Genomic DNA, 57671 nt, shown 5'->3' with positions numbered 1-57671 from the left:
TGATGTTTTTCTGGTTGGTGCGGCGCTTAGTGATTCGAGAGTTGGTGAGTGAAACTAACAAAAGATTAGATAAATTGGATGGTTTAGAATCACAACTAAAAAAATCTCATTATCAGTCTAAAAAATTGGTTAAAGATTTAGAAATGCAGTTGAAAGTAGCACAAAAGTCTATTCATTTTTTAAGGAAAGAGGTTGAGGCTTCCCAGGTATCGATTCAAGAACTAGAAAATCTGAAGTTACAGTATCTTAGACAGGTACAACAGATGATGGTGGAGCTGCAAAATTATAAAAATCAGGCGATGGAACAGGTTAATACGCCAGCCTTACCAGTTTCTGCGCCACCTATCTCTAAGCCGATATCAAAATCTCCATCTAATCATGATAATCATGAATTACGATTACCTCCTAAGCATCCGCATACTTCTCAGCCTTTAATTGCGGATGATTTCCTGAAAAAGGGGGAAGCTCTAATTAATGAACGTCAATATAAACAAGCGATCGCTTCTTGCGATCGGGCTTTGGAAATTAACCCTGATTTAGATGAGGCTTGGTATCAAAAGGGTAATGCTTTGGTGCAGCTAAAACAATATTCTGAGGCTTTGGAGTGTTATGATCGCACGTTAAAGATTCAGCCTAAGCGGTCAGATGCTTGGTATAATCGGGGTAATGTTTTGGTGCGTTTAAAACGTTATTCCCAGGCTCTTTCAGCCTATAATCAGGCGTTAAAGATTCAGCCTAATGATTATGCGGCTTGGCACAATCGGGGGGCTTTACTGCGTAAATTTCAGAAGTATGAGCAGGCTTTAGAGTCTTATGATCGGGCGATTAAGCTGGAAGCGAATCATTATGAAACTTGGCATAATCGAGGTAATGTTTTAAGTCAATTAAAACGCTATCAGGAAGCTATATCATCTTATGATCGGGCGATTCAAATTAATCCAGGTCAGTTTGATATTTGGGCAAATCGAGGGATGGCTTTATGTCATATTAATCAATATTCGGAGGCTCTATCTTGCTATGAACAGGCGATATCTCTGAATTCTAAGGAGCCAGAACTTTGGATTTCTCAGGGGGGAGTTTTAGTAAAATTAGCACGTCATGAAGAGGCTGTGATTTGTTATGATCGGGCGATTAGCCTGAAATCGGATAGCTATGAGGCTTGGATGGGGCGAGGTGAGATTTTAACGGCTTTAAAACAGTATGAACAGGCGCTGGCTAATTGGGATCGGGTGATTGCTTTACAGCCAGATGCTTATCAGGCTTGGTGTCAACGGGGAATCTGTTTAGAGAAGTTGGAACGACATGATGATGCGATCGCTTGTTTTGATACGGCGATTGCTTTGAAGCCAGATCATGCGGAAAGTTGGCGACACAGGGGCGCTTTATTATCCCGACTGAAAAAATATCAGGAGGCGATCGCTTCTTTAGGAAAAGCTATTTCGATTCAAAAAGAGTTACGCAATGGCAAAAAAGCGGCTAATAGTTCTCAATCGATAGGTGATAATAATGGTTTCTCACCTGTTCCGGCTTAATAGATGGAAAGCTGTTAATAAGTTGAGATGTTGATGAAGGCGATCGCTCGGTTAAGGTGGCGATCGTCTTAAAATTTGTAATTGTCCAGTATTGGGCAAAAAAATCCCCCAGCCGAAGCCGGGGGAAAACCATCAGGGTGCATCTACTTTTTCCTATTCCTGTCGGAGATGAAGCACTCCGGGAAATTTGAGAAAAAATTGTGAATATAACAAAGTCCCTACAATCCGACGACCGTAGGGACCAGACTATGACGTACCAAAAGGTTCTAGGCGATGATGGTGTCCCAATTAACATCAAACACAGCCACCGTTGTATTCTTAACCGATATTTTAATTTGATGAGCCAGTCGCATCAGAACAACAGGTTCCTGAATTAGCGATGGGGAGGATTTTACAGCGTCTGCGATGTCCTGGTTCATGCACTGAATATGCAAAACACCCCACCGCCTATAGACTTTACACTGTCCCAAGGGTCTAAGCTGTTGCAATTCGGCTTCGTTTTCTCGATAGAAATCCCAAATCAGCCGTGTTAACTGTGAAGGTTGTTTCATATCACGCTATGCCATTGACATCACATTAGGTTGGTTATAGTTCTAATTGAAACTCAAATTTCCCGTCACAGCAGGACCCTGACACAAGACTTAATAACAAATCCCGGCCAAAATTTGAGCCTAAAAAACCCCAAGTCAGTGTTGACAAGACTTTTAGGCGATCGCCCAGTTGAGATTTTGTAACAATATTGGCAACGATATTTAAAAGATATTTACAAAACTCGGTCGAAGCTATCATGTGCCCGATTTGAGTAGCAATTACCGAAAATCGTGACCAGGATCATATATGCCACTAGGTCTCTACCCATGATATGATTTAAGTTTTGCAAGTACCCCTTAACACACAACTTGAATAGGAAGGAGAACCCGGATTATGGCCCGTATGTACTACGATGCCGATGCCAACCTAGATCTATTGGCAGGTAAAACCATTGCAATTGTCGGCTATGGCTCCCAAGGCCATGCCCATGCCCTGAACCTTAAAGATAGTGGCATGAACGTCATCGTCGGGCTATATCCAGGGAGTAAGTCAGCCACTAAAGCCAAAGATGCCGGCTTAACAGTTTATCCGGTAGATGAAGCGGCTAAAATTGCCGATCTAATTATGATCCTCCTACCGGATGAAGTGCAGAAAACCGTCTACAAAAACGAAATCGAACCCAATCTCAGCGAAGGCAAAACCCTAGCATTTGCCCACGGGTTTAATATCCATTTTGGTCAAGTTGTCCCCCCAGAGAATGTAGACGTGATCATGGTAGCGCCCAAAGGTCCTGGACACCTGGTGCGCCGTACATATCAAGAAGGACAGGGGGTTCCTTGTCTGTTTGCGGTTTATCAGGATGCGTCAGGACAAGCACGCGATCGCGCTATGGCCTATGCTAAAGGTATTGGTGGCACTCGTGGTGGCATCTTGGAAACCACATTCCGGGAAGAGACAGAAACCGACCTATTTGGCGAGCAGGCGGTTCTCTGTGGTGGTTTAAGTGCCCTTATTAAAGCTGGATTTGAGACCCTTGTAGAGGCCGGATATCAGCCGGAATTAGCCTATTTTGAATGCCTCCACGAAGTCAAACTGATTGTAGATTTAGTGGTTGAGGGTGGTTTGGCTCAAATGCGCGATAGTATCTCCAATACGGCCGAATATGGAGATTATACTCGCGGCCCCCGTGTAATTACAGATGCTACCCGCGCAGAAATGCGTAAGATCCTCAAAGAGATCCAAACAGGTCAGTTTGCGCGGGAGTTTGTGTTAGAAAATCAATCTGGTAAAGCCGGGTTTACCGCCATGCGCCGCCAGGAAGCCGAACATCCTATCGAGGAAGTTGGTCATGACCTGCGGGCGATGTTTAGCTGGCTGAAAAAGAAAGCCTAAGATAGCCACGGGGAGAGAGTAGCCCGGTAAACTTATAGGCTGACTTTTTGCCTTAATTACCGCTATTTTCTGGCGTTGTATTCTGTAACTGTTCGACATCCCTTTCCCGTTCTTCGTTGAAATTATGGGGGGTTAGCCAGTCGGGAACCAGCCCAATTAAAAATTCGCGGCTGGTTTTACTAGCGCCCCGCACTGGGTCGGGTAGGAAGGTAAAACCATCAGCAGAGGTAATAAAGGTAACAATTAGGGCGAATACTATCAGCCCTAGAATTTTTTTAGGAGTCATATCAACTGATTGGGGTTAAGATTTACTGGGGTTACTGATATTGATAGATTATAGATATAGCAATTTACTATATCTGACGGTAGATGCCAGGAATGCCTGTTCCCTGTTTTTGGTTCCCTGATGATAGTTCTATCTTAACCTGTGTAACTACCTCCTAGCTTACTTCGCCTACCAGCCCCAGTCCTAGGAGGAGCAAGGCTTCGATTATCTGATGAGCTTATCGTAAATTACTATGGCTGATGTTTTAGAAACTCCCGAACAACAAATTGCTGTGATTGAAGCCAATGCCGAGAAAATATCGGAAATGAGCGATCGCGGCTACAAAAACAGTGGAGAAAAAGGAACAGTGGTGCTGTTGCGCCAGTTGGAGAATAACTCGACGGAGTTGGAAGAATGGCAATTCCAATACCGTCCTATGAGTAGTCTTGATTCTATGCTGTCGGATTGGAAACAGATGAAATTGCAAGAGATGCTCATTGCTTATAACCCTGATGTATCTGTGGTTTGCACTTTTCTTTATCCTAATGGAACTCATACTAGCTACCATTTTGGCAAAGTTTAGGGTAACTGGTCTTTGAGAAATGAATCAACGAGGATCTGCATAGGTTCGGGAATTTCGGTGAGTAGCCGCACTGGAAAGGCATCGGTAGAAATAAACTCAAAGTATTCTGGGGTGAGAAAAATTTGATATTTTTCGGCTTCTGGTGTTAACTGTGCGGCCATGGCTAGGGTAAAGGCTTTGACATAGTTTTGGATATCGGCGGCGGCTAGACCTGCTACTTCATCACCAGATAGGGGTGTACTGGGAACGCGGGATTGATCTAAAACAAAATCGGGGTCTTTGGCGCTGAGGTGGGTTCCCCCCAAAACTCCAACTAACCATTTAGGTGCGGGAATTTGGGGAAATATGGCGATTTGGTCGGATAAGGCGGGGGTGAGTTTATCGGCGGAGGTGGAAAAAATGAGGGTGGGAACTCGGATTTGAGTTAGTCCGGTTTCACCAAAGATTAAGGATGCGGTAGGATTAAGGGCGATCGCTGCTTTGATGCGAGGATCATATAGCCTATAGCGATCGCCTGGTAGTTCAGTGGCGATACATTGGGTAATTTGTCCGGAACTTAAAGTAATTGCGTCCTGCTGACAGCGCTGGCGTAGGGAGTCGAGTTGAAACTCTCCCCCAGCTATAGTTAAAGCTGTACCACCACCGAGGGAATAACCAATCACTAAAACCCGGTTAGGATTAAGGCTACGTTCTATAACTCCACCGGTTTGGGTGAGTTGAGTTAACTGATCGAGAACAAAACTAATATCCTGGGGACGTTCTAACAACTCCTGTGGTTGCATTGCCAGATTTTGGCTAATATAGGTCTGGTTACTGCCGGGATGTTCTAAGGTGACGAAAGCATAGCCGTGGGATGCTAGGTGGCGGGCTACATATTGTAATTCGTTGCGAACGGAACCGCGACCGTGGGTAAACAGTACCACAGGGCGATCGCTGGTGACGGCTTCTGACCAATAAATATCTACATCAATGGTGCGGTTTCTGGCTGTATCCTCAAAGGTATGGGTAGTGGTGATCACTTGGTGAGGACCTGGTTGGGTGGGGTCTAGGGGGAGGGTTAAATTAGCATCTGTGGGTCCTAATTGTTGGACTATTTCCACCATAAACTGCTGAGTCCGCCAAAAGGAACGGTTGAGGCGACTAAACACATCAAAGGCGACATCGATATCAATTCTCAATTCTGGGTTAGGGTAGCTTTGTAAAAACCCTAGTATTGATAACCCAGACTCGCTTTCGGCGGCTTCTAATAGGGCGGTTTTAATGTCTGCGCCTCGGGTTTGGGGGTCCTGAGTGCGGGTAATGGTGGCAATTTCGTCAAGGATGTTTTCGCCAATTTGGGTTGTCAGTAAATTGCGGACGGCGGTGGGTGGGATGCCTATTTGGGAATTGAAAGCGGCCAGGACTTGTTGTTTTTGTTGAGCAGACAAAAACAGTTCATAACCTCGGAGTCCGGGGGGAGCTTTTCCGGTGTTGGCTAATATTTCTAAATCTTCGATCGCCAAGGACAGGGACATAATCCCTTGGCGAACTATAATTGTTTCTGCTGCCTTCACTGGGGTAGCGATCGCAATATGAGTCCCCAATGCGATCGCCGAAAGTACAGCTAACTTTAACCTAGACCATTGAAAGTTCAGCCCCATGACACCTCAGATTACTTGTTGAAAAAAAAGTGAACCTAATCTTTTTGTAACACCTCAGAGAAGGCAAAATCAGGAGCAGCTAACACAAAAATTGTAGCGGGTAATCCTGTAGCCATTTTCTGGAGGCGCTCGTAATATTCACTGTACTCTAAATCCTCTTTGGGGGTAGCCATACCCAAAAATACCAAATCGGCATCCTGAGAGGAAGACCGTAGAATTTCCGGGAAAGGTTGTCCTTGAGACACAATCACCTGGGGTTTAGCCCCAATGCGTAACTGTGTAACAACTTTAGCCAAATTAGTCTGGGCTGCTACGGCTGCTGTTTGGTCGGGTACAACTAAGTTTAAATTAATTTCGGCTCCGCGCCACTCCAGACTGGTCCGCAACAAATAAGCCAGAATTAGCATCAAGCCTCCATTAGTATTAAGACCCCCCCACCAGATATCAATCTTCTGTCGATCGCTAAATCCCTGATCTGATTCATCCCTTAATATGAGTACACTACGAGCGGTTTTGTGAAAATGTACTAGGGTTTCACAATATGATTTTCGACGTTCAGGGGATTGGGAATCTCCTAATAAAATTGTATTGGGTACTAAGGGACCAATTCCGTAGGATTCTACGAGTTGACGGGAGCCAGTGAAGGGATCATCAGCCATAATTACCCTGACTAAGCCTGCTATGGCTCGTTTTTCTAAATAATCGCGCAAAATCGCTTCTATTTCATTTCTTTGGGTCGGACTACGGGAGCCTGTGGGTAAGATGGTGCAAACAGTAAACAGGCTGACGTTATGACTAAAATTAGCTGCTAATTCCACTAAAGACCAACGTTTATTGGGCGCACCGGAAAAGGTGAGGATATGGGGTCGCCAGTTTTTGGTGTCTGGGGTGTAACTCAGTTGAAATAAACCTCGACGCACTAGGGCCATCCAAACTCCCTGACGGATATCTCCCCAGGCGCTTTCTAGTTCTCGTCGCTCTAACCAAATATAGATACTAAAGACAATGATGGCGGCGATAATGGTGGCGATCGCATCAATGAGGAACATTACCCCTAAACAGCCGACGACTCCTAACAGAGATAATAGCCAGTGAACTTTGAAGGTGGGACGAAAGGAGGGACTTTCTAAAAAGGTCTCGATACCTGCTGCTAGGTTGAGTACCAAATAGGTGGTCAGAAAGAACATACTCAGCACTGGGGCGATCAGGTTGAGGTCGCCGACAGCAACGGCGATTAATACAAATCCTAGGGTAACAACTGTGGCGATACGGGGTTCATTATCGGGTCCCGATCCGGTTCCTAGGAATTTTAACCAGTTGGGTAAAATGCCATCTTTGGCTAAGGCTTGCAGGACTCTTGGCGCTCCTAATATACTACCTAGGGCGCTCGATAGGGTGGCTCCCCACACTCCCAGCAGGATAGCGGGTCCCCAGAAAGCTATCCGTTTCATGATTAGCGCATCGACTAGGAGGCTGTCTGTATCCCCTTGCATCCACAATAGGACGGGTAGCAACATATATATTACATAACCTGTGCCGACGGCGGCGAGGGTTCCTGTAGGGATAGATTTGGTGGGGTTTTGCAGATCTCCTGACATATTGACCCCTGCCATAATTCCAGTAACGGCGGGGAAAAAGACGGCGAACACTTGCCAAAATCCTACTTTGGGGAGGTTGGTGGCAATTGCTATGTCTTGTGTGCTGGCTTCGACTGGACTACCGAATAACAGGGAGATTAGGGATAGGGCGATCGCTGCCATGATGAAGTATTGGGCTTTAATCGCTAATTTGGCGGACTTAATGGCAATTATCGCCACCATGATGGTGGTGATGATGGCTACAACTTTAATATTGAGTTGGGGAAAGGTGATGACTAGACTTTCGGCAAAACCAATGGTATACAGAGCAACGGAGATGGCTTGGGCAAAATATAAGGGTATCCCAATGGCTCCGCCGGATTCAATACCGAGGGAGCGACTAATCATATAATAGGCTCCGCCGGCTCTGACTACTTGATCAGTGGCGATCGCACAAATGGAAAGGGAGGTCAGAAAGGTGATAGATGTTGATAGGGTGACAATAGCTAAGGTTCCCCACAGTCCCACCTGACCGACTACCCATCCAAATCGCAGATACATAATCACCCCCAGGATGGTTAAAATTGAGGGAGTGAAGACACCACCAAAAGTCCCTAAACCTGCTCCGGTTTGGGAAGTTGGCGGGGGTTCTGATGATGGTGGAGATGGCAAAAAGGGTAGTTTCATGATCACACTATGTTTCAACCCAAGTCAATTAGACTTACCGGACTCGAGAAGATACTCTAAGAAGGTCTGGGCGACAACTGATAATTGTTTCCCGTTGAGGTAGGCTGCATACCAACAGCGTTGGATGGGAAATCCTACCACATCTAAAGTGGTTAGCTCTCCTCGATCGCCATACGAGTTTAATGTATGTTTGGATAAAACGGAAATCCCCAGACCTCCGGCGATCGCTTGTTTGATCGCTTCGTTGCTACCTAACTCTAGGCGTACCCGCACTGATACCTTACTCTTGTCAAATAATTTCTGCACTGCCCTACGGGTACCTGACCCAGATTCTCGCATGATAAATGGTTCATGGTTCAGCGCTTCAATGGGAATTTGGGTTTTACCGACGAGGGGATGGTTACAGGGGGCTACCACCACTAGGGGATTATCTAAAAAGGGTTTTGTACAAAGGTCTATATCTTCGGGCGGTAGACTTAGTATATATAGATCATCTTTATTTTCCAGCATCCGTTGGGTAATCTGTTGGTGATTGATCACCTGTAGGGCAATATCAATGGCTGGGTAGTTTTGACAAAAAGACCCTAACAGTCTGGGAATAACGTATTTAGCTGTGGTGACTACTGATAAACTTAATCGTCCCTGTTTAGCGCCTTTCAGGTCAGCAATGGTCATATCGAAATGTTCCAGGCGCTGGAAAATATCGTGACAGGTCGCTTGTAACTCCTGACCCGCATCAGTAAGATAAAGTTGTTTGCCAATTTGCTCAAATAGTGGTAGTCCCACCGCTTGCGATAGATGTTTGACTTGACTTGAGACAGTGGGTTGGGTGATCAATAACTCTTCTGCTGCGCGAGTGAAGCTACCGTGACGCGCTACGGCTTCAAAAACCTTTAACTGATGCAGTGTGGCCTGAATCACCAGCTTTGTCCTCCAAGTAATGGGCGATGATTGTACTATTGATTTAAGTCTATCAAAATATAGATAATATACAATAGATTGACACTGATATAATTACCTATATCGGTTATAGCAGTTCCTGGATCATAAGGGGGCAGAAAGCCTTTTTTCGGCTGGGACTAATTCCTGAGCCTGTATAACTCATGGGTATGGAGGGGCGATCGAGATTTTTGATCGCGATCGCTCAGATCCCAACCCTAAAACTTTCATATAGATTATATTTACAATACTTAATATTTTTTTTAGCCATTTAGTGATATAGATATTTTTTCCCAGATACCCGATATGTGGTTTTGCAAAGAAATATAAACAAATGTAATGGAAATATTAACAATATTAAAGGTTGACTGAAGCCATTTATTGATAGTATTTTAATCAATCGGCAAATAGCCGGAAATTTAAAGAGCGATTCCTCAGAAGGGAGATATAAAGGAGTTATGTCTTACTCTCAAACTCAAACCAAATCGAAAGCCGGATATCAGGCTGGTGTAAAAGACTATAAGCTGACGTATTACACGCCGGATTATACGCCCAAAGATACAGACATTCTGGCCGCGTTCCGTGTTTCTCCTCAACCGGGAGTTCCCCCGGAAGAAGCGGGAGCAGCAGTAGCAGCAGAATCTTCGACCGGAACTTGGACAACTGTATGGACTGACCTGTTAACAGACCTCGATCGCTACAAAGGTCGTTGCTACCACATCGAACCAGTACCCGGCGAAGACAATCAATATTTCTGCTTTGTTGCCTATCCGCTGGATCTGTTTGAAGAAGGTTCCGTTACCAATATGTTAACCTCCATCGTGGGTAACGTATTTGGATTTAAGGCTCTGCGGGGCTTGCGGTTGGAAGATATGCGGATTCCAATTGCTTACCTGAAAACCTTCCAAGGCCCTCCCCACGGTATCACCGTTGAGCGGGACAAATTGAATAAATACGGTCGTCCTCTGTTGGGTTGCACCATCAAACCTAAACTGGGTCTGTCGGCTAAAAACTACGGTCGTGCGGTTTATGAGTGTCTGCGTGGCGGTCTGGACTTCACCAAAGACGACGAAAACATCAACTCTCAGCCGTTCATGCGCTGGCGCGATCGCTTCCTATTTGTACAAGAGGCGATCGAAAAATCCCAAGCTGAAACCAACGAAATTAAGGGTCACTACCTAAACGTAACAGCCCCCACCTGCGAAGAAATGATGAAACGGGCGGAATTTGCCAAAGAAATCGGCACCCCCATCATCATGCACGACTTCTTCACCGCTGGCTTTACCGCCAACACCACCCTAGCTCGTTGGTGCCGTGATAATGGTCTGTTGCTGCACATTCACCGCGCTATGCACGCTGTGGTTGACCGTCAACGTAACCACGGTATCCACTTCCGGGTTCTCGCCAAGTGTCTGCGGATGTCCGGTGGTGACCACCTGCACTCCGGTACAGTTGTAGGTAAACTCGAAGGTGAAAAAGGTATCACCATGGGTTTTGTAGACCTGATGCGGGAAGACCACATCGAAGAAGATCGTTCTCGTGGTATCTTCTTTACTCAAGATTGGGCTTCTATGCCTGGTGTAATGCCCGTTGCTTCCGGTGGTATTCACGTTTGGCATATGCCAGCTCTGGTGGAAATCTTCGGTGATGATTCCTGCTTGCAGTTCGGTGGTGGTACTTTGGGACACCCCTGGGGTAATGCTCCTGGTGCAACTGCTAACCGTGTGGCTCTCGAAGCCTGTATCCAAGCTCGTAACGAAGGCCGCAACCTGTTCCGTGAAGGCGGCGACGTGATTCGTGAGGCTTGCAAGTGGAGTCCTGAACTGGCTGTGGCTTGCGAACTTTGGAAAGAAATCAAGTTCGAGTTCGAGGCCATGGACACCCTGTAGGTTTCCTCAGATTTTGAGAAGTCAGCACCCCCGGCTGAAGCACGGGGGCTTCGTGCCCCCCTTTCAGGTAGCTGACCAGCCTAAGCCTTAACTGGCTCCGTTCAGAGCAAGAGTTAAAGTTCCTACCCTGGAATGCGTGCTAGTTCCAGGCTCTAGAACCGAATCGTTAAACATCTCTAAGGGGTTAAGGACGTGCGATTTGGATAGTACCGACTCTGAACATTGGCGAAGCAAACATTACCCCGCAAGGGAGTCGGAGCCAACCATAGCTCCATGGAGGGGCAACCATACCCCTCCACCCCGCAAGGGGGTGCTGGCGGCTAAAGCCGCTTGAGTCGGTTTTCCTCTCTGTGATAAATCACGGAGCTTCCAACCCTCCCAGGAGTTTTACGTGATTTTGGATTGGGCAACTCCTCTAACTTGACAATTTTGGAGAGCTACGGATACAACTCAATCCAATATCTCAAACTTGAAGTCTTAACAGAGGGTTGGTGTCGGAACATGGATATCAAAAAAGTTGCTAAGGACACGACCAAGGTACTGACAAGTTACCTAACCTACCAAGCTGTAATCATCATCACCAACCAATTGACAGAGACTAACCCTGGTTTAGCTATCTGGCTAAGTGATTTTTCCTCTCAGGGGAAAATCCAGGATGGTGAGGCTTATCTTGAGGAACTGTTACAGGAAAATCAAGAACTGGCTTTCCGAGTGATGACCGTCCGAGATCATCTCGCTGAAGAGGTGGCGGGTTATCTACCGGAGATGGTTCGGCAGGGGATTCAGCAGGGAAATATGGCACATCGCCGCCAGTACCTGGAACGAATGACGCAACTCACTACTTCAGAGACTAACCCTCCCGACTAAGGTTGGAGCCTAAATAATTAATTTCAACAACTACCCTGGAAAATCACAATGCAAACACTACCAAAAGAGCGCCGTTACGAAACTCTGTCCTATTTACCCCCTCTGACTGATGCTCAGACCCAGAAACAGCTTCAGTACATTCTTGAGCAAGGCTTTATTGCTGGGGTAGAATTCAGCGAATCCTCTGCGCCTGAACAGCACTACTGGACTCTGTGGAAGTTGCCTCTGTTTAATGCAACTACCGTTCGCGAAGTTATGGCGGAAATCGACGAATGCCGTCGCGAATATCCTAAGTGCTTTATCCGGGTTATGGGTTTTGATAACGTGAAGCAGTGCCAAGTTCTCAGCTTTATCGTTCACCGTCCCACTGGCTCACTGTACTAAATCACCCGCTAAAATTTAATCTAGGATTAGGCTAACCGCCAATTTCCAAAATTTTGAGGCAGGGGTGACTCCCTGCCTTTATGATCTGGGTGAAATCGATAAAAAACCTTAACCACAGGAATGCTCTACCAACCAAAGGTGTTTACAGGTGGTTCACCCCGTCGCCTGGTTATTCTGTTAATGATTGTGATTGTCCTGGGGGTGTTGTTCCGTTTTGCGAGTCTCGATCGCAAATTATATTCCCATGATGAAGTTTTTACCAACTTGCGATCGGCTGGTTTTACGCGCGAACAGGTAGATCAGCAATTGTTCAGCGATCGCATTTTTACCCCTTCAGAACTCCTAGAATATCAACGCCTCAAACCCGATAGCACCGCCGCCGATACTCTCGCCTCTCTGCATAGAAACCCCCATCATCCCCCCCTATATTATCTCATAGCTAGGGGTTGGATGCGAGGCTTTGGCAGTTCGATTTTAGCTTCCCGTCTTTTACCCGCCGTCATTAGTTTAATATCCTTACCGCTTATTTATGCCTTAGCTTGGGAATTATTTCAATCTCCGCTAATTTCCCTTATGTCTACGGCTTTATTGGCTGTTTCTCCGGTGGATATATTATTAGCGCAAACTGCTCGTCAATACAGCTTAATGACGGCTTTAATTATCGCATCTAGTCTGATGTTACTCAAAGGGAGTCGCACCAACAATTGGCTGTGGTGGTTGGGTTATGTAATTACCTGCACTTTAGGATTATATACCCATTTATTTTTTGGATTAGTTATAGCCAGTCATATCGGTTGGGGAATCTTGATTTTTGGGTCGGAACCGAGACGGAATTATAAACCACGTCCGTCTTTGTTTTTCATTCAGTTGGCAATATCTATATGTTTAATTGTGGTTCTTTATCTACCCTGGATAACTGTGATTATCCATAATTGGGAACAGGCTCAAGACTTGACCAGTTGGACTCATCAATCCATGAGTTTACTGGATTTATCTAAGTTTTGGATGCTAAGTTTTACCTCGGTTTTAGTTGATATTGACTTTGGCTTTAACAGCTTCTGGACGTATTTATTTAGGCTGCCGTTTTTACTGCTAATTATTTATGCTCTGTATTATGTAAGTGAAACCAATGATAGTCAAACCGGATTATTTATTTTAACTGCGATTTTGATACCGTTTATCCTGTTGGTTTTACCAGATTTCTTATGGGGGGGACAGCGTTCCTCTGTCACTCGGTATCTGATCGCTTGTTTTCCAGCTATTCAAATGGCGATCGCCTTTTTATTAGGAACCCACCTTAATACTGGTCGTCAATCATTATTGGATGGTGAAAAGTTGTGGCTGTGGGTATTAGCCATATTACTAAGTTCTAGTATTATCTCCTTGGGTTTAAGTACAGTTTCATCAACTTGGTGGGATAAAGGTTTAAGCTATTTTAATCATCAAGTGGCTACAGAAATTAATCAAGCCAACTCGTCTGTGGTAATTTCTGATGCGGGAAATGGTACTAATACAGGAGATTTAATCTCCCTTAGTTATCTATTAGATAATAATGAGGTTAAACTTATTCTGATGAGTAATCAACCATCATTACAATTAATTCCTGAAAATTCCACCATTTTTGTATTTAGACCTTCTCAGGAATTACAAGAGTTGCTACAGCAAAATTATGGCGACCTTGAGCAAGTTCTGGATATCCCAGACCTGTGGAAAGTTCAATAATTGCAGAGGAGTTGTAGTCCTATGAACTATATATATTCATGGTTTATTGGTAAGCGCAATTAGTTAAATATGGACTCCAAACATAACCTTCTATGGGTCCGATAATGCGAGTCCAGTTGGGTCCTTCTCTACCGTCTGTTATTCCTAAAATTACCCGAGTTCCATTGGGTAAACTACCAACAATTTTACCAGCAGGAGTAGCTCGTACATTTAAGGGGGTTCCGGTAGGGTCATCGACAGTACAAGCGCCTACGGGAGTTTGAGCAAGTTGTAATTCCTGAGACGGTTTAACAGAGTCAAAATCAGTAAATGCGATCGCTGCTGTTACCCAACCCGTAGCGGAGGCGATCGTCATCGGAATCAAAACATAATGCCAAGGTTTCATCTGCATCATTGCCCGATATGTGACTATCTTAAATTATATCATACTGGACTGGGGTTGACGGCTGTTTCTTTACAAAAACTTAATCTTTGCCATAATCTCAAGACCAAAAGGAACAGTTATAATCACAATTAATTAAATATTCACCCCAAACATAACCTTCTTAGGTAAGTTAAAACCGGGGTAGAAATTAACATCAACTCCACCCCGAAAATCAGCCTAACTTTCCATAGCTGACACCGACTTAGGAACCCCAGCCGTCAGAACCTCATAACCATCTGTTGTCACCAAAACATCATCCTCAATTCTCACCCCTATTCCCAGCCATCGCTCATCGACCTCTGGTTGTCCTTCCACGGGTTTAATATCCCGTTTAATATAAATCCCCGGTTCCACAGTTAACACTTGTCCTGGCTGCAATAATTGCGGTTCTTCACCCCACTGATAAACGCCGACATCATGAACATCTAAGCCCAACCAATGTCCGGTTCTGTGCATATAAAAAGGCTTATATTTGCCCTCTTTAATAATCTCATCAATATCGCCTTTGAGCAATCCCAAATCTAGCAAACCTTCTACCAAAACCCGCACCGCCGTATCATGTAACTGGTTATAAGGATTTCCGGGTTTAACTTGTTCAATGGCGGCGATTTGTGCGCGCAAAACCAACTCATAAATAATTTTTTGCTCTGGTGTAAACTTACCATTAACGGGAAAAGTGCGGGTAATATCGGCATTATAATATTGATAAGCACAACCGGCATCAATCAACAATAAATCCTGGTCTTGCATTTGGCGATTATTCTCAATGTAATGCAAAATACAAGCATTTTCACCAGAGGCGACAATGGAAGGATAGGCGGGAGTAGCACCATGTTGATTAAAGAAATATTCAATTTCAGCTTGTACCTGATATTCATACTTTCCGGGTTGAGCAAATTCTCGCGCTCTCTGGTGAGCGGCTACGGAAATTTCGGCGGCTTTTCGCATCAATTCCAATTCTTTGGGGCTTTTAATTAGCCTTTGAGGATGGAGAATTGTACCAGCATCTTGAATAGCAATAGGACCTGTGCCATGTTTAGGATAAACCCGGATTAAATTTTGCCAATGATTGAGAATTATCTGGTTAAATTGTTGATCGCGTCCTAGTCGGTAATAAATGCGATCGGCTTTTTGTAGGTATTGGGGTAATTTTTCGTCTAATTCATGAATTGGATAAGCCTGGTCTGCACCATAAATAGTTTTAGCATTATCAATCCCAACTCGATATCCGGTCCAGGTTTCTTTGTCGGGGTCTTTGGGTTGTACAAATAGAATAAATTGATGTTCTTGGTGGTGGGGTGCGAACACGGCGACGGCGTTAGGTTCATTAAAGCCAGTGAGATAGAAAAAGTCGCTATCTTGGCGGTAAGAATATTCAACGTCGTTGTGCATGACTGCTGTGGGCGCACTGCTAAAAATGGCAGTACCGCCACCAATTTTAGCCATTAACTGTTCCCGACGCTGTTGATATTCTACTGGTGTGGTCATTGGTTAAGTTGTCCTGATTAAGATGGTCATTTTTGATCATATAACTTAGTCTTAGCATTTAGTTAGTGTGCCCATGATAATTTAATTGGATCTCATCTTTAGAACAATTAGTGCCACCCCTGGGTCAGTAATTGGTAACTTGAGTATAAAGAGGTCAACAGGATGATTAGATTAAGATTAGATTAAAAAACCCAGTCTCTTGAATAAGAAACTGGGCGGAAATTTAAGAGCAATTTCTCAGTTAGAGAGATTATAATACTGGAGCAAACCGTTCTTTTTCGGGAACTTCAGTATATTCAGCTACAATTTGCCGAAATTCGTCTCCATCAATGGTTTCTTTTTCGATGAGTAAATCAACTAGGCGATCAATAACTTCCCGGTTATCGCGAATGATTTGACAAGCATCCTGATAACAATGTTCGGCGATCGCCTTAATTTGAGAATCAATGCGGTCCGCAATTTGATTAGAATACTCAGTGCGGGTAGCAAAATCGCGACCTAGGAAGACCTCACCCTGGGAAGATTCCAGAGAAAGGGGTCCCAAGTCAGACATACCATAACGAGTCACCATTTGACGAGCCATTCCCGCCACCTGTTGCAGGTCTCCACCAGCGCCGGTGGTAACTTCGGCATCACCAAAGATGATATCTTCGGCGGCGCGACCGCCCAAAGCGCCGGTAATACGGGCGAGAATTTGAGACCGGGAAATCAAACCCTGATCCTCATCAGGCATAAACCAGGTCAAACCGCGAGCCTGTCCACGGGGAACTAGGGTAACTTTTTGAACGGGATCATGATCTTTAATCAGAGTACCAACGATCGCGTGTCCGACCTCATGATAGGCAATCAGGCGCTTAGTTTTACCATCAAGGAGGGGGGTTCCTTCCATACCAGCGACAACCCGATCAACGGCATCGTCAATTTCGGCCATAGTAATGGCATCCTTGCGGCGGCGGGCGGTGAGGATAGCGGCTTCATTAAGTAGGTTGGCGAGGTCAGCCCCAGTAAATCCGGGAGTCCGACGAGCGATCGCCTCGAGAGACACCTTATCGGCAAGTTTTTTATTGCGGGCGTGAACTTCCAAAACCGACAGACGGCCCTTAATATCAGGAGCATCGACTATGATTTGGCGATCGAACCTTCCGGGGCGCAGCAAAGCCGAATCGAGAACGTCTGGGCGGTTAGTAGCAGCAATAATAATAATGCCCGTGTTACCCTCAAAACCATCCATTTCAGTTAATAACTGGTTAAGGGTCTGTTCTCGTTCATCATTACCGCCGCCAATACCAGCACCACGCTGGCGACCGACCGCATCAATTTCATCAATAAAGACGATACAGGGGGCAGTTTCCTTAGCCTTCTTAAACAAATCGCGGACCCTGGAAGCGCCAACCCCAACAAACATCTCCACAAATTCCGAACCAGAGATGCTAAAGAAGGGAACCCCAGCCTCACCGGCGATCGCCTTAGCCAGGAGAGTTTTACCAGTTCCCGGAGGGCCAACCAACAAAACACCTTTAGGAATTCTCGCCCCAACAGCGGTAAAGCGTTCCGGCTTTTTCAGGAAGGTAACCACCTCTTGGAGTTCTTCTTTAGCTTCCTCAACGCCAGCGACATCATCAAACAAAACCCCGGTTTTGGCTTCCATAGAGAAACGAGCCTTAGACTTACCGAAGTTCATCGCTTGACCAGGGCCACCCGGCACATTATTAGAACGGCGGAACAGGAAAAATAGGCCCACAATCAACAAAATCGGGAAAACCAAATTTCCTAAAAGTCCCCAAATCGCCCCATCATTACGGGGAGGGTGAGAATCAAAGCTAATATTAGCAGCACGCAGGCGAGAAATTAGTTCCGGGGCATTATTAGGCAAATCCACCCGTAGGCGCTGCACTCCATTATCCAATTGAGGATCGATCGCCTCAACGATCGCCGTCCGTCCCCCTTCATATAGATCCACACTGGTAACCCGCCCGGCATCGAGGTAATCTAAGAATCGGCCATAAGTCATGCGAGTGCTGGCTGTATTATTTTGAGCTATATCCGTCGGGGAAGCCGCAAAAGCACCCTGCCACAGGAAGAACCCGATCACCAGGGCCGGGATCGTCCATAGCAGAATGGTTCTCCAAGATGTTTTCATAAATTCCGTTGCCTCTATGTGCTAATACATCAGAAATTTCTTAAAACTCAGCCCAGTCAATGGCTAAGATTAAAGATATTCATAATCTTAACTAAATGTAACGTAACAGTCTGTGATCAGGCAACCAGGCCGGGGAGTTTAATGGCCGGCTACAGTTGATGAGGGGGAAAAGTCCTGATACGGAAAAACATCAGTGGAATATAATCTGGCAATGGGGGACAGTAGGCTATAATCCTAGGAATTGTAGTTAGACATGATTATTTCGCGATCGAAGTAGGGTAAAGTTACCGTTGTTGGATTGCCTACATCTAAATCTCAGGAAAGTTATAACTATGGGAGAATTGTCAGAAGGTTGCTAGACACTCAAACTCATATTTCTGAATTCAAGTTGTGAGAATGGGGCGGCAACGTGGCAATTAACATCGAAAGCATGAGATTTAAGTACCCTGATGTACTGGTCAACTGGGTTGTGAGGCAACCCAAACGCTTCTTCTGATCTCAGCTTGACTGTTGAGAACTTTAGTTCCCGATGGCAAGTCTGATGGCCGAAAGAAGAATCTCACGGACTTAGTCCCTCTGAGTGTCACAATTTTTGAGTCTTCGTGAAGTAACGGATTTTTCAGATGCAGAGTAACAAACAGCCCGGACAGTCACAGTCACAGTCACCGTTAGCTAAAGCTACCACTACCACAACCAAACCGACCACTACTACTGTAGTCGGCCGCTCAACGATTCTCAGCGTTGACTTGGGGAGAACCGCAACTAAATCTTGTATTAGTCGCAACCCCGCAGATGTGGTTTTTGTTCCCTCGAATGTTGCCCAAATGAGTGTAGAAAAAGCCCGTGGCGGTGGCTTTGAGTCGAAAAACACCGATCCACTGTTGGATCTATGGCTGGAATATCAGGGAAATGGTTTTGCCGTAGGTCAACTGGCTGCTGATTTTGGAGCAAGTCTGTTTGGCGTAGATCCCGCCGCCAACCCCTCCAAGGTGAACGATGCCCTAATTAAGATCTTTGCTTGTGTGGGATATTTCAACCTTAAAGGTGATCTTGATGTGGTGCTGGGCTTACCATTTTACTCTCAAGAACAGTTTGAGCGGGAGAAAGAACAAATTATTAGTCTCCTCACTGGACCCAATACGTTGGTCTTTAGGGGTGAGCAAGTAGTGGTTGATATCCAGAGTGTTCGGGTAATGCCAGAAGGCTATGGTAGCCTGATTTGGTGTGAAGCCCAGGGCAGCAAGGATGCGCCTAACTTTGCGGATCTTTCTGTAGCTGTTGTTGATGTGGGACATCAAACTACGGATTTCTTGACTGTGGATCGCTTCCGCTTTGCTCGTGGGGTTTCTCAGAGTGAAGTGTTTGCCATGAGTAAGTTTTATGAGGAAGTCGCCGCTAAGATTGAGGGAGCCGATGCTCAATCCCTATTCCTCCTAGAGGCAGTACATAAACCTCAAGGACAGCGTTTTTATCGTCCCAGAGGCGCGACTAAACCTGCTAACCTAGATGAAATTGTACCTGAGTTGCGTAAGGTTTTTGCACGGGATCTTTGCGATCGCGTGGTAAAATGGCTCCCAGAAAGGGTCACAGATGTAGTGATTACTGGCGGCGGTGGTGAGTTTTTCTGGCAAGATTTACAACCCCTGCTCAAAGACGCTCAGTTAAGAGCTCATCTGACTCAACCGGCTCGTAAAGCCAACGCCCTAGGACAATATGTCTATGGGGAAGCTCAACTAGCCAAACGCTAATTAATTGGTTTTTTTCATCCCGTTGGGTGGTTTCTCAACGGGATAGCCTGTTTGGGGGTGAAATTAGATCTAATTACTGCTAAACTGGGTTAGTCCTCATTGGCAGGTCTGCCCATACGTCCTACCTAACTATGCTCTGGGTTAATAAAAAACTTACGCAGTCGGTTACTTTTACTGAGGATGCTGCTGATCAAACTCTGTTAGAGGCGATCGAAAAGGAGCTATCTCTCACCAAATATCAAACTTTTAGCAATCTCTGTAAACAGGCTTTGTGGCAGTTTCTGTTGAGTTCTCCCACCACACAGACCCCTGTGGTTAACAATGATTACCGCTCGGAAATTACCTCGGAAAGACCTGTAAACCCCCCTCCTAATCTAAAACCTATTGAAGAGGGTTTATTGAGTCTCCAGAGGCAATTAGGGGTTTTGGAGCGACAGCTACAAGCCCAAAAAACGGAAAATCAAACCCAACAACTTGAGAGTCAGGTTAATCAGTTAACCCAGCAGCTTGCTCAATTTCAGTCGGCGATCGCATCTAAACTAGATGCTACCAATGAGGCGATCGCTCAAATACCTAGTCAATTACCCCAAATTACATCACCTCCCCCACCACCAGAACCCCCTCGGTCAACTGCGCCACCTCCCCCACCACCAGAACCCGTCCACCCCCAAGAAGCCGACCCACTGCTTCAGCGTCTGAGTTCCCTGGTGGATGATTTTTAACATCAAGTTACTGTTGGGAGAGTTGCTATTGGCTTATTTATTCAGGGTCTCTACTGCTATAGCTGCCGCCCAATTGTCAATTTCCCAGGTTTTTAAATACCAATCTTGGGGGGAATATCCAACTATTTTAGCCCGGAAAAGTTGACCATAATTTTGGGGTAAAATCTCCACATCTTTTAAGCCCATTAATCCCGTACCAGTGGCTTTTAGTAAGGCTTCTTTCGCAGTCCAAAGCTGAAAAAAAGCCCGGTTTTGTGCGGATTTTGGATAGTTATAAAGTTGGGAATATTCCGCCTCACAAAAAAAGCGTTTGGCTAAGGTTAATCCATCCAGGGGGCGGATTTTTTCCAAGTCAATACCAACTCTGCGGTTCAAGGCGATCGCATATAAAGCCTTACCGTGGGAGTGGGAAAGATTAAACTGAATTTCACCCTGAGAATTTCCGGTAATTAAACCCGGTTTTCCCTGGGGAGTATAGGCGAATTCCAACCCCTGGGGAGCCACCCCCACATAAGAGGCTAAAATCTGGCGGAGAATGGCACGAGCGGCGGTAAAATGGAGGCGATCGCTCTCCCGACGAAACCGCGCCGCCCTTTGTCTTTCCTCAGCACTTAGGAGTCCTTCCAGACCAGCAATTTGACTTAAATTCAAATCCAAATCAGCCTGCCAAACCTCCACAGTCGGAGCGATCGCATCATCCCCAAACGGGGTAAAATGAACCCGTTGCCACATTTAACGCCTAGCGCCAGAAGGCAATTGAGGAATCGGCTCATAATCCCTAGGTAAAGCCGGACGATCCAAAGAATCAACACTCTGAATATCAATCAACTCCCCATCATCTTCAGGCAGAAGATCGAGTTCAGCCCCATTAATAATAGCACCAAGTAACCTCGGCCGATATTTTTTCGGTCCAGTTTGCTCCTCATCAGTTTCCGTCAACTGATCAGCCAATTGATTCATCTGAGCCGACATAGTACAAGTAGGTCTAGCCACCAAAACCATGCCATCAGTTAAAGGTTCCAGAGTCAAAGCATCATTATGGTCACTCCAAGCAGGTACATCCACAATCACCACATCAAAGCGATGGCGCACCTCTTTAAGCAAACGTCGCATCTCACTAGACTCTAGCACCGCCGTCACTTGTTTTAAGGGACCCGGGGAGGGAATCACATAGAGATTTTCCACATCTGGAACCATGCGGATACAATTATTCAAATCTCCGTAATAGCGCAAAGGTTCCCAACGGTCTTGAGAATCAATAGCTAATCGCATTCTCTCAGCTTGACTTGGCGATCGCAAATCTGCCTCAATTATCAAAGTCCGTTTTCCGGCTCTCGCGGAGGCGATCGCCAAATTATAGGCTGTCAGAGTCTTACCTTCCGGTCCCTTAGTGCTAGTCATCAACACCACCTTCGGAGGTTTTTGGCCGTTACTGAACAAATTACTACGCACCTGCTCATAAGGTTCCAAATACCGAGAATTATGATGTAGTAGTAAAGGCATATCCCAATCCGCATGGTCATCCAAAACATTGGGAACCACCCCCAGAATCGGAATTTCTCGTTCTTTCAAAGCGCCCTGAATCTCCTCCCAGGTGTAGAATTTACCGCTAAGTATACCCAACGCAAAAATCAGCACCGCACCAACTATCACCCCACCAAAGCCACCCGCAGCCATGACCAGGATTAAACTAGGTGGTGGTGGTGGATCTTCCACATCAGGAGCCGCCGCCTCCTGAACCACCTGTAAACTGCTCACCGTTTCCGCTTCCGCCGCCTGAGCGTCAGCCAATTGCGCCTGCATTTTATCGTAGAGAGCCTGTCTATAACCCACCTGTTGTTCTAGCCGCATTTTCTCCATTTGCTTATTAGGAATAGTGGCATATTCCCGTTCTAGTCTTTGTCCCACCTCACGGCTAGTAGCAATTTCTTGGAGTAGAGTTTCTTGCTGAGTTTGCAGGTTAATTAAATTTTGAGCAATTTGCTGTCGGGAGGGGTCTAAGGAAGAATCAACCCGAATTTGGTCAACCTGTCGCAGGGGAGCCGCCACTCCATGACCTCCGAGAACCTCAGAAGCTCTCGCTTGTAATTGCTGTTCGCTTGCCTGTTGTTGTTTAATTAAATCTGCTACCTGGGGATGAGCATCGGTAAAATCCTTACGGAGAAACTCTAACTGAGACTCAATTTGATACAGTTGTACTCGCAATTGAGCAATAATTGGATCAGCGGTCAGCGCTTGGGAAACATAGGCCTGATCGACATTCAATCCTAGTCTACCTTCCAAACTAGCGATTTGAGCATTAATAGAATCCAGTCTCAATTCAAGCTGTTCTACATGATTTCTATTGGAAATAATCGACTGAGGTAAGGAACCACTTGTGATCGCCAATAAAGTAGCGCCTTCTCGCCTATCATACTCTTCCAGAGTATTTTGAGCTTCTCTCAAGTCCGCTCTCGCTGGTCCCATGCGATCTTGAATTGTGTCGATAATATTGCGGAGTTGTTCGGTATTAATTAAACGGCTCTGTTCGATAATCTCCCGCATTAATACATTGACCACTTCCACAGAGCGATCGCGATTATAATCTCTAAAGGTGACTTGAATTGTACCCGGTTGACCACCCTCTCCCGGTCTAATTTGAATCCTAGCGTTAGCACGAAAATCTCTAGGGGTAATCATCGTTTCATTTAACACCGCCTCAATCACACGGGGTTGTAGTAACATCCGGTCCGTGAGTTGTTGTCCTTGCTGTCGAATATTCTGACCTGTTTGGGAGAACAAAACGGGCGGATTTTTATAGGTTAAAACTCCTCTGGCTTCGTAGGGAGGTCTTGGCGGCGCTTCCAAAATCATACCCACCCCCCCAGAAATTCCCAACGCTACTACAAAGGCGGCTAATCCAGCAACTTTATAGTTTTCAAAGGCGATTAAATAGCGTTTAACAATTGGTAAAGTCATGGCAATCTCAGGATTTTGGGTAATAGCAATTTGGTATTTACAGCCTTTTCAGTAATCATGCCATAGGCCGTCAAAGTCCCTCTCCCCCATGGGAGAGGGATTTAGGGTGAGGGTAATGTTTAGCACAATTTATCAACAAGCTGTATACCTTTAATTATTCTGTTATTGGTCGGGTCCAAATAATCGTTCAGCCGAGTTAATGAGTTGTTGAAAGAAGAGAGTAAAACCGAGGACATCGCGAAAGGGTTGGGTAAAGTTATTGAGAAACACAGTGACCTGGGTAATCAGATTACGATTAATCACAATCACATCTTCATCTTGTAGTAGAATGTTGTCGGTTTGGTCTCCTCTAAGTACATTTTTACCATTCAGAATCTGAGTAGTTGTTTGTCGAGATTGTCGGTCATATCGAATCAGGGCAATTTTATCGAGGTCTCCAGTTTGTAAAGGTACATTGGCGAGGATATCAATAAAGGTGCTACCATTGGGTAAGGCTACAGCACCGATCGCATTTCCGGCATAACTAAGAATTCTGACCGTAATTTGCTGGTTAACTAAAGTTGAACTAGCCACTAATTTGCGATCGTAGTCTCTCTCATCAACATCAGGATCTAGTGGTAGTACAATCACCGAATCACCATTAGATAGAGAAACATCCGGGAGAGAGGTAGCTTCTGCTAAGGGTGTATATAGATCTATGATATCTTCTAAAACTCGACCATCAACGGTAGTGCGACAAACTAGGACGGTTCGCAAGTCAGCAGTTAATGTCGCACCTCCGGCCGCTAACAGCGCCGTAGAGACACGAGAACCCCCAGCGGGGAGGGTATAGAAGCCTGGTTGCACAACTTCCCCAACGACGGTTACTTGGGCGGGAACTGGTGCAGCAGCCAGACTATAATTTTCTAATAGATCTCGCTCTACGCCTTCTGAGGGGCTAACTTCCTGAGTGGGGACTGTAATCACATCGCGATCGCTTAGGCGAATATTAGGCGGTTCCATACCCAATAATAGGGGGGTAAATAGGTCGATTTGGGTTTCGAGGGTTTGTCCGGTGGGTAAAGTCCGGCGCACAGTAATCCGTCGTAAATCTGCCCCTGGTCTAGTTCCCCCCGCCGTAGTCAAGGCGACAATTAGCTGTGGTGATGGTAGGGGATAAAAACCTGGTCTGGCAATTTTTCCGGTCACGGTGACTTGTACCGGTCGCTGATTGACCAGAGAGACGACAACTTCAGGGTTTCTGACAAATTGAGCTAGGCGGGGTTGAATATTCTGGCGCACCTGTTCTAAGGTTAATCCTTCCAATTCCACTAGACCAATTAAAGGCATAGCTAGGGAACCTTGAGGACCAATGGTAGCATTGGGAATAGTTAATTCTTGGGAACGCTGACCATTGACAAACACATCAATAAAAATCTGATCTCCAGGTCCTAGCTCATAACTTTTCATGCGATCGCCAACAGGGCCTTCAAACACAGAAGGTTCCACCGGAATACCAGAGGGTCTGGTCTGAATGGGAGCATCCACATTGCGGAAAAGCTCTAATAGTGTAGGCCAGTCCGGTTGTACTGGTGCGGGTTGTCCGCCGCCTCTCGGTAGGGGTTGATTCACAAAGGAGCGAGGTAAGATGCACCGATCAGGTATCCTTTGAGCCATAGACTTTCCGCCACTGGTGATGATGGCTAAAGGAATAATACTCGCCACTGAGTAGAGACTGGTGAGGAATAGGGATTTAATCGGGTTGAGGTTAGCGCCCATATCAACACTGTGGATAACTGTTTATTCTGGCTGGAAAATCGTGGTCATCAATTCTTTTTGGATATCCTGACCGAGGGATTGAGCTATAGTTGCCACTGTTTCTATGTCACCCAAAGGCTCCATAGGAATCATAATACTGACAGCTACCCAGGGAGCGCGATCGCCTCTTAGTTGAGCTTGGCGATCGGCAAAAAACCAGTGACTTGGTGCGGGAGAACCGCCATTATGCCAAGCATACCATTGTACAAGGGCATAGGTTTGGTGGGGGTTCCAAGCCCGAAAAAATCTGGCGTTAATTGTCACTGGTTGGGGGGAGTCTAGGGTCAATTGCAGGGTACGATGGGAGTCAGTTCTGAGGCTCTGTAACCCTTGCAGATCCATCCATTCGACTTGGGGCTGGTCTTTATAATAGTTTTGGGGAAACAGCAATAGCAGGACTTCGGTATCATTTTGTTTGAGGCTCTGCAAAGACCATCTCCTCGCCCCCACTTGAATGGTATCGTGACTGGTAGTTTCCCACCCTGGTACGGTTAAACCCTCACGGCGAATGGTTTGCAGTTGAGGGAGAGCTTGAATATCAGGCATATCTGACCAGGACCAGCCACCCCGAAAGAAACCGGGAAGGGTCCCTACCAAAAATAGGACTAGGAGAAATCCCAATAGTACCCATTGAGAGGGTTTTAGCTGTAGTTTGGGGGTTTCATGGCTGGTGGGTTCAAGATTCGGGGCTGATTTGTCCATTATCTTCGGATTCCTCTTGCTCAGGGAAATAATATTGCATTAATTTCATCACAATCACCAATAGACCCAACATAGAAGCAGAATATAGGTCTCCTCCCCACCCTTCATGAAGCCAATCAAAAAGTTCTTGATTACCTGTGCCGAAAAACAGAGTTAATAGGGTATTGCGGATAATATTCGCGACAATACTCGTCAAAGCTGCTGCCACCAAGAAGAGGATGGTTTTGGTTCTCGAAGCGATCGCACCCGTCCAGTACAATAACATTAAACCGACATACAGACTGGTAAATAACATTTTCAGGCCAGCACAGTGCGGCGCAACCTCAACAATTTGTCCATTTACATAGAGATAGATTTGATCTACTGTCACCGGGACGTTAAACTGGATCAGAACAAATCCCGCCATATTAGCGATAAAGGTTTGTAGAGGCAGGGCTAAAGGCTCTATCAGATAGGGGATATGGTTAGGGGTTGCCAGTAGCACAAATAATAAGGCTATCCCCTGCAATTTTAACCCAGGTATTCCTTTTAGCCAGAGGCAGAGTCCGGCTAGAATCATCGGAAAGGACAGATTGACTAAATCGGAGATACTACTGAGGTAGAAAACGCCACCGAGTCCTAATAATACTCCCCCCAAGGGGTGCAGTTGATTGGGTAGTTTGTTCCACTGGTGGCGGTTATTCCATGCAATATAAGCCGCGAAGGGTAGACCAATTACGCCGTGGCTAAAATATTCATGTTCGATGCTAATGCTTTTGTTCAGCCAGCCATCGTACCAATGCACGAGCAAAGGGCCGTATAATAACACCAACAAGGCGCAAGCCAATCCGATAAATAGATTTCGCTCTATCGCCACAGGAATTTTCGGTTGAGTTTCCATAAGCCTTAATAATTGTGTAATCGAGCCACATTCCCACCTGATTCGATGTCCCTATTTGGTCGCGAACATCTCGCACCTACTCATTTTTAATTCCCAAGGCTGTGCGAATAGCTGCGACTACCCGATTAATCTGATCACTGGTAATTCCAGGATACATGGGTAAAGATAGAATCTGCTGGCTGAGGGTTTCAGTTTTGGGAAAGTCTCCAGCTTTGTATCCCAGATCAGTATAACCGGGTTGCAGGTGACAGGGGATGGGATAGTGAATACCTGTTTGCACCCCTAATTCATTCAGTTTAGCTTGTAGTTGATCGCGAGTGAGGGAACATTCCTCGGTCACACGAATTACATACAGATGATAAACATGACCGCCTTCACTGTAGTTGTAAATGGGGATAATGCCATATTCTTTGAGTACCATCAATTGAACATCATACTGTTCGGCGGCTAAATTGCGATCGCGGTTCCACCCTGGTAAATGACGCAATTTGACGTTAAGAACGGCGGATTGTATAGTATCTAAGCGGCTGTTAGTTCCCAATTCCGTATGTAGATATTTTTCCGGTGCGCCATAATTCCTCAGAATTCGCGCCTGTTTAGCTACGGTTTCATCGGAAGTCACCACCATACCCCCACTACCAAAAGCGCCTAGATTTTTGCTAGGGTAGAAACTAAAGGCGGCGGCGCGACCGATAGAACCCGCGCGATAGTTTTCGCAGGTAGCCAGATGAGCTTGTGCCGCATCTTCAAATACAATTAAGTTATGAGTTAGGGCTAGGTCCAGCAGTTGGCTAGGGGTGACAATTTGACCATATAGATGCACTGGTAAAATCGCCTTAGTTTTTTCGGTGACCGCCCTTTCGGCTGCCGCTATATCAATTAAAGCGGTGTTTAATTCACAGTCTACCAAAACGGGTTTGGCTCTGGCTTGCAAAATGCCAATAATGGTAGCAATAAAGGTATTGGCTGGGACTAAAACTTCGTCTCCTGGTTTCACCCCACAGGCTTGTAAACCGATGGCGATCGCATCAGTTCCGCAGGCGACACCCACCCCATATTCTGCACCACAGGCTGTAGCAAAATCCGCCTCAAATTCTTGCAGAGCGCGTCCCAGAATAAAATCTCCGCGTCCAATTACTGCATGAATTGCCTTTTCAATTTCATCGGTAAGTTCCTGATATTGAAAGGATAAATCAACAAAGGGAATAGGTGCCATAGAATCGGTCATGATTTTAGCCAATATGGAACAATTTGGGTGTCTATTTTTTACGGTGAAATTAGCCGAATTAACCAAAATAAAGCTGGAGTCTGGGGGGGTTCAGTAGTTAATCCCTTATGACCATACCACTGAATCTAACTGCATTTAAAAGCCGTTTCATGACCCACAATTAGGATGAATTCCGCCTTGATTGCAGATATGGGTAATTTGAGCATCACTCAAGTTTTGCACTCTGGAAAAATCAGCCCCCTGCATTCGGTTTGAGGTTTCACCTTGATGGGTTTCTTCGATAAACTCATCAGTGCGAGTTTCCCGATTAACCACAAAGGTCACCCCCTCAAAATTTGCGCCATGTAGTCTAGCACCCTGTAGGTTAACTAAACTCAGGTCAGCATTACTCAGGTTAGCATTTTGTAACCTAGCGTTTCTAAAATTAGTGCCAGTGAGTTGAGCTTGACTGAGGTTAGCATTCTGAAGATTAGCGCCTTGGAAGTCAGCGCCGGATAAGGAACCCCTTTGTAGATCTGCTTCCCGGAGGTCAGCAAACATAAATTGGGTTCCTTGGGCGTTAATCTGACTCATACGGGCTAATTTGAGGTCTGAGCGTGACAGATTAGCGTTAGTGATATCTGCTCCGGTCAAACTAGCTTCTTTTAGATTAGCATTTTCTAGGTTAGTGCCAATCAGACTAGCACTGCTAAAATTACTGCCATTCAAATCAGCATTTGATAAATTAGCGCGGTCTAGGGTCCCATTTAACAGGTTAGTGCGCCGCATGATGACGGGACTCATAAAAGCGCCTGTCAGGTCAACAGAGGTCAAATCAGCGCCGCTGAGGTCTGAGATCAAGTCGTCAAAGGTGTTAAAACGTCCGTCAGGTCCTGGTGAAGCAAAGCGACTATTACGGAAATTTGCATGGGTCATGATCGCACTGCGGAAACTGATCCCAGATAGGTCGGTTTGGTCTAGTACGAGGGTAAACTGAGCGGGAGGGGTGGTAGTTTGACCGAGATGAACACGACTGAGATCGGCTTGTTGGATAAAACCGCCATAGACTTTGAGAATTTTGGCGATCGCCCTTTGAGTAGCCTGCTGTCGTTGGGAAACAATACGTCTTTGCCGTTGGTCCGCCCCAAACCTCATGAAATCGAGGTCATTTCTCAAGGCTTGATTCAGTTTGCGGATGTTAGGTAAAGCCACCGGACCTGTACTCACCAAAGCCTGTTGAATCACCTCTAGCAATATGGGGTCATCTTCTTGACCGAGTAAATCCACCAATAGGGGAACAGCGCGGGGGTCTTGTAGGGTTCCTAAAGCTAAAATTGCTCCCCGCCGTTGTGCGGGGTCGGTGTTGGCGGTGGGAGAAAGGCGACCCACCAGCGCCAGGAATATTTCGTTATCTTGATTTTGGGAGGCGCGAAGGTTGGCTTGATTTTGAATATAAACTTGAGTACCAATAAAGGTTCCCAAAACCGCTGCCATGCTGGCGCTACCGACGATAATTAGGGTTAAGCCAGGATATTGTCGCATCCATTGCCATAAATTCCACTCTGGGAGTTTTGGCTTAGAGGTCAAGACGATCGCTTTGACGGATTGGTTTTCTTCTTCCCAGTCGTAGGAGGTAAATGGATTGGTAAAGAAGGAAGTCGCCGCGGGTTGTACATAAGTACCAGCCAGCAAATCGTGTCCGGTGCGACTGTGGAAGCGCCGCCCCATTAGTCCGTCAGCGACGAGCATAATTCCCGATAACCCCATAAATACCAGGAGATTGGGGAATGCGCCTGTCGCTTGCCAAACTAGATAGGCGATACCGACGGGAATGCCCCAACGCCCGATGGTTTCCCTGGCGATAATCCGTGAAAATCCGGGGGGGAGTTGTCTGGAGTTGACTACACGAACCCCAAACCAGCGTTTGGGAAGGGTTTGTCCGGTGGTGGACAATAGATAAAGCTGCCAGGAGGCGATCGCTATCGGCAAAATTAAGGCACCAGACCAAAAGAAATTCGTCAATGGAGATACACGGGGCTGGCGATCGCGCATTGGTAGTCCCAAGGTAGCGGCCACAGTTTCGGCTGTTCCTCTTACTACTGGGTTGAGGGGGACTGACACAGAACCGCGATTAGCAATCGCACCGATGGTCAATGGGGCTAATCCCCCCACGATTACTAGGGAGATCTCGACCGCCCAAGCACTACAGCGACGCACCCAAAAGGGGAGTTGTTTGGCTTGTTTTTGCCAGGTAGGCGTTGGTTGGTCGATGCTGGGTCGGTTTGCAGTCGGACTAGCCATAATTAATAATTGCCTTTGTCTGAATCTTTGATGATGGGTTAAGCAGATTTCTTTAAATCTTGGGTTTTTGGGATGATTTGAATACTTGATAACCTATGTACACTATCACCCCGACTACCGCAAGACTTATGGCTAAGGAAATTAATTCGACAAGGGTTTTTAATAGGGCTAACCCGGCGATGACTCCCACACTGGCTATGGCGATCTGTCCGGCTTTGGGTAATCTCTTGAACCGCGCCATCAACTGACCATATAGGGTTTTTAGGCTGCTGTTTAAGTCGGAGGGGGTGGGATTTATGGGTGCATTGGGGTTAACTTCGGCTTCGAGTTGCTCGAGGCGACGATTGATTTTCGGGTCGTCTTGGTAGTTCAAGGGGTTTCTCCTCCGGGGATATAAAACAAGGCTTTACCATTGTACAAGGAGATTAAGAGGGTGGGTTATGACTAATATTAACTTGGGTCAAGTTTTAACAGCGGGACTGCTGGGGGTTTCCCTGTTTCTGGGGTCGGCGCAGTCGGTTTTGGCTGACAGGCGATCGGTTTCCCCTGGGGTGGCTGTCACTTTATCGGGAACTTCGGGGGGAAGTTCTAATAGCCGAGACTGTGGTTGGATCGCTGAGAGTCCTAATCATGTTCTTGATGTGACTCAGGATCTACCATATTGGAGTATTACTGTACAGACGGCTGGGGCTCCTACTTTACTGATTGATGGTCCGGCTGGTCGCTATTGTGTACTCCCGGAGAGTCCCTCTGGGTCTATGTTACAGTTTTCTGGTTATGGTACTCGGGGAACTTATCGGATTTTTATTGGCGATCGCCAACAGTCTCAACATCCTTATAGCCTTTCGATTTCTGACCGTAAGCCCTAGATTTATTGGCTTTTGGGGCTATCTGTCACTAGATTCTGTTTTTTACCATTACGGCTGATTATATCGTAGTAAATAACGGCTGTAATGGCTTGGAAAAACGGCATAATCAGCGCATTCATAGCAATTAACACATCCAACATAATGAAGAAATTTATCGAAGCTGCTAAGTCATACGGGAAAATTGAACTGATAACTGCTCGGCTGATTGTCATAATCAACTGACCCCCAATCCTGACCGGGAAGGTGGCTAGACGTGCGACTATCATAATCCCGATAATTTTTAATGCTGATTCTTGGGTAATTTTCCAGCTCTTACTAATGGCTCCAGTGGCGGTCATCGGATTTTCTACGGCTAGAATCACGTCACATATATACAGGCGGGCTAATATCCACATAAAGCCTATATAAAACATGACAAATGCCACTACTCCTAATAAAAATCGTAGTAATAATGACACCCAATTTTCTGGATTCAGCAGCATAGATACCAAGAATCCGGCTATTCCCATAGCTATGCTTAAACCTATAAAAGCCCCAATAAGAATCAATAGTACCAGAATTGATTGCCCTAAAAAACTCCATTTTCGCTTGTCGGTATAGCGTTTAGCATCTGCTCCTGGTTCTGGGCGTTCGCTAACTTCAAAAAAGGCTAAACGAGCGATCGCTCCTACAGTAGCGGCAAATTTAGCCCAACCATAAACGGGAACAATCAGCCATAACAAGGCGACCCGCGCCATAGTAAAGTATTGTTTAAAATGGTCTCGATAGATGCGAAATCCGGCACTAATGACATCAGCCAAGTTTAGGGATTTGTGAGCATATTTATTAGTCATGACTCAATTTAGAGATGCAGCTATAGGATTTTTGACTGTCTCCAAAATTACAGATTCTTGGTCTCCTTGGTTTCACCAAAGTAAAAAATGCTGCTCGTCGTTACCTAGGGGGGGGAAGCCAGGAATCTGCTTTTAATTGACCAGCCCGAAAATTCCTATGGTGGGGATTGTACAGCAATTAGGTAATTCGGGCGATTTTCTTAAACAAAATTTCACAAACACCTTCAGATTTCTAATATTTTTGGGTTATCTGTGACTAAATTCTGTTCATCCTGATTATGCTGGTTGATGAGGTCGTAGTAAATCACGGCTTTAATGGATTTGAAAAAGGGGAGAGTCAGCGCCCCCATAGAAATTAACACAGCGGATACAACTAATAAATTCAGCCAAACTGCTACCTCAGCCGTGACTAGGGAATTGATAAGTAATCGGCTGATTAATAAAATGAACCGAGTAGCTATGGGGAAGGGTAAAGTTGCTAAAAATGCGACTATCAAAATCCCCATAATTTGAAACTCTGATTCTTCGGTGATTTCCCAGCTTTTTCTAACCGATTTTTTGGCGTTTGTCTGGTCTTCTAATGCGAGAATCACGTCACATATATACAGACGGGCTGATATCCATATAAACCCCAGGTATAAGATGATAAACCCAAATACTGCCAATAAAAAAATTAACCATGATAACCAAAAACTCTCAAAATTCAGTTTCATAAATATGAATATGGCTGCACCAAGAATCATACTAAAACCGATGACAATACCAATGAGAATTAATCCGACGAGGAGTAATTGTCCGAAAAAACTCCATTGGCGTTTGTTAGTGTAGCGTTTAGCATCTGATGGGGCTTCTGGGCGTTCGCTCACTTCAAAAAAGGCTAAACGAGCGATCGCTCCTAAAGTGGCGAGAAATTTAGCCCAACCATAAACGGGAACAATCAGCCATAAACAGCCGACCAACGCCATAGTAAAGTATTGTTTAAAATGGTCTCGATAGATGCGAAATCCGGCAATGATCACATCACTGATATTTAAAGAGGGTTGAGGGTATTGATTAGTCATGGCTAGGTTATAGATAGAGTTAGAGAATTTGGCCAATGTCCCACAAAATTACAAACCAATATCTGGGATAATTCTATATCAAAACCAGGTTACTGTAATCGCTGAATTTGATATTGAGAATCCCGAAATCCCCCGGTCAAACCTTGCTCTAAAAACAGTTTTCCAGCCTGTTCAAAATCACTGATGGCACCTCGGCGATCGCCTAAAGATGCTCGGACCATTCCGCGACCATAAAAAGCACCAGCTAAATTAGGTCTGATGCGAATAGCTTGGGCGTAGTCTGCGATCGCCTGAGAGTAATTACCAAGTTCAGCATGAGCCTGAGCCCGGTTACTGTATGATTCCGCATCATTAGGATTAAGACTAATGGCTTGGCTATAGTCTGCGATCGCCGCCTCATAATCCTCAGCCAAAGAGTGAACTAACCCCCGATTACTGTGAGCCTTAGAATTATTAGGTTCTAACTCAATCGCCTTAGTACAATCTCCAATAGCTGCATCATAATTTTGCACATTCAGATAAGCAATACAGCGATTATTATAATCCATAGCTGTGGGGTTTAATTGAATGGATCTACTACAACTTTCTATCGCCGCCTCATAATTCCCTAAATTGATGTAGGTACTGCAACGATTCCCGTATGCTTCAGCATTATCTGGTTCCCAACTAATCACTTGATTATAGTCTGCTAAAGCACCTTGATAATCTCCTAAATGAAACCGAGCGCGACCCCGATTATAATAAGCAGCAGCCGACTGGGGATTGAGTCTAATTGCTTCTGTATAATCAGCCATTCCGGCTTGTAAATTACCAGCTTTAACGTGAGCGCTTCCTCTAGCACGATAAGCCTCACTATGGTCGGGCTGTCGCCTAATTACTTCGGTATAATCTAATATGGCGGCTTCGTAGTTTTCTTGGGTATAATGGGCGAGCCCCCTTTGATAGAAAGCGTCTGTATCTTCTGGGTTCAGACGGATAACTTGATTTAGGTCATTAATAGCATTACCAAAATCTCCCATTTGATGGTATGCTAAACTGCGGTTAAAATAGATGTCAGGATTAGTAGGATCAAGTTTAATGGCTTGGGTGTAATCAGCGATCGCCTGTTCATATTTCTGGAGGTCATAGTAAGCATTAGCCCGTTTACGGAAGGCTTCACTATTATCAGGAAATAGCTGGATTGAGCGATTAAAAGCCTTAATTGCCGCTTCCGGATCTCCCGATTCCAGACGTTCTACCCCTCTTTTTAAGGCGGCTTCTGATTTCACGGGATCGGGACGGTTTAACACTTGAAATAAGCCAAATATCACCATTAAACCCACTAATCCAGTCGCGGCTATTCCTACTACAGTCCATAGGCGATTTAAGGAGATTTCCCGTCGTCGCGGTTTGTGTGCTTTATAAGGGGGGTGATTTGGGGAAGTTTGGTTAACTAACCCAGTTTTTCCGGTGAGTTGATTTAATTCGGCGATCGCATCAATAGCCGATTTATATCGCTTGCCATAGTAATGATGCACCATTTTATCTATAATACTAGCTAGGCTGTTACTAACTCGCGCCCGCTGTCGCCAGGCAATTTCTCCAGATATAGATAGGCTAGGATCTTGAAGTTTCGGCAAATCTGAGGCTTCTAAACCAGTTAAAGCCTGAATAGCAATCATTCCCACAGCATATAGATCGCTATTAAATTGGGGGTTTCCCTGGAATTGTTCAATCGGCATATAGGAAGGTGTACCCGTGGCTATGGTTCGCATGGGTTGATTATTTTCCTCAGCCAGTTGGCTAGTCACGGCTTTGACGGAACCGAAATCGATTAAGACTAAGGCTTGGTCTGATTTGCGGCGAATTAAATTCGAGGGGTTAACATCTCGATGAATTACGCCGTTGTGGTGAACAAATACTAAAATATTGAGGATTTCTTCTAATACTTCGATAACTATATCTTCTTTCCACGGATGACCGGGAATTAGTTCTTTATGAAGGGGATGTCCTTCGATAAATTCTTCCACTAGATAGAAGTGATTATTGTCCTCAAAATAGGCTAATAATAGGGGAATGCGATCGTTTCTTCCAAGTTTTTCTAAGATTTCTGCTTCCTGTCGAAATAGGCGTAGGGCTGTTTTCAGGATTTTGGAATTATTACTGGGGGGACGCAGTTGTTTAACCACACATTGAGGATGACCTGGGCGGCGGGTATCTGCCGCTAGATAGGTCTGGCCAAATGCTCCCGAACTCAAAATTTGTACAATTCGATACCTTCCATCTAGGAGTTGACCAATGATTTCCATCTGGCGTTGAGGTTTGAAACTTCTATGGGAGTTCGAGGAATGGGGTTTAGAGCGATCGTCTAAGTTCATAATATGTTACAGTTTGATATAAAATGGAGGAGATAACAAATGCAATCGGTTTTCCTATGGATTAACTGATTTTCCTATGGATTGAGAACTCACCATTGAGTTTCTTGTGTCAATTTTGGCATAAAATTTTGGCTATGGTCTATATCAATCATAACCACTGTGAACCCAGTCTGATTGCACCATGCCCCCCGTCCCTAGGTAGGTATGCACACCATGCTCAAGATCTAGTTTCCTGAGATTACAAAATATTCTAAATTTTTGGTGAAAATTACCTCGAAAACCATGCACAATTTTATCCCCCCTCATCGGTTTTTCCCTTACCTAACTTGGACAGAAATTGCGGAAATGCCCGATCGAGAAAATACGGTAATTATCCAACCTATTGGGGCTATAGAACAACACGGCCCCCATTTACCGTTAATTGTCGATGCTGCCATTGCTACGGCTGTGACCGGGAAAGCCCTAGAAAAACTCGATCGCACTATTCCCGCCTATGCCCTGTCTACCTTATATTATGGCAAATCTAACGAACATTGGCACTTTCCGGGAACCATCACCTTAACCTCTGAAACCCTAATGTCAGTATTAATGGAAGTAGGAGAAAGTATATATCGGGCGGGGTTCCGCAAATTAGTATTTGTGAACGCCCACGGTGGACAACCCCAGATTTTAGAGATGGTAGCGCGAGACTTGCATCAACAGCATGAAGATTTCATGGTCTTTCCCCTGTTTGTGTGGCGGGTTCCCCACATAGCCAAAGAACTATTTTCCCCCGAAGAATTGGAATTAGGGATTCACGCCGGAGACATAGAAACCAGCGTGATGTTATCAATTTTGCCTGATGTGGTACGCCGGGAAAAGGTGGTGCGAGAGTTTCCCCACGGCTTACCCTCCGACAGTTTACTGAGTATGGAGGGAAAATTGCCCTTTGCTTGGGTAACGCGGGATCTAAGCGCTAGTGGTGTTTTGGGAGATGCAACCGCCGCCACAGAAGATAAGGGGACGCGCCTACTCGAGTCGGTGGTAGACAGTTGGGTAAAGGCGATCGCAGATATTTATAAATTTCAGCAGCCCCAGTGTTTCCGCTCTGTGTCAAAATAAATCGATATCGGAAATAGAGTCTAAGTAATACAATGATCAACTCCACCCTACAGCAAGCCTTTAACCGAGGCCAAGGGCTGAAAGTAATTAGCGGTTTAATGAATTTCAATCGCGCCAATGTCATGGCGGTAGTCAAAGCAGCCACTCAAGGCGGCGCGACCTTTGTAGATATTGCCGCCGACCCCGAATTGGTGGCGATCGCCCGGAATTTGACCCATTTACCTATTTGTGTCTCAGCCGTAGAACCAGAAAAGTTTCTCCCCTGTGTCCAAGCTGGGGCTGATTTGATTGAAATTGGGAATTTTGATGCTTTCTACGCCCAAGGACGGCGCTTTGAAGCTCCCGAAGTTTTGGAATTGACCCGTCAAACTCGATCGCTACTTCCTGAGATTACCCTATCGGTAACAGTTCCCCATATTTTGGAACTTGATCAACAAGTCCAATTAGCTATAGACTTAGTGGAAGCTGGGGCGGATATTATCCAAACTGAAGGGGGAACTAGCGCTAACCCCGTGCATCCCGGAACTTTAGGATTGATTGAAAAAGCTGCCCCTACCCTAGCCGCTGCCCGCGAAATTTCCCGCGCCGTATCGGTTCCAGTATTATGCGCTTCGGGAATTTCTAGTGTAACAGCACCTTTGGCGATCGCTGCTGGGGCGGCTGGTGTCGGTGTCGGTTCCGCTATCAACCGCCTGGATAATGAATTAGCAATGATTGCAGCCGTTCGTAGTCTGGTGGAAGCATTAGCCACTGTCAATACTTCCCGGATTTATCACTCTTAGAAAATGTTTACAGCCCCACAGTTCGTCTCTATCTTTGGCAGTCGGAATTATCCGCCCACCAGATGACAGTTGGGGCTGTACTCTAATCAAAATCTCCCGCGCTACTTAAAAACCAGATCGAATAATCTTCGATTAATTCATAATTATCAGACTCTTCGTCTGTGCATTCTAAATCCGCTAGGACTAGGGTAAATAATTTCTCATCGCTAACCCGTCGGACTTCCACTTTCAAGCCATCTTCTGCATCAAATTTATCAACAAAACTCAAAATTTCAAAAGTATCTTGATAGGAAGGATTGTTGATTTTTTGTTTCTGATATTCCTTTTTGCGACCCGAAGAAAATAAATATTCTTCTTCCCAATCAAATTCATCGCTTCCGGTCACATAACAAGGTAACTTGATTTCTTTTTTCAGGTATTGCAGATATAGTTTAAGTTTTTTTGTCAAACTATAAGAAGCCTTGAAACCCAACTTTTTGTTAGTCTTGGCTACCGCCTTTTCTAGGTCATCATCGGTAACATAATCCATGTATAAGTCATCAAGACCTTCGAGACCTTCAATATCACTTAGATTCAAGTGTTTGATGTGTTCAAACATCAATAAACGGGGATCTTCTGTTAGCTCGAATCGGTCTCTACTGTTACCACTACGGATATTAAAAGTAATCGTCTCATCAATTTGAATCCCCTCCAGGTGAGACGGATCGAGATGAGTCGAGGCCGATTTTAAGTTTTTCTGAAATTTTGTCATAATATTTGGGTTAGTGAACAACAGAAGTTACTTTAATTTGTTCTGGATAGATCCTAATAATCAACAGGAGACTAAAATTGTGACTCAAACCGTATCAACATCTCAGCCACAGATATACCAAGGACAGTTTGGTGAGTATACCATCACTGATGGCGATCGCCAGGGAGTCCTAGTATATAGAGTTAGTTTGGCGATCGCCGCCCTCTGCTTTGGTATAGGGACTGCTTTAGTAATATGGGACTCACACAACCCCATAGTCCTGCAACTGCTGACCCCTATTTATCTTGTGTTCTGGTTAGCTTTAGGGGTTAGCCTGTTCACAATTCATATCTATCTGATTATTTTACACAGATTCCTTCAGTTTTGTTGGCTCATGGGGGGTATTGCTACCCTAGTAGTGGCGATCGCAGATCCTGAACCCTTAGCCGTCACCGTTTATAATCAGCCATATAGCTTATTTGGTGTCGGTTTTACATTTGTAGCCCTAACAGGAATTTACTTTAAGGAGGCTTTTTGTTTTAATCGCATGGAAACCAAGCTGCTAACTCCCCTAGTCCCCCTATTACTGTTGGGATATATGGCGGGAGTGTGGACAGTGATCAATCAGAAATTTTTGTTATTTTTCTGGGCTATTCAATTTGGGATTTTTGCCCTCCGCAAGTGTTTCCAAGCCATTCCTTCTGATATTGGCGATAAAAGTGTATTTGATTACCTCCACCAACAGCGATCGCACAATTAAGTATAATTAACCCCAATACTAGCAGCCCCTAGAAGCCCGTTGTCAAACATAACCAGTCAATATTAGCAACCTGCCCTTTTCCCTAGCTAGGGGCAGGATATCTCCATATAAAGGCGATCGTAAATTATTCTTGACTGCCATGGCCACCAAGTCCATGATCGTATATATTTGATTATGGTAACATCCGTAATTTCACTCAAGTCCATCCGAATACCTCAAATGCTTACTCCACCGTAAATCTAATTTTCTTGATCAATTATCAAAACTTATGGAAACAATAGAGCCGGACCCAATGTCCATGGAACTACAAGGAAAACTTGTAATTGTAGATTTGGACGAAACGCTTCTTTTGCGAAACTCAACAGAAGAATATCTCAATTCTTTGCAGCCTCAAATTTTGGGGGCTGTTTTATTAATTGCCCTAGATATTCTCAAGCCTTGGAATTGGTTACCCGGACATCTCAAAGGAAACCAATCAAGGGATTGGTGTCGTGTAATTATTTCCACCCTAATTTTTCCATGGACTTTAATTTTTTGGCAACACAAAGCCAAGAAACTTGCTCATGATTATATCAACCAGGAACTGATACTAAAATTCCTGGAACAATTCCCATCAAAAATAGTCATTGCTACCCTCGGTTTTGATCTAATTATCAATCCCATTATTAAGAATTTCCAATTTTGTCCTGATGCTGTCATTAGTTGTCGGTTTTGGCAGGGAGGAGTTGATCGTCAACGGGGAAAGTATGAGTTAGTTAAAGCAGTATTAACTGACGAAGAAATCGCCAATGCCGCCGTGATTACAGATTCCACAGATGATCAGGTATTATTGGATGCAGTGGCATCACCCTATCTCGTGCAGTGGCTCGATGCTCAATATGTCCCCGCTATGGCTGATGCTTATATTCCATTTTTGTATCTCGAACGTGGTAAGCGCCCCGGCCAAAAATATTTTATCAAGAACATTATCGCAGATGATTGGTTAGTCTTGATTTTGGCGATCGCTTGGATAAGTCCTTATCCAGCTTTACAATCAATCATGATGCTGTTTTTGCTTTTATCTTTTTGGTGTATCTACGAGTATGGCTATGTAGATAATGATATCATCGCCGAAACTTTTGAGCAAAAACCTACTCTCACCCCCACCTATCAAAAATACAAAAATCGTGTCCACCTCTCGCAGGTTTGGTTATGGGCGATAATTTTGGCAACCCCTGGACTTTTCTTATTGGAGGTGATCAAACTTCAATTAACCTCAGCAACTCTCAATTTATCCCTACTCAGATCTATGGCTTTAGATGGTATCCTATGGCTAACCTTTCTGGGCTTGGTATTTGGTCTTTTTTGGAGTTATAACCGCCTTGATAAACAAACCAGAATTTGGCTATATTTCGGGTTGCAAGCAAGTAAATGTTTTGGATTTTTGATGGTAACTACCACAAATAGCATAGGTATTATGTTATTTGCTTCTCAAGTTTTAGCCCGCTGGATCGCCTATATTGTTTATCGAGTCGGTAAACACTCCGAATGGATAGATTTTCCGGGAGAACTTTTCCGCTGCTTTTTGTTTACATTTCTGATAATTTCTGTCGCCCTAGGAACTGGGAAATTATCCATTTTACTAAGTGGGCAAACTCTCGTTATTTTTGCCTGGTGTGCTTACCGAGGACGCAAGCAATTTGTCAATATTTGCCGTCAAGCATACCCAATATATAAGGATAAAACTGTCGTCTAATTGCCAAAATAACAGCTTGCACAGGTTAAGATTAGCTGGCTGTGCAAGCTAGGCAAGCTGTAGCATCCTGTTTTTTTTCAGGTAGTATAACCTTGGATATTTTCCGGGTTAAATTGTTTGAGGGTGCGGGTAGCTTTACGGACTAAAGTTTCCGAACCTTGAACCACCACTAGATATTTCCCAGCATTAAGGCGATTCCGATAGGGTACAGCATCTCCACCCCCAATAATCAAGCCTACCCCGCCGCCAGCGAGAATGCTACCGAGTCCCCCAGAAATACCGCCCAGAATACCACCGATGAAATGATCGCCAATTTCCCCCGCCCAAGCAAAGGTATTAAGCCCGGTGATTAAGCTGAAAGTGTAGCCCGCCACAAACCCAAAAGGAATCAACCAACTAGCCATCAGTTTAACCTGTTTGCGGGCAGGATCATAGGGGTCAATCAAGCCAAACTCATCAGCGCTTTTGTATCCTCTGCCTAAAATACTTACTTGACTGATAGGGATTTCGTCTTTTTCTAAAGCTAAATAGGCAGCCTCAGCTTGAATGCGATCGGGTAAAACAGCAATTAGGTAGTTCATATATGATGATTAGATTATTGGATATACGGCCGCAATTCTGTTAGTCACTAGGTTTCATGATCCCCTGTTAATGTTGGGAAATGCACCATAATGCTGTGGTTAATCATCAATGGGCCTGATGCCGGGGACAATCACAACTGAATTTACTAAATTTTTGTGAACAATTTTTGGTAGCTCGTCCCCCTTAACGCTAGAATAGTTCACTGCGGTATTTTTAGCCGCGATCGAGATCTGCATCAACAGACTCTCTCAATTTACCACGAATCCTCCAATCAAGGAAGTTGTGGTGAATCCCCTACCGTTGCAATTTATTGGCCTAACCATGCCTAAGGTTCTTGTATCTGATCCGATTGATCAAGTTGGACTTGACATTCTCTCTCAGGTGGCTCAGGTTGATGTCAAAACCGGACTACCTGCTGAGGAACTGGTAAAGATTATTCCCGAATATGATGCCCTGATGATCCGTTCTGGTACTCGTGTCACCAAAGAAATAATAGAAGCGGGTACTCATCTGAAAATTATTGGTCGGGCTGGTGTGGGGGTGGACAACGTGGATGTTCCCGCCGCCACCCGCCAAGGAATTGTCGTAGTGAACTCCCCCCAAGGTAACACGATCGCCGCCGCCGAACACGCTATAGCGATGATGTTAGCCCTATCGCGCCATATTCCCGAAGCCAATGTATCCGTAAAAAACGGCCAGTGGAATCGCAAACAGTTTATTGGGGTAGAAGTTTACAAAAAAACCCTGGGGATTGTCGGTCTTGGTAAAATTGGTTCCCATGTAGCAGCCGCAGCTAAAGCTATGGGGATGAAATTACTGGCTTATGATCCATTTATTTCCCAAGATCGCGCAGAACAGTTAGGCTGTCGGTTAGTAGACTTAGATTTACTCATCCGCGAGTCAGACTATATCAGTCTGCATATGCCGAAAACTGAGGAGACCTATCATTTAATTAACGCAGAGGCTCTCGCTCAAATGAAACCCACAGCTCGTATAATTAACTGCGCTCGTGGGGGTATTGTGGATGAGGTAGCTTTAGCAGAAGCTCTGAAAAGTGATCAAATTGCTGGGGCGGCGGTAGATGTTTATGAAAACGAACCCCTAGAGGAAAATTCCCCCCTGCGGGAGTTGGGTCAAAAGGTGATCCTCACTCCCCACTTGGGAGCATCCACAGAAGAAGCTCAAGTTAATGTAGCCATTGATGTAGCTGAACAAATTAGAGATGTATTGTTAGGATTACCAGCTCGTTCAGCGGTCAATATTCCGGGATTATATCCCGATGCTCTCGAACAACTCAAGCCTTATCTACAACTGGCGGAAACCTTGGGAAATTTGGTCAGCCAACTGGTAGGAGGTAGGGTAGATTTCTTGGATATCCGCTTACAAGGGGATTTGGCTAATCGCGATAGTAAACCTGTGGTGGTGGCGGCTCTGAAAGGTTTGTTATCTCAGGCTCTGCGGGAGCGGGTTAATTATGTTAATGCTACCATTGAAGCCAAAGAGCGCGGTATTCGGGTGATTGAAACTAGGGATGCTTCGGTGTGTGACTATACCGGCTCTCTGCATTTGGAAGCGAAGGGATCTTTAGGTACTCATTCGGTGACGGGGGCTCTATTGGGCGATCGCGAAATTCGGGTGACAAATATTGATGATTTCCCCATTAACGTACCGCCGACTCGTTATATGTTATTTACTCTCCACCGAGATATGCCGGGAATTATCGGTAAAATTGGGTCGCTCCTCGGTAGCTTTAATGTAAATATTGCTAGTATGCAGGTCGGTCGTAAAATTGTACGGGGAGAGGCGGTGATGGTTTTAAGTTTAGATGACCCATTGCCGGACGGACTGTTGAGTGAGATCATGAAAGTAGCAGGTATCCGGGATGCCTATACGGTAACTCTCTAAATTCAACGAAATTGGGGTGCTGGACTTAATGGCTCCCGGCAGACTAAACTGGGGGTAGAAAGTGGAGAATCAGATGCTCACACTACGTTAGGGTGAGATACATTCTCTTAATACTTCTGGTGAGTTAAATGCTCGCATATTGTCCGGCCCCAAAAGTAACTGATATGGCACATAGCTGGTGGGAAATTCGAGTAGTCTGTGATTTGAACCTAGAAGAAACTGTTTTCTGGAGACTCGACAATTTTGGCTTTCGGGGAACAGCCAGTCAAACTAAACATCAGTCTTGTTTGATTTGTGCCTATTTACCAGAGGAACAAGCTCATCTTTTGGATCTGGCGGCTTTATCTATTTTGCTGCGCCAGGATGCTTTGTGCATGGAAATGTCTATCCCTATTGTGCAATGGGATCTCATTGATGAGGAGGACTGGTCTAGTAGTTGGAAACAGCATTGGGAACCAACGGAAATTGGCGATCGCTTTTTGATTTATCCGGCTTGGCTAACTCCCCCGGAAAATAGCGATCGCTTGATTTTACGTCTTGACCCTGGGGTGGCTTTTGGTACGGGAGCCCATGCTACTACTCAGCTTTGCTTGGAGTCCCTAGAAATGCGTTTGGGAATATTAGGAGAAAATCCGATCACTATTGCTGATATCGGTTGTGGATCGGGAATTTTGGGTATTGGTGCGATCCTATTGGGGGCGACTCAGGTTTATGGTGTCGATACTGACCCCTTAGCGGTGCGATCGGCTAATGAAAACCGCGACCTCAACCATATATCACCAGAACAGATGATTAGTGACGTGGGGAGTGTTCAGGAGTTGATTAAGCGGGTTCAAAGACCTGTTGATGGGATTTTATGCAATATTTTGGCTGAGGTGATTATGGATATCATTCCTCAGTTGGACTCCCTCACTCAACCTAATAGCTGGGGGGTTCTCAGTGGTATTTTGCTAGAACAGGCTAAACCGATCGCTGATTTATTAGAACAACATGGCTGGATCGTCGCGACTCTCTGGAAGCGACAGGACTGGTGCTGTTTCAATATTAGACGTTGTTGATGGTTCAACATCTGACCAACTCTCACTATACTGATGATTTTAGAGGTAATATGGCTGATTTTGACTGGATAAGTGCCTTAATGGGCGGGATTTTAATTGGTCTGAGTGCTACCCTATTATTAGCTTTTAATGGTCGGATTGCTGGCATTAGTGGCATGGTTAATGGGGCGATTACTTTTAAATCCCAGGAGGCTTGGCGATGGCTGTTTATTCTGGGTTTAATAGTTGGTGCTGCTATTTATGAATATGGATTGCCAACGTCGCCAACTCCCCCGTCAAATTTTGTGCCTGTGCTAATGATTATTGGTGGTTTTCTGGTGGGGTTTGGTACTCGTATGGGTAACGGTTGCACCAGTGGTCATGGTGTTTGTGGCTTGGGTCGCTTTTCCATGCGATCGCTTATAGCAGTTCTCTCATTTATGACCACTGCTTTTATTACTGTATTTATAATGCGTCATGTTTTGGTGCTGTAATTTATGAACCTCAAAGAAAATTTAATTGTCTTGGTTTCTGGGATTTTATTTGGTTTAGGACTGGGTTTATCCCAAATGATGGATCGCGATCGCGTTTTGGGATTTTTAGATGTTGTGGGAGTTTGGGACCCTACTTTAATCTTTGTCCTGGGCGGCGCTGTGGGGGTGACAGCGATCGCTTTTCGGTTTGTCCTCCGTCTTCCTCACCCCCTATTTTCAAACAAATTTTATCTACCTACACGCCAAGATATCGACCCCACTTTAATCATGGGGGCGGCTATTTTTGGCATTGGCTGGGGTATTGGTGGCTACTGTCCGGGTCCGGCGATTACCGCCCTAGTTTTAGGTATTCTTAACCCGGTATTGTTTATAATCGCGATGATTGCTGGGTCCTTGGCTTATACTCTCTCATCTAAGCTGACGGGTCCTGGGCCGAAGTAGGAAACCATCATTAAAGAACCAATTAGGGCTAAGTTCTTTAAAAATGCCGTTTTCTGACCAGGATCATCTAGGAAATTGTGGAAAACTAGGGTGGTGGGGATTAAAAATAAAATCAAAATAATCGCCCCCCAACGGGTTTTATAACCTAGAATTAAAGAAAAAGCACCCACTAATTGAAACACAATATTTCCTAATAGCATTAAATTGGGATGCGGCAATCCCCGCAATGCTATCATTTCCTCGGTGGCGGCGAAATCCAAGATTTTGCTAACGGATGAATTGATAAAAATGGTGGCTAAAAATGCTCGTCCAATTAGGGGAATATAATTCATAATCCAATTATCTTGAGACAACAAATGCGATCGCTTTCTTTGGGATTTATCCTTAAAAAACTCCATAGCCGGATCAGGACTATTTAAAAAGGCAATTTCCCGGTAAGGAGGGAGAATCGGTTTTAGCAGTCTCAGTCCTAAAACACAATCCCAGAACCAGTTATAGCCCACTGTTAACCGATTGCGCCATCCGGGTAGATAACACAGATGAATCACTAACCAAGTTAGCCAACCCCAAAATCCGGTGCTATTGAGGCGATCGCATGACAAAATCCCAGCATAGCGACTAATAATAGCAGCCTTGCCTTTATCAATATAACGAAAAGGTTGGGGATATGTTCCCCGTAACTGATGCAAAATATTGGTCGCGACGGCTTCCCCCTGTTGGATAGCTTCCGGGGCGATACCGCTAAGGCCATGCTCAGGCCAGAGAAAAGCTACATCTCCGATCGCATATACTTTAGGATGATCGGGAACTTGTAAAATGGGTTCGACAATGATTTTACCCTTGGCGGCGGTAGAGATTTGGTCAAGCTGGCTGGGATGGTCTGCTTGTACCCCGGCTGTCCAGATGATAGTTGGGGCGGCGATCGCTTCTCCTGTGTCTAATTCTACCCCCTGGGAGTTCACGCGCAAAACTCGACGATTTAACCAGACAGATACCCCCAATTGGCGTAAATGACGTTCACAATAGGCGCTAAACCGCTGGGAAAAGTTGGGAAGTAGGCGATCGCCCGAATGTACTAAAATCACCTTCGCCAGGGGGAATAACCGCCGCCAACCTAACAAAGCGCGGAGTTGGTCGATTAAACCTCCCGCCAATTCTATCCCGGTCGGACCGCCACCAACGATCACAAATGTCAATAACCGCGCGCGATCAATGGGTTCAGGTTCTAAAATAGCCCGGCGAATGCGATCGACGATATGATGGCGCACAACCGCCGCATCTTGTAGGGTATTTAAAGTTAAGCTATATTGAGCCGCCCCAGGGATGTGATCTAATTGGGGACGGCTTCCGGTGGCGATGACGAGGATATCATACCTGATTTGTCCGTGATCTGTATCTATCCATTGATATTGATCATTAATCCCCTCAACGTTAGTCTGGATAAATTCGACATTAGGATATTTTTTGAATGCTGACTGGAGGGGATAAACGATTTGGTGGGGATAGAGTAAGCCGGTGGCTACTTGATACAGTAGGGGTATAAAAGTATGGTAGCAGTTGCGATCGATTAGCAACACATTCGCGCCCGCCTTGGCTAGGAGGCGGGTTGCTGTTAAACCACCAAATCCAGCGCCCACAATGACAATGCGATCGCTTTTTAACACCATGGGACTCGGGTTGCTCAACTAACATTTTTCTGATGTTAACAAATTCCCGCAATTTTTGCCTTCCAGTAGCTTAGTTCAACCCAAGCCTCTCACGCCACCTAGGGACTCTGCTGTTAGGCGCAAGTTAACCAAGGGGGTTGGTATAAGTTTATCTATTTCCTCACCCCTTCTCGGTTGAATAATTGGGGAGGCTTCCAGAAACCTTTTTACAGCCGATTCACCCTATCCCAAATATCCGAGGTAATTGATTGTGACTAATCCTGAATTAGTCAACATTTCACAAAGAAAGCGGGTTTCTGGTAGGATAGGGATACGTCGCATTCCGATGTCCTCGCGATCGCTTCATAAATATTTAAGAAATTAACCCGGTTTCGGGGGACAATAGGGGTGCTATCTCTATTTGTGTGGCGATCGCGTTAACAACCCATCACCTATTCATTGATCAGCCAGTTTTCAATTTTTAAGTTAACAATATTTTGGAAATGCTTTAAATTATCTGTAACTAAAATAAAATCTCGCGATCTTGCTACGGCTGCAATCATGGCATCTAATTCTCCTGTGGGCTTACCGATGCGTCTGAGTTCTCCTTGAATTTGACCAAATTCACGAGCAGCAAGCAAATCAAAATCTACCAGATGTAGTAGACTAATAAACTGTTGTAATGTAGCCAAGTTTTGTTCTATTTTTTGTGAGCAATAAACACCTTTGTAGAGTTCGGAAACCACAATAGAACTCAAATAAGAGGATTGAAAATGCTGGGCAAATTTGGGTACAGCATTGGGATGATTTTTGAGTAAAGCGATACAGATGTTAGTATCTAGCAAATACATAAATCAATCAAAATTAAATAATTCTCGACCGTGGTTTTGATGGCGTTTTTGAGCGATCGCTGTAAAGGTAGCATCTAAATCGGGTTGGTTTGACCAAGCACCAAATAGTTGACAGAATTGCTGCCAATGTTCTTCTGGTGTCCGGGGGAGGGGGGGGCTAATTTCCAGGATAATTTCAGAGCCATCAGGGACCGCAATATTTTCGGTTAGCTCAATAGTTTTACCGCGTTTAATGCCTCGGATTTGCATAAATATGGCTCTCATTTTTTTGCAATGCTATTTCAGTTTAGCACATAGATTTTTGAAAGACAAGAAACCGGGTTTCTGGTAGGATAGCGATCGCATCACCAAGATTTAAGAAATTAACCCGATTTCTGAGTCTCTGGAATGGGGTAAAATGGGAGTGCTATTCCCTACCCGGTGCGCCGCTATGGATGAAGAGCGATCGTCGGGTTATCTCTCCCTGATTCAAGAACTCCTGGAATGTCCCAGTGGGGAGAACAAATCCTCGGCAGTCATCAGGGGTTAGTGGATGGGGGGTTTGTGCAGGTGTGCGAGTTGGTAGCGGCACAGTTGCAGCCTTGGGTGAGGGGAATTATGAACCCAGCCGGTTAACCTGGGATAATTGCCCTAGCTTGACATCAAAAGATGCGGTTTCATCACAGCCAGCCTGTTGATTGATGCGAACAATCAAATAATCAGAAAAATCAGCATTTCCCAACTTCATTTGATGAATTGCCCAAGCGATATCATCGGAATTTTCAAATATAAAAATATTGGTATTTAAGAGATTTTCTAGGATAGTGATGAGTTGGTCTCGACTAATTTTATACTGACTGCGTAATACCCAAACCACTTCACAGAGGACAATATTATTAATCAAGCAGGGTTGATGATTTTCTAGGGCTTGATTGATGTATTGATCCGCTTGCTGCCATTGTGATTCATCGTCTCGGACTAGAAAGCGGACGATTACATTGGTATCCAAACCTTTCACATCGATTCTACCGCACCTTCAACAATGGCTTGTTCCATTTCCGCTAGAGAAACGGTTTTTCTGTCAGGGTCGTAGAGACAACCCGATAAGGTACGGACATCAATTTGAGCCGCTTTTGGGGCGGGTTCTAAATAGACTTTGCCATCAGGGGAAATGGCGATATTAATTTGGTCGCCCGGTTTTAAGTGCAGCCAGTCGATAATTTCTGGGGGAATGGTGGCGGTTCCGGTAGCAGTGATTCGGGTCAGTGCCATAAGGGGGTAATTCAATGGATTTATAGGATATATTTTAACGTACTAGAGCCTAATTGTGGAGGCTAAATCCGTAAAACGGCGGGGTCAAGAAATCGGGTTTCTAGCAGCATCGCGATTCCTTCACAAAGATTTAACAAAGAAACCCGGTTTCTGAGGGTTGGGAATGGGGTAAAATCGGGGTGCTATCCCCTACCAGATGTGCCGCTATGGATGAACAACGAGTTCAAGCCTATCTCTCCCTAATTCAAGAATTCCTTGCCGCTACGGGTAGGGAGGATATGCAGCGACTCAGGGAACAATGGAGAATGGTCGTCAATTAGGCGCTGAAAAGTGTTAGGGTGGATACAATGGCTAGAGATAAATTCCACTATGCTGTCAGACGGGGTTTAGAAAAACAAGAATGGCAGATTACCCACGATCCCTTACGTTTAGAGTTAGGACCGGATGACCGTGTAGAGATTGATTTAGGGGCGCAGCAACTCTTAGGGGCGCAGCGAACCGGAGAGAAAATAGCAGTGGAAATCAAGAGTTTTTTGAATGACTCCGCTATGTTAGACTTTCATTTGGCATTGGGTCAGTTCTTAAATTACCGTTTAGTTCTCCAAAGACTTGAGCCGGAGCGAACTCTTTATTTGGCCATACCCATAACTGCGTATCAATCATTTTTTTATCGACAATTGCCGCAACTTTCCATCCAAACTTATCATATAAAATTGATAACTTATGAACCGAACGATGAGGTGATTTTGCAATGGATAGAGTAGCTAAGTATAGAGAGATTATTCAGGAACTCTTGACGGAATATTCGACGGGTTCTCCGTTGGGGGGAGAGATTGAATCAGAAACGGTTTTCGATGTCAAAGCCGATCGCTATTTGGTGGTTGATTTAGGATGGAATGAAACCCGGAGGATTTATAATTGCTTGATTCATCTGGAAATTCGTTCCGGAAAAATCTGGATTCAGCGCAATCAAACGGACTGTTCCTTGACCGATGAGTTGTTAAGTCAGGGTGTGGAGAGGGAAGATATTATTTTGGGACTACAACCGCCTGATTTGCGAAAATATACAGGTTTGGGGGTGAGTTAGTCAGTGGGAAGCAACCGGGGGTCAAAGAAACCGGGTTTCTGGCAGCATCTGCTGTTGCTTCACAAAAATTTAACAAAGAAACCGGGTTTCTGAGTCTCTGGAATGTGGTAAAATCGGAATGCTATCCCCTACCCGGTGCTAGGTTAGGGATGAACAAAGAGTGCAGGCTTATTTATCCCTGATGCCAGAACCGTTGATTGACCAGTTTTCGATGGAGAGTTCTTGGATAATGCCAAAATCAGACTCGTTGCACGTGAGGAGGGTGGCATTTTGAACCAGAGAAATGGCAGCAATTTTCAAGTCCATATTGCCTAAACGAGGGTAGGTTTTGCGGAGGCGTTGATGCTCGACTGCGGCAGGATAATCGAAGGGTAAAATGGGGATAAAACAATAGTCCTTTGCCGTTTTTTGCAGTCCTTCATAAGCGATGATTTGTTGCTCAACTGTTTTCGCTTGGGACAGAAAATTGAGTCTTCCTCTGATTTGTTCTTCATAAGTGATGACGGTGACGGCAATTTGAATCTTCTCAACGGTTGCTATTTTTGCCAAAATCCGTTGACCGGGTTCACCATTGCGTTGAATGAGACTCAGATGATCAGTATCGAGAATATACATCGGATTTTGCTGACTTTATTCGGCAGTTTTGCGCCATTCTTGTCCGAGTTGAATCACCGATTCAAAGGTGGAGTCATTGGCGTGACTTCCAGCAATGCGTTCCCACCAGGGCTGTTGTGGGGAGGTGACGGTGGCTAAGACTTGTTTAATTTGAGTGAGTTCGATTTCCAAGCTGGTGACTCGTGCTTCGATCGCCTGGGGTTGATTTTCAGTAGGTTGCCGGTTCATGGTCAGGGTTGAGTTTTCAGATGATTGGAGTCTGTTGGATGATTATAACTCATCTGGTCAGGAAAGAAACCGGGCTTCTAGCAGCATCGCGATTCTTTCACAAAGATTTAAGCAAGAAACCCGATTTCTGAGGTTTGGGAATCGGGTAAAATCGGGGTCATAGTCCCCTACCGGGTGCTAGGTTATAGATAAACGAGGAAGGATAAGCGATGAAAATTATTGATATTAACCAAGCCTTACCGCAAATTATGGAACTGATAGAAATGGCTTTTGCCGGAGAAGAAATTATCATTAGTAAAAATAATCAGCAAACCATTAAAATCACTCCAGTTTTATCGCCTCAGCCGCGCCCCCCTTTATTTGGGTGCGATAAAGACCGGATTGCTCTCAGGGATGATTTTGATGAACCATTGGATGATTTTCAGGACTATATTTAATGCGGTTACTCCTTGATACTCATACGGTCCTGTGGTTTTTTATGGGAAATTCCCAGTTGAGCGACAAGGTGCGTGATTTGGTCGAAGACGGTCATAATCATAAGCTGATTAGTGTTGCTATGGTTTGGGAGATGTCCATCAAACAGAGTCAGAATAAGTTAACCCTGGAAAAAACTGCGTCAGATTACATAGAGGAGAAAATCAGATTAGATGATTTTGAATTATTGCCAATTCAACTCAACCATTTAAGGATATTGTCATCACTTCCATTTTACCATAAAGACCCATTTGACAGACTTTTAATTGCCCAAGCCATGCAAGAAAACATCCCGATTTTAAGCAAAGAGATGGCTTTCAATGCTTATCCAATCCAGAGGATTTGGGACTAGAGGTCAACCCAAAACCCCTCAGTGTCTTTTGTGTTCCGCTTCCAGGCATCAGTTACAATACCCACTATCCCCCTACTCTATCCCTAGCCATGAAGGAACAACGCATCGCCGCCTATCTCTCCCTGATTGAAAAACTCCTCGACTGTCCGGGTGGGGCGGAACCGCAAATCCTTAACGGTCATCTGGAGGGGAAATTTTAAATAATGAAAGTAAGAGATATCATCAAAATCCTAGAGAATGATGGATGGTAGCAAGTCCGGACACGGGGGAGTCATCGACAATTTCATCATGTCACTAAGTCCGGTACAGTTACCGTCTCGGGACAATTAAACGTTGATATGCCCCCCGGGACCTTAAACAGCGTCTTCAAGCAAGCCGGATTAAAGTAAAGGAATCTAACCATGAATAATCAACAATTACACTACACAATTATCCTCGAAAAAGGAACCTCTAGCTACGGGGTTTATGTGCCGGACTTGCCTGGATGTGTTGCAGTTGGAGAAACGAAAGAAGAAGCCTTGCAATTGATTCAAGAGGCGATCCGATTTCATCTTGAAGATTTACAAATGAATGGTCAACCGATTCCTGAACCCATCTCAACGAGTGAAACGGTGAGTTTTTCGATGTCCAACATGAACCCTTGATTCTACGGCTTCTCAAATCCAATGGATTGAATCTATTTTAAGGGACTGTAGCCGCCGGAAAAGAAACGGGCTTTCTGGCAGCATCTCCATTCCTACACAAAGATTTAACAAAGAAACCCGGTTTCTGAGGGTTGGGAATAGGGTAAAATCGGGGTGCTATCCCCTACCCGGTGCGCCCCTATGGATGAACAACGATCGCAGGCTTATCGCTCCCTGATTCAAAAACTCCTCGACTGTCACAGTGGGGAAGAACCCGATATCCTCAACCAGTCCATTGAGTTGGTGGATGAGGGGTTTGTGCAGGTGTTCGCTCAGGTATTCGCTGAGGCCCTGAAAGCGGGCGAGGAGAATCAGGTGAAATTTTTGCGCGATTTGGCGCAACAGTTAGGGACGTATTTGGCAAGTGAGGGGACTGGCGGAAATCAGCAACGAGCATTAGAACAATTTTGGCAGCAACTGCTGCAAGCAAGAATGCAGGGCGGCACAACAGCAGTTCATCAGGCGATGCGGCAAAATATGAAGTTGATTGTTCCTGCCTTGGGGGATGTTATTGCCCAGTCAATGCCGGGACTTCTGGCTCAGAATTCCGACGAAGCCGAAGGGATAGCAGGTTTAGTGGAAAATATCTGCACCAGTATCACGCAATTCCCCTATGGTCGGTATCCAGAAGCGTTAGAGATTGCGATTCGCGGCTATGGGGTGGTGCTGGAACTGCGGGCGGATAACCCCCCAAAAGGGGCGCGAACCCTGAATAACCTCGGAAATGCTCGCCTCATCCAAGCCCAGATGGGCATCAACGAAGAGGCAAATATCAAGGCAGGTATCGAAGCGTGTGCTGAAGCAATAGATATTCTGGAGCGAGCGATCGCTGGCTCTGCGGAAGTGTCAGAAATTATGGATCCCTTGGGATTAAAGAAAGACCTCTCCGATGCTTTCACGAACTTAGGAAATGCCCACCAAACCCAAGCCAAGAGGGGCATCGAGCCAATGGCAAATTTAGATCGAGCGATCGCCGCCTACACCGATGCAGCAGAAATTAGACAGCGCTTAGGATTAGAGAAAGACCTCTCCAGTATCTTGAATCACCTTGGGGTTGCTCGTCAAACCCAAGCCGAGATCGGTATTGACCCGGCAACTAATCTGGAACGGGCGATTGCATACTACGCCCAAGCCGCAGAAATTAGGCAACGATTAGGATTAGAGAAAGACCTCTCCAGTACCCTAAATCACCAAGGGATTGCCCATCTCAAGCAAGCTGAGATGAGCATTGATCTGGCTACCAATCTGGAGCGTGCGATCACCGCCTACGATGAAGCGACAGGAATTCTGCGGGGTTTGGGGTTAGACAAAGACTTCTCTCTTATATTCAATAACCTCGGGAATGCCCGCCTCACCCAAGCCCAGATGGGCATCGACCCGGCGGCGAATCTGGAGAGGGCGATCGCCGCCTACGATGAAGCGGCAGCAATTCAGCGCCGGTTGGGGTTAGAAAAAGACCTCTCCGGAACCCTGAATAACCTAGGGAATACCCGCCGCACCCAAGCCGACATGGGCATCGACTCGGCGGCGAATCTGGAGAGGACGATCGCCGCCTACAATGAAGCGGCAGCAATTCAGCGCCGGTTGGGGTTAGAAAAAGACCTCTCCACTACCCTGAATAACCTAGGGAATACCCGCCGCACCCAAGCCGACATGGGCATCGACCCGGCGGCGAATCTGGAGAGGACGATCGCCGCCTACAATGAAGCGGCAGCAATTCAGCGCCGGTTGGGGTTAGAAAAAGACCTCTCCACTACCCTAAATGACGTAGGGGTTGCCCGCCAAACCCAAGCCCAGATGGGCATGGAACCGGGGGCGAATCTGGAGCAGGCGATCACCGCCTACGATGAAGCGGCAGCAATTCAGCGCCGGTTGGGGTTAGAAAAAGACCTCTCCGAAACCCGGAATAACCTAGGGAATGCCCGCCAAACCCAAGCCGAGATGGACATGGAACCGGGGGCGAATCTGGAGAGGGCGATCGAAGCCTATAACGATGCAGTGGATATTCGGTGGCGGCTGAGGTTAAAAAAAGACCTCTCGGCTACCCTGACTAGCCTAGGGAATGCCCTTCGTACCCAAGCCGAGATGGGCATTAACCCCGTCGCCAATCTGGAGCGGGCGATCTCCGCTTACAATAAAGCGGTAAAAATTAGGCGGGAGTTGGGGTTAGACAAAGACCTTTCAATAACCCTGACGGGCCTCGGAATGGCCCGCAGCAACCAAGCTAATATGGGCATCAACCCCGCCGCCCATCTGAAAAGTGCGATCGCCGCCTACGATGAAGCGGCAGGAATTCTGCGGCGGTTGGGGTTAGCCCGCGACCTGGCAAAAACTTTGAATAACTTTGGTTTTGCCTACCAAACTCAATCTTTCCTCAACCATAATTCTTTCTCTGAGCAACAAACCGCCTTAGAAAATGCCTACCGGAGCTTTCAAGAAGCTCTGGAACAGGTGGAATATTTGCGGGGTGAAATTGGAGCCGACAGCGAGGGGTATAAACGCAACTTTAACGAGGAATGGAACAAGGTTTATCAGAATATGGTGGAAGTGTGCGTAGAATTGGGTAACAAGAACTCCGCAATTGAATATGTAGATCGCAGTAAAGCCCGCAACCTCACAGAACTCATCGCCACCCGTGACGCATACCCAGGGGGAGACATTCCCGCCGAAGTCCGCCAACGCTTGCAACAACTCCGTCAAGCGATTTCTGAAGAAGACCGCCGCCTTAAACAAGACCCCAACCCCGACTATACCCACATCAGCCAACTGCGGGAAGAATTCCAGGCAAACTATCCCTATAAACCTTTGAAATTCCCGGATATTCAATCTCTCCTTGACGATGAAACCGTCATCTTAGAATGGTATATCCTGGATGAAAAATTCCTCACCTTCACCCTGACTAACCAAACCCTTAACCTCTGGACATCTTCCGAGGAAGACCGACAAAACCTCATCGATTGGGCAGTTGCCTATATCGACGACTATGACAACAACAGCCAATGGCGAGACAGTCTCCCCCAACGCCTTGAACAACTGGCCCAAATCCTCCACCTGGATGAAATCCTGACTAACCTACGGCAACAACTCCCCAACTGCCAAAAACTCATCCTCATTCCTCACCTCGCCCTGCACCTGTTCCCCCTCCACGCCTTACCCGTTGCTACAGAAGACGGTGAGGGCAAATTCCTACAAGACCTCTTCCCCAAAGGCGTGGGCTATGCCCCTAACTGCCAAGTCCTGCAACAAGCCCAAAACCGCTCACGCCCAGACTTTAACCGCCTCTTCGCCATCCAAAACCCCACCCAAGACCTCCAGTTCACGGATATGGAAGTCGAAGCTATCCAATCCCTATTTAACCCCCACCAAGTCCTCAAACATGACCAAGCGGAAAAAGCCGCCATTGATAAAGAAACCCTGAAAAACGCCCACTGTACCCACTTCTCCTGTCATGGCTACTTCAACTTTGAAGATGCCCTCAAATCCGCCCTCATCCTGGCTAAAAGCGAATTTACACCCCCGCCGCCCACCGATGACCCCAGCCGCTATCTCCCCACAAAAGACAACAAACTGCTGGATTTAGAAAAATGTCTCACCTTAGAGGATATCCTCCGCCTTGACCTGACTAACTGCCGTCTCGTCACCCTCTCCGCCTGCGAAACCGGCATCACCGACATCACCTCCACCAGTGATGAATATATCGGTTTACCCAGTGGCTTCATTTTGGCGGGTTCTCCCAATGTCGTCAGTACCCTCTGGGCGGTGAATGAGCTCTCCACGGCGATTTTTATGATTCAGTTTTACCAAACTCTCCAGCAACAGCCTGAACTGTCGGTGGTTTTGGCGTTGCGGCAGACTCAGACCTGGCTGCGGTCAGCCACGGTGCAAGATTTGTTAGACTGGGTTGATGGCTGTGCGGTGATTAGTCCAGAACGGCGGGAGGAAATGAAAAGTACGCTAGCAGGCTGGTATGTCCCAGATTTTAAGCGCTTTTCATCTCCTTACTATTGGGCGGCGTTCTGCGCTATTGGACAGTAAAACTTGCAAATTATTTAACAGGAGTGGTCAACCATGAACCCCGAAAAAGTTATTGCTGCTTTTCTAAAGATTTGGGAAACTAATCCTGACAATATTTTGGAAACATCAGAAGCCATCGAAGGATTACAGAAACTTAACGATAGTTTAATCGCCTGTCAAGACAAATCAGATGCCGATGTAGTTGAAGAATTGAAAAAGTGGTGTCGCTCTTATCCAACGCTGACTGAAAAGATTATGGCAGAAGTCTTGGGGGAAAGGAAGCTAAAAGGTTCCGATAATGATTCCCCCAACATAGGGGACACGGCTTATAAAAATCTCTATCCGAAAATCACGGAAATTCTGCGAACCCGTGCTCCGAAAATGGGTAAAAAAGAGAATCAATCTTGATGGGGGCTATGATTACTTTAAACAATCATCCGGTTTGGGAAAACTTATCAGAAGTTGTTAAGGGTATTGATGCTAATGCTCTAGTTTTAGAGCATTTGGCATTATGCGATTATCAAATATCCGGCTATTGGGATGAATGCGATCGCCTTTATGAAAACATCATCTTACCGCGTCCTCTGTCGCCCCAATTAATCAGCAGTGGGGTGATTTTCAACGGAGATAAACGCCGCATTCAACTGAAATTTACCCTAAATATCGAAACCGCTACTCCTCCCATTTCTATCGCGCAACTGATGTTGGTCTATGATGAAAACCTAGAATTTATTGATGAAAATTGGCAAATTGACCTCAAGTCAGAATTGATTCAAGTTCAAGCGTAAACCACCCACCCAGTTTCGGCCACATCAAATCAACAAGATGAAACATCAAAAATTACCGGAGATTATAGAATTTATTAAAAATTGGTTTAAAATCCATTATTCTGACCAGGTTGTTCAAATTATTTTATATGGTTCTCAAGCTAGGGGGGAAGCTAAACCTGATTCAGATATTGACTTGCTGATTGTGATGAAATCTGCATTTAATTATACGGATGAAATCGACAAAACCAGTGAGTTTATTCAAGAGTTATCCTTAAAATATGATACGGTTATCTCCCGTGCTTTTGTCTCTGAGCAGCGTTTTACTCAAGAAAAAAGTCCATTTATTTTAAATGTTCATAAAGAAGGAATTGTTCTATGAGTCGTAGAGTCGTAGGTTGGGTGAAGCGACAGCGCAACCCAACAAATCCGGCTAAAATGTTGGGTTACATTTCATTCCACCCAACCTACAAAATCCTACAAAATCCCAACTCAGGAGTCGTAGGTTGGGTGAAGCGACAGCGCAACCCAACAAATTCAGGTAAAATGTTGGGTTACATTTCATTCCACCCAACCTACAAAATCTCAACTCAGGAGTCGTAGGTTGGGTGAAGCGACAGCGCAACCCAACAAATCCGGCT

55 protein-coding genes and 2 pseudogenes (1 of these 57 running past the window's edge) are annotated in these 57671 nt (G+C 45.4%); 28 read left to right on the top strand and 29 right to left on the bottom strand.

What is annotated here, in order from left to right:
* A protein-coding gene (locus P5674_RS02080; protein ID WP_014276238.1) for a tetratricopeptide repeat protein crosses the window boundary here: on the top strand, window positions 1-1532 show its 3' portion. Its footprint begins 379 nt before the window's first position; the window shows 1532 of its 1911 coding nt (coding positions 380-1911); the start codon falls outside the window, past its left edge; it ends in the stop codon at window positions 1530-1532.
* A 266-nt stretch (window positions 1533-1798) separates the two neighbouring features.
* Here P5674_RS02080 and P5674_RS02075 read toward each other — a convergent pair whose 3' ends face one another.
* The gene (locus tag P5674_RS02075; protein WP_006620093.1) at window positions 1799-2083 is read right to left on the bottom strand and encodes a hypothetical protein; all 285 of its coding nucleotides are present in this window, start codon (window positions 2081-2083) and stop codon (window positions 1799-1801) included.
* Window positions 2084-2456: 373 nt separating this feature from the next.
* On the opposite strand from P5674_RS02075, the gene ilvC reads away from it, so the two are divergent.
* The gene (gene ilvC, locus P5674_RS02070) at window positions 2457-3455 is read left to right on the top strand and encodes a ketol-acid reductoisomerase (RefSeq protein WP_043468462.1); all 999 of its coding nucleotides are present in this window, start codon (window positions 2457-2459) and stop codon (window positions 3453-3455) included.
* 52 nt (window positions 3456-3507) lie between these two features.
* On the opposite strand, the gene P5674_RS02065 is transcribed toward ilvC, so the two are convergent.
* Window positions 3508-3741: a hypothetical protein gene (locus P5674_RS02065; RefSeq protein ID WP_014276235.1), complete on the bottom strand. Its 234-nt coding sequence runs from the start codon at window positions 3739-3741 to the stop codon at window positions 3508-3510.
* Between the two features lie 232 nt (window positions 3742-3973).
* On the opposite strand from P5674_RS02065, the gene P5674_RS02060 reads away from it, so the two are divergent.
* Window positions 3974-4303 carry a hypothetical protein gene (locus P5674_RS02060; protein ID WP_315669762.1) on the top strand — a complete coding sequence of 110 codons (330 nt, stop codon included), beginning with the start codon at window positions 3974-3976 and terminating at the stop codon, window positions 4301-4303.
* On the opposite strand, the gene P5674_RS02055 is transcribed toward P5674_RS02060, so the two are convergent.
* Genes P5674_RS02055 through P5674_RS02045 form a run of 3 tightly spaced genes read right to left on the bottom strand, consistent with a single transcriptional unit; the run spans window position 4300 to window position 9128 of the window.
* The gene (locus P5674_RS02055; RefSeq protein WP_152088322.1) at window positions 4300-5943 is read right to left on the bottom strand and encodes an alpha/beta hydrolase; all 1644 of its coding nucleotides are present in this window, start codon (window positions 5941-5943) and stop codon (window positions 4300-4302) included. The genes P5674_RS02060 and P5674_RS02055 overlap by 4 nt on opposite strands.
* Window positions 5944-5978: 35 nt before the next feature.
* Complete coding sequence (locus P5674_RS02050; protein ID WP_315669761.1) at window positions 5979-8207, bottom strand: Na-K-Cl cotransporter; 2229 nt, start codon at window positions 8205-8207, stop codon at window positions 5979-5981.
* Between the two features lie 24 nt (window positions 8208-8231).
* Window positions 8232-9128, bottom strand: coding sequence for a LysR family transcriptional regulator (locus P5674_RS02045; protein WP_006623655.1), 897 nt, complete (start codon window positions 9126-9128; stop codon window positions 8232-8234).
* Window positions 9129-9604: 476 nt separating this feature from the next.
* Between P5674_RS02045 and P5674_RS02040 the strand changes: the two genes are divergently transcribed.
* Window positions 9605-11035 (top strand): form I ribulose bisphosphate carboxylase large subunit, encoded by a 1431-nt coding sequence (locus P5674_RS02040; protein WP_006668582.1) that lies wholly within the window; start codon window positions 9605-9607, stop codon window positions 11033-11035.
* A 237-nt stretch (window positions 11036-11272) separates the two neighbouring features.
* On the opposite strand, the pseudogene P5674_RS02035 reads toward P5674_RS02040, so the two are convergent.
* Window positions 11273-11463: pseudogene (locus P5674_RS02035) on the bottom strand (hypothetical protein).
* A 73-nt stretch (window positions 11464-11536) separates the two neighbouring features.
* Between P5674_RS02035 and rcbX the strand changes: the two are divergent.
* The 3 genes from rcbX to P5674_RS02020 all read left to right on the top strand — a co-directional run bounded on the left by rcbX (window position 11537) and on the right by P5674_RS02020 (window position 14008).
* Window positions 11537-11902 (top strand): RuBisCO chaperone RbcX, encoded by a 366-nt coding sequence (gene rcbX / locus P5674_RS02030; RefSeq protein ID WP_006623658.1) that lies wholly within the window; start codon window positions 11537-11539, stop codon window positions 11900-11902.
* A gap of 48 nt (window positions 11903-11950) precedes the next feature.
* Window positions 11951-12286, top strand: coding sequence for a ribulose bisphosphate carboxylase small subunit (locus P5674_RS02025; protein WP_006620102.1), 336 nt, complete (start codon window positions 11951-11953; stop codon window positions 12284-12286).
* 120 nt (window positions 12287-12406) lie between these two features.
* The gene (locus P5674_RS02020) at window positions 12407-14008 is read left to right on the top strand and encodes a glycosyltransferase family 39 protein (protein ID WP_152088323.1); all 1602 of its coding nucleotides are present in this window, start codon (window positions 12407-12409) and stop codon (window positions 14006-14008) included.
* Between the two features lie 43 nt (window positions 14009-14051).
* On the opposite strand, the gene P5674_RS02015 is transcribed toward P5674_RS02020, so the two are convergent.
* The 3 genes from P5674_RS02015 to ftsH2 form a co-directional block, all read right to left on the bottom strand.
* Window positions 14052-14399, bottom strand: coding sequence for an SH3 domain-containing protein (locus P5674_RS02015; protein WP_014276229.1), 348 nt, complete (start codon window positions 14397-14399; stop codon window positions 14052-14054).
* Between the two features lie 210 nt (window positions 14400-14609).
* A complete protein-coding gene (locus P5674_RS02010) occupies window positions 14610-15920 on the bottom strand; it encodes an aminopeptidase P N-terminal domain-containing protein (RefSeq protein WP_006620105.1) in 1311 nt (436 codons plus the stop codon).
* A gap of 250 nt (window positions 15921-16170) precedes the next feature.
* A complete protein-coding gene (gene ftsH2 / locus P5674_RS02005) occupies window positions 16171-18060 on the bottom strand; it encodes an ATP-dependent zinc metalloprotease FtsH2 (protein WP_006620106.1) in 1890 nt (629 codons plus the stop codon).
* 623 nt (window positions 18061-18683) lie between these two features.
* Between ftsH2 and P5674_RS02000 the strand changes: the two genes are divergently transcribed.
* Together P5674_RS02000 and P5674_RS01995 are read left to right on the top strand one after the other, a co-directional pair.
* Entirely contained in the window at window positions 18684-19808 is a 1125-nt protein-coding gene (locus P5674_RS02000) for a ParM/StbA family protein (protein WP_006668578.1), read from the top strand.
* A 131-nt stretch (window positions 19809-19939) separates the two neighbouring features.
* Entirely contained in the window at window positions 19940-20530 is a 591-nt protein-coding gene (locus P5674_RS01995) for a hypothetical protein (RefSeq protein ID WP_006623666.1), read from the top strand.
* A 33-nt stretch (window positions 20531-20563) separates the two neighbouring features.
* Here the strand turns inward: P5674_RS01995 and P5674_RS01990 are convergent, their stop codons facing one another.
* The 8 genes from P5674_RS01990 to P5674_RS01955 all read right to left on the bottom strand — a co-directional run bounded on the left by P5674_RS01990 (window position 20564) and on the right by P5674_RS01955 (window position 30748).
* Window positions 20564-21262 carry a 4'-phosphopantetheinyl transferase family protein gene (locus P5674_RS01990; RefSeq protein ID WP_006623667.1) on the bottom strand — a complete coding sequence of 233 codons (699 nt, stop codon included), beginning with the start codon at window positions 21260-21262 and terminating at the stop codon, window positions 20564-20566.
* Window positions 21263-23488, bottom strand: a complete 2226-nt coding sequence (locus tag P5674_RS01985) for an AAA family ATPase (protein ID WP_315669760.1) — start codon at window positions 23486-23488, stop codon at window positions 21263-21265.
* 162 nt (window positions 23489-23650) lie between these two features.
* Entirely contained in the window at window positions 23651-25246 is a 1596-nt protein-coding gene (locus P5674_RS01980; RefSeq protein ID WP_190590829.1) for an SLBB domain-containing protein, read from the bottom strand.
* A 21-nt stretch (window positions 25247-25267) separates the two neighbouring features.
* On the bottom strand, window positions 25268-25987 hold the full coding sequence (locus P5674_RS01975; protein ID WP_315669759.1) for a cyanoexosortase B system-associated protein: 720 nt from the start codon (window positions 25985-25987) through the stop codon (window positions 25268-25270).
* Window positions 25962-26867, bottom strand: a complete 906-nt coding sequence (crtB, locus tag P5674_RS01970) for a cyanoexosortase B (RefSeq protein ID WP_006623671.1) — start codon at window positions 26865-26867, stop codon at window positions 25962-25964. Before crtB ends, P5674_RS01975 begins: the two co-directional genes overlap by 26 nt.
* 76 nt (window positions 26868-26943) lie before the next feature.
* A complete protein-coding gene (locus P5674_RS01965) occupies window positions 26944-28095 on the bottom strand; it encodes a DegT/DnrJ/EryC1/StrS family aminotransferase (RefSeq protein ID WP_006668574.1) in 1152 nt (383 codons plus the stop codon).
* Window positions 28096-28242: 147 nt separating this feature from the next.
* The gene (locus tag P5674_RS01960) at window positions 28243-30375 is read right to left on the bottom strand and encodes a pentapeptide repeat-containing protein (RefSeq protein ID WP_006668573.1); all 2133 of its coding nucleotides are present in this window, start codon (window positions 30373-30375) and stop codon (window positions 28243-28245) included.
* A 52-nt stretch (window positions 30376-30427) separates the two neighbouring features.
* Complete coding sequence (locus tag P5674_RS01955; RefSeq protein ID WP_006620116.1) at window positions 30428-30748, bottom strand: hypothetical protein; 321 nt, start codon at window positions 30746-30748, stop codon at window positions 30428-30430.
* Window positions 30749-30815: 67 nt separating this feature from the next.
* Between P5674_RS01955 and P5674_RS01950 the strand changes: the two genes are divergently transcribed.
* Entirely contained in the window at window positions 30816-31244 is a 429-nt protein-coding gene (locus P5674_RS01950) for a hypothetical protein (RefSeq protein WP_006620117.1), read from the top strand.
* A 2-nt stretch (window positions 31245-31246) separates the two neighbouring features.
* Here P5674_RS01950 and P5674_RS01945 read toward each other — a convergent pair whose 3' ends face one another.
* From P5674_RS01945 to P5674_RS01935, 3 genes are all read right to left on the bottom strand, one after another.
* Entirely contained in the window at window positions 31247-32077 is an 831-nt protein-coding gene (locus P5674_RS01945) for a hypothetical protein (protein ID WP_035736775.1), read from the bottom strand.
* A gap of 224 nt (window positions 32078-32301) precedes the next feature.
* Window positions 32302-33138, bottom strand: a complete 837-nt coding sequence (locus tag P5674_RS01940) for a glycerophosphoryl diester phosphodiesterase membrane domain-containing protein (protein WP_035736773.1) — start codon at window positions 33136-33138, stop codon at window positions 32302-32304.
* Between the two features lie 89 nt (window positions 33139-33227).
* Window positions 33228-35495 carry a tetratricopeptide repeat protein gene (locus P5674_RS01935; protein WP_051659765.1) on the bottom strand — a complete coding sequence of 756 codons (2268 nt, stop codon included), beginning with the start codon at window positions 35493-35495 and terminating at the stop codon, window positions 33228-33230.
* 282 nt (window positions 35496-35777) lie between these two features.
* Between P5674_RS01935 and P5674_RS01930 the strand changes: the two genes are divergently transcribed.
* Together P5674_RS01930 and P5674_RS01925 are read left to right on the top strand one after the other, a co-directional pair.
* Window positions 35778-36596 (top strand): creatininase family protein, encoded by an 819-nt coding sequence (locus tag P5674_RS01930; RefSeq protein WP_006620122.1) that lies wholly within the window; start codon window positions 35778-35780, stop codon window positions 36594-36596.
* 32 nt (window positions 36597-36628) lie between these two features.
* On the top strand, window positions 36629-37378 hold the full coding sequence (locus P5674_RS01925; RefSeq protein WP_014276218.1) for a DUF561 domain-containing protein: 750 nt from the start codon (window positions 36629-36631) through the stop codon (window positions 37376-37378).
* 82 nt (window positions 37379-37460) lie between these two features.
* Here the strand turns inward: P5674_RS01925 and P5674_RS01920 are convergent, their stop codons facing one another.
* Complete coding sequence (locus P5674_RS01920) at window positions 37461-38129, bottom strand: calcium-binding protein (protein ID WP_006618202.1); 669 nt, start codon at window positions 38127-38129, stop codon at window positions 37461-37463.
* A gap of 79 nt (window positions 38130-38208) precedes the next feature.
* Here P5674_RS01920 and P5674_RS01915 point away from each other — a divergent pair, with 79 nt between their 5' ends.
* Window positions 38209-38868, top strand: a complete 660-nt coding sequence (locus P5674_RS01915; protein WP_014276217.1) for a DUF2301 domain-containing membrane protein — start codon at window positions 38209-38211, stop codon at window positions 38866-38868.
* Between the two features lie 268 nt (window positions 38869-39136).
* Window positions 39137-40603 carry a haloacid dehalogenase-like hydrolase gene (locus tag P5674_RS01910; RefSeq protein WP_231851974.1) on the top strand — a complete coding sequence of 489 codons (1467 nt, stop codon included), beginning with the start codon at window positions 39137-39139 and terminating at the stop codon, window positions 40601-40603.
* Between the two features lie 77 nt (window positions 40604-40680).
* Here the strand turns inward: P5674_RS01910 and P5674_RS01905 are convergent, their stop codons facing one another.
* Complete coding sequence (locus P5674_RS01905) at window positions 40681-41184, bottom strand: hypothetical protein (RefSeq protein WP_006618205.1); 504 nt, start codon at window positions 41182-41184, stop codon at window positions 40681-40683.
* A gap of 322 nt (window positions 41185-41506) precedes the next feature.
* Between P5674_RS01905 and serA the strand changes: the two genes are divergently transcribed.
* The 4 genes from serA (at window position 41507) to P5674_RS01885 (ending at window position 45062) form a co-directional block, all read left to right on the top strand.
* A complete protein-coding gene (gene serA / locus P5674_RS01900) occupies window positions 41507-43090 on the top strand; it encodes a phosphoglycerate dehydrogenase (protein ID WP_006618206.1) in 1584 nt (527 codons plus the stop codon).
* Between the two features lie 164 nt (window positions 43091-43254).
* Window positions 43255-44148: a 50S ribosomal protein L11 methyltransferase gene (gene prmA / locus P5674_RS01895; protein ID WP_006618207.1), complete on the top strand. Its 894-nt coding sequence runs from the start codon at window positions 43255-43257 to the stop codon at window positions 44146-44148.
* A 50-nt stretch (window positions 44149-44198) separates the two neighbouring features.
* Complete coding sequence (locus P5674_RS01890) at window positions 44199-44621, top strand: YeeE/YedE family protein (protein WP_035736782.1); 423 nt, start codon at window positions 44199-44201, stop codon at window positions 44619-44621.
* A gap of 3 nt (window positions 44622-44624) precedes the next feature.
* Window positions 44625-45062 carry a DUF6691 family protein gene (locus P5674_RS01885; protein WP_006618209.1) on the top strand — a complete coding sequence of 146 codons (438 nt, stop codon included), beginning with the start codon at window positions 44625-44627 and terminating at the stop codon, window positions 45060-45062.
* On the opposite strand, the gene P5674_RS01880 is transcribed toward P5674_RS01885, so the two are convergent.
* The 5 genes from P5674_RS01880 to P5674_RS01860 form a co-directional block, all read right to left on the bottom strand.
* Window positions 45020-46747 carry an FAD-dependent oxidoreductase gene (locus P5674_RS01880; RefSeq protein WP_315669758.1) on the bottom strand — a complete coding sequence of 576 codons (1728 nt, stop codon included), beginning with the start codon at window positions 46745-46747 and terminating at the stop codon, window positions 45020-45022. The two genes, P5674_RS01885 and P5674_RS01880, sit on opposite strands and share 43 nt — an antisense overlap.
* Window positions 46748-47160: 413 nt before the next feature.
* Window positions 47161-47559 (bottom strand): type II toxin-antitoxin system VapC family toxin, encoded by a 399-nt coding sequence (locus P5674_RS01875; protein ID WP_006618211.1) that lies wholly within the window; start codon window positions 47557-47559, stop codon window positions 47161-47163.
* 3 nt (window positions 47560-47562) lie between these two features.
* On the bottom strand, window positions 47563-47823 hold the full coding sequence (locus P5674_RS01870) for a hypothetical protein (RefSeq protein WP_231851972.1): 261 nt from the start codon (window positions 47821-47823) through the stop codon (window positions 47563-47565).
* Between the two features lie 331 nt (window positions 47824-48154).
* Window positions 48155-48556 carry a PIN domain-containing protein gene (locus tag P5674_RS01865; RefSeq protein WP_006618213.1) on the bottom strand — a complete coding sequence of 134 codons (402 nt, stop codon included), beginning with the start codon at window positions 48554-48556 and terminating at the stop codon, window positions 48155-48157.
* Window positions 48553-48810, bottom strand: a complete 258-nt coding sequence (locus P5674_RS01860; RefSeq protein ID WP_006618214.1) for an AbrB/MazE/SpoVT family DNA-binding domain-containing protein — start codon at window positions 48808-48810, stop codon at window positions 48553-48555. Before P5674_RS01860 ends, P5674_RS01865 begins: the two co-directional genes overlap by 4 nt.
* Window positions 48811-49157: 347 nt before the next feature.
* Between P5674_RS01860 and P5674_RS01855 the strand changes: the two genes are divergently transcribed.
* A complete protein-coding gene (locus tag P5674_RS01855; RefSeq protein ID WP_006618215.1) occupies window positions 49158-49574 on the top strand; it encodes an element excision factor XisH family protein in 417 nt (138 codons plus the stop codon).
* The gene (locus P5674_RS01850) at window positions 49562-49897 is read left to right on the top strand and encodes a XisI protein (protein ID WP_006618216.1); all 336 of its coding nucleotides are present in this window, start codon (window positions 49562-49564) and stop codon (window positions 49895-49897) included. Before P5674_RS01855 ends, P5674_RS01850 begins: the two co-directional genes overlap by 13 nt.
* 168 nt (window positions 49898-50065) lie before the next feature.
* Here P5674_RS01850 and P5674_RS01845 read toward each other — a convergent pair whose 3' ends face one another.
* Together P5674_RS01845 and P5674_RS01840 are read right to left on the bottom strand one after the other, a co-directional pair.
* A complete protein-coding gene (locus P5674_RS01845) occupies window positions 50066-50512 on the bottom strand; it encodes a type II toxin-antitoxin system VapC family toxin (protein ID WP_006618217.1) in 447 nt (148 codons plus the stop codon).
* 15 nt (window positions 50513-50527) lie between these two features.
* Complete coding sequence (locus P5674_RS01840; RefSeq protein WP_006618218.1) at window positions 50528-50740, bottom strand: hypothetical protein; 213 nt, start codon at window positions 50738-50740, stop codon at window positions 50528-50530.
* Window positions 50741-50949: 209 nt separating this feature from the next.
* On the opposite strand from P5674_RS01840, the gene P5674_RS01835 reads away from it, so the two are divergent.
* From P5674_RS01835 to P5674_RS01800, 8 genes and pseudogenes are all read left to right on the top strand, one after another.
* Complete coding sequence (locus P5674_RS01835) at window positions 50950-51177, top strand: type II toxin-antitoxin system Phd/YefM family antitoxin (protein ID WP_006618219.1); 228 nt, start codon at window positions 50950-50952, stop codon at window positions 51175-51177.
* A complete protein-coding gene (locus P5674_RS01830) occupies window positions 51177-51566 on the top strand; it encodes a type II toxin-antitoxin system VapC family toxin (RefSeq protein ID WP_315669757.1) in 390 nt (129 codons plus the stop codon). Before P5674_RS01835 ends, P5674_RS01830 begins: the two co-directional genes overlap by 1 nt.
* Before the next feature lie 266 nt (window positions 51567-51832).
* Window positions 51833-51955, top strand: a pseudogene (locus P5674_RS01825) (type II toxin-antitoxin system HicA family toxin); the annotation flags it as partial.
* Window positions 51956-51967: 12 nt separating this feature from the next.
* On the top strand, window positions 51968-52210 hold the full coding sequence (locus P5674_RS01820) for a type II toxin-antitoxin system HicB family antitoxin (protein ID WP_315669756.1): 243 nt from the start codon (window positions 51968-51970) through the stop codon (window positions 52208-52210).
* A 180-nt stretch (window positions 52211-52390) separates the two neighbouring features.
* A complete protein-coding gene (locus P5674_RS01815) occupies window positions 52391-56284 on the top strand; it encodes a CHAT domain-containing protein (protein WP_315669755.1) in 3894 nt (1297 codons plus the stop codon).
* Window positions 56285-56317: 33 nt separating this feature from the next.
* The gene (locus P5674_RS01810; RefSeq protein WP_315669754.1) at window positions 56318-56671 is read left to right on the top strand and encodes a hypothetical protein; all 354 of its coding nucleotides are present in this window, start codon (window positions 56318-56320) and stop codon (window positions 56669-56671) included.
* An 8-nt stretch (window positions 56672-56679) separates the two neighbouring features.
* Window positions 56680-57051: a hypothetical protein gene (locus P5674_RS01805; protein ID WP_315669753.1), complete on the top strand. Its 372-nt coding sequence runs from the start codon at window positions 56680-56682 to the stop codon at window positions 57049-57051.
* A gap of 37 nt (window positions 57052-57088) precedes the next feature.
* Window positions 57089-57412, top strand: coding sequence for a nucleotidyltransferase domain-containing protein (locus P5674_RS01800; protein ID WP_315669752.1), 324 nt, complete (start codon window positions 57089-57091; stop codon window positions 57410-57412).
* The last annotated feature ends 259 nt before the right edge of the window (window positions 57413-57671 follow it).

It is taken from the genome of Limnospira sp. PMC 289.06, assembly GCF_032350395.1.
GTDB classification, from domain to species: Bacteria; Cyanobacteriota; Cyanobacteriia; order Cyanobacteriales; family Microcoleaceae; genus Limnospira; species Limnospira platensis.
This window is presented reverse-complemented; position numbering and strand designations above follow the sequence as displayed.

What these genes read in the sequence shown, in the direction of transcription:
- P5674_RS02075 (WP_006620093.1), bottom strand. Translation starts at nt 2,083, where the DNA reads ATGAAACAACCTTCACAGTTAACACGGCTGATTTGGGATTTCTATCGA.
- ilvC (WP_043468462.1), top strand. Translation starts at nt 2,457, where the DNA reads ATGGCCCGTATGTACTACGATGCCGATGCCAACCTAGATCTATTGGCA.
- P5674_RS02065 (WP_014276235.1), bottom strand. Translation starts at nt 3,741, where the DNA reads ATGACTCCTAAAAAAATTCTAGGGCTGATAGTATTCGCCCTAATTGTT.
- P5674_RS02060 (WP_315669762.1), top strand. Translation starts at nt 3,974, where the DNA reads ATGGCTGATGTTTTAGAAACTCCCGAACAACAAATTGCTGTGATTGAA.
- P5674_RS02055 (WP_152088322.1), bottom strand. Translation starts at nt 5,943, where the DNA reads ATGGGGCTGAACTTTCAATGGTCTAGGTTAAAGTTAGCTGTACTTTCG.
- P5674_RS02050 (WP_315669761.1), bottom strand. Translation starts at nt 8,207, where the DNA reads ATGAAACTACCCTTTTTGCCATCTCCACCATCATCAGAACCCCCGCCA.
- P5674_RS02040 (WP_006668582.1), top strand. Translation starts at nt 9,605, where the DNA reads ATGTCTTACTCTCAAACTCAAACCAAATCGAAAGCCGGATATCAGGCT.
- rcbX (WP_006623658.1), top strand. Translation starts at nt 11,537, where the DNA reads ATGGATATCAAAAAAGTTGCTAAGGACACGACCAAGGTACTGACAAGT.
- P5674_RS02025 (WP_006620102.1), top strand. Translation starts at nt 11,951, where the DNA reads ATGCAAACACTACCAAAAGAGCGCCGTTACGAAACTCTGTCCTATTTA.
- P5674_RS02020 (WP_152088323.1), top strand. Translation starts at nt 12,407, where the DNA reads ATGCTCTACCAACCAAAGGTGTTTACAGGTGGTTCACCCCGTCGCCTG.
- P5674_RS02015 (WP_014276229.1), bottom strand. Translation starts at nt 14,399, where the DNA reads ATGCAGATGAAACCTTGGCATTATGTTTTGATTCCGATGACGATCGCC.
- P5674_RS02010 (WP_006620105.1), bottom strand. Translation starts at nt 15,920, where the DNA reads ATGACCACACCAGTAGAATATCAACAGCGTCGGGAACAGTTAATGGCT.
- ftsH2 (WP_006620106.1), bottom strand. Translation starts at nt 18,060, where the DNA reads ATGAAAACATCTTGGAGAACCATTCTGCTATGGACGATCCCGGCCCTG.
- P5674_RS02000 (WP_006668578.1), top strand. Translation starts at nt 18,684, where the DNA reads ATGCAGAGTAACAAACAGCCCGGACAGTCACAGTCACAGTCACCGTTA.
- P5674_RS01995 (WP_006623666.1), top strand. Translation starts at nt 19,940, where the DNA reads ATGCTCTGGGTTAATAAAAAACTTACGCAGTCGGTTACTTTTACTGAG.
- P5674_RS01990 (WP_006623667.1), bottom strand. Translation starts at nt 21,262, where the DNA reads ATGTGGCAACGGGTTCATTTTACCCCGTTTGGGGATGATGCGATCGCT.
- P5674_RS01985 (WP_315669760.1), bottom strand. Translation starts at nt 23,488, where the DNA reads ATGACTTTACCAATTGTTAAACGCTATTTAATCGCCTTTGAAAACTAT.
- P5674_RS01980 (WP_190590829.1), bottom strand. Translation starts at nt 25,246, where the DNA reads ATGGGCGCTAACCTCAACCCGATTAAATCCCTATTCCTCACCAGTCTC.
- P5674_RS01975 (WP_315669759.1), bottom strand. Translation starts at nt 25,987, where the DNA reads ATGGACAAATCAGCCCCGAATCTTGAACCCACCAGCCATGAAACCCCC.
- crtB (WP_006623671.1), bottom strand. Translation starts at nt 26,867, where the DNA reads ATGGAAACTCAACCGAAAATTCCTGTGGCGATAGAGCGAAATCTATTT.
- P5674_RS01965 (WP_006668574.1), bottom strand. Translation starts at nt 28,095, where the DNA reads ATGACCGATTCTATGGCACCTATTCCCTTTGTTGATTTATCCTTTCAA.
- P5674_RS01960 (WP_006668573.1), bottom strand. Translation starts at nt 30,375, where the DNA reads ATGGCTAGTCCGACTGCAAACCGACCCAGCATCGACCAACCAACGCCT.
- P5674_RS01950 (WP_006620117.1), top strand. Translation starts at nt 30,816, where the DNA reads ATGACTAATATTAACTTGGGTCAAGTTTTAACAGCGGGACTGCTGGGG.
- P5674_RS01945 (WP_035736775.1), bottom strand. Translation starts at nt 32,077, where the DNA reads ATGACTAATAAATATGCTCACAAATCCCTAAACTTGGCTGATGTCATT.
- P5674_RS01940 (WP_035736773.1), bottom strand. Translation starts at nt 33,138, where the DNA reads ATGACTAATCAATACCCTCAACCCTCTTTAAATATCAGTGATGTGATC.
- P5674_RS01935 (WP_051659765.1), bottom strand. Translation starts at nt 35,495, where the DNA reads ATGAACTTAGACGATCGCTCTAAACCCCATTCCTCGAACTCCCATAGA.
- P5674_RS01930 (WP_006620122.1), top strand. Translation starts at nt 35,778, where the DNA reads ATGCACAATTTTATCCCCCCTCATCGGTTTTTCCCTTACCTAACTTGG.
- P5674_RS01925 (WP_014276218.1), top strand. Translation starts at nt 36,629, where the DNA reads ATGATCAACTCCACCCTACAGCAAGCCTTTAACCGAGGCCAAGGGCTG.
- P5674_RS01920 (WP_006618202.1), bottom strand. Translation starts at nt 38,129, where the DNA reads ATGACAAAATTTCAGAAAAACTTAAAATCGGCCTCGACTCATCTCGAT.
- P5674_RS01910 (WP_231851974.1), top strand. Translation starts at nt 39,137, where the DNA reads ATGGAAACAATAGAGCCGGACCCAATGTCCATGGAACTACAAGGAAAA.
- P5674_RS01905 (WP_006618205.1), bottom strand. Translation starts at nt 41,184, where the DNA reads ATGAACTACCTAATTGCTGTTTTACCCGATCGCATTCAAGCTGAGGCT.
- serA (WP_006618206.1), top strand. Translation starts at nt 41,507, where the DNA reads ATGCCTAAGGTTCTTGTATCTGATCCGATTGATCAAGTTGGACTTGAC.
- prmA (WP_006618207.1), top strand. Translation starts at nt 43,255, where the DNA reads ATGGCACATAGCTGGTGGGAAATTCGAGTAGTCTGTGATTTGAACCTA.
- P5674_RS01890 (WP_035736782.1), top strand. Translation starts at nt 44,199, where the DNA reads ATGGCTGATTTTGACTGGATAAGTGCCTTAATGGGCGGGATTTTAATT.
- P5674_RS01885 (WP_006618209.1), top strand. Translation starts at nt 44,625, where the DNA reads ATGAACCTCAAAGAAAATTTAATTGTCTTGGTTTCTGGGATTTTATTT.
- P5674_RS01875 (WP_006618211.1), bottom strand. Translation starts at nt 47,559, where the DNA reads ATGTATTTGCTAGATACTAACATCTGTATCGCTTTACTCAAAAATCAT.
- P5674_RS01870 (WP_231851972.1), bottom strand. Translation starts at nt 47,823, where the DNA reads ATGAGAGCCATATTTATGCAAATCCGAGGCATTAAACGCGGTAAAACT.
- P5674_RS01860 (WP_006618214.1), bottom strand. Translation starts at nt 48,810, where the DNA reads ATGGCACTGACCCGAATCACTGCTACCGGAACCGCCACCATTCCCCCA.
- P5674_RS01855 (WP_006618215.1), top strand. Translation starts at nt 49,158, where the DNA reads ATGGCTAGAGATAAATTCCACTATGCTGTCAGACGGGGTTTAGAAAAA.
- P5674_RS01850 (WP_006618216.1), top strand. Translation starts at nt 49,562, where the DNA reads ATGGATAGAGTAGCTAAGTATAGAGAGATTATTCAGGAACTCTTGACG.
- P5674_RS01845 (WP_006618217.1), bottom strand. Translation starts at nt 50,512, where the DNA reads ATGTATATTCTCGATACTGATCATCTGAGTCTCATTCAACGCAATGGT.
- P5674_RS01840 (WP_006618218.1), bottom strand. Translation starts at nt 50,740, where the DNA reads ATGAACCGGCAACCTACTGAAAATCAACCCCAGGCGATCGAAGCACGA.
- P5674_RS01835 (WP_006618219.1), top strand. Translation starts at nt 50,950, where the DNA reads ATGAAAATTATTGATATTAACCAAGCCTTACCGCAAATTATGGAACTG.
- P5674_RS01830 (WP_315669757.1), top strand. Translation starts at nt 51,177, where the DNA reads ATGCGGTTACTCCTTGATACTCATACGGTCCTGTGGTTTTTTATGGGA.
- P5674_RS01820 (WP_315669756.1), top strand. Translation starts at nt 51,968, where the DNA reads ATGAATAATCAACAATTACACTACACAATTATCCTCGAAAAAGGAACC.
- P5674_RS01815 (WP_315669755.1), top strand. Translation starts at nt 52,391, where the DNA reads ATGGATGAACAACGATCGCAGGCTTATCGCTCCCTGATTCAAAAACTC.
- P5674_RS01810 (WP_315669754.1), top strand. Translation starts at nt 56,318, where the DNA reads ATGAACCCCGAAAAAGTTATTGCTGCTTTTCTAAAGATTTGGGAAACT.
- P5674_RS01805 (WP_315669753.1), top strand. Translation starts at nt 56,680, where the DNA reads ATGATTACTTTAAACAATCATCCGGTTTGGGAAAACTTATCAGAAGTT.
- P5674_RS01800 (WP_315669752.1), top strand. Translation starts at nt 57,089, where the DNA reads ATGAAACATCAAAAATTACCGGAGATTATAGAATTTATTAAAAATTGG.